This window comes from Microbulbifer zhoushanensis (genome assembly GCF_021729055.1).
GTDB classification, from domain to species: domain Bacteria; phylum Pseudomonadota; class Gammaproteobacteria; order Pseudomonadales; family Cellvibrionaceae; genus Microbulbifer; species Microbulbifer zhoushanensis.
Genome location: NZ_JAJSAO010000002.1, coordinates 1 through 57671 on the forward strand (window position 1 = coordinate 1; position 57671 = coordinate 57671).

Sequence of the window (57671 nt, forward strand, 5' to 3'; positions counted from 1 at the left end):
GTCACGCCGGTAACTTGTTCGTGGCAAGTTACGGGCCTCACCTTACCGAATTTTTGGGGGATTTCACCATACAAGCGCAAGCAGGTAGCTCCGGACCCTCGGGCCTCCGCGGGCGCTAGGCTGAGGACGGTAACACATGGAAATCTCCTACGCTTCCTACGAGGTTGAGAAGTCGCTCAAGCGTGCCATCGTCCATGTTGAGGAGTTCCACCGGTCGGGTCATCTGCACTTGTTGCTCTACGCCGCTCTTGACACACGAATATGTATCGAACGAACGCTCTTTGAATACTTAGTTCTGACGAAAACGGGAAATATACCGGCCAAGCTCGAGCGCCTGTATTCAGCCAAAGACCTCAAGAAGGCAATTCTCCGTGAGGAACCGAAGTTTTACGAAAAAGTGAGGTTCATGAATTTGTTTGCACGGTTTCTTCCGTATCCGAATGCTGTAGTGGTAACTCCTGATCTGGACAAGCTCAGTGAGAGCTACGGACGCACAAACAATTACTTACATAGCCCGAAGCGGCCTGAGGAGACTTGGGAGAAACAGGAGTGGTGGGCGGTTCTGGAAGAGTCACTCAAGTCAGTGATTCCTCACCTAGTCCAGATTCATAGCGGACTTATGTCCGGAATGAACATGAATGAACGTGGTGAAGAACTCTTTGGCAAGTTTGTCGCCGGGGATATGTCCGAATCAGACGTCCTCGCTGAGTTAGAGAAGACATTCAAGAGCTCACCGCCACGGTGAGCCTAACACAGCGATCAACACGGACGCTTGACCGCGATGCACCTTCGCTGCCGCTCAGGACCGCCGCCCTCAAGTGCCGGATACCGCAACGTTAGGGAAAATTATGAAGAAGGTAATTTCTATTGCTCTTCTAATGCTTTCATCTTTTGTTTTTGGAAAGGAAGTCGAGATCCCAAATGCAAGAATCGAAATATCAGACCCATGGTATGTAGTAGCTGACGACGACACACCGTCGGTGCATATAAAACATCCAGAACTAGATACTGAGCTCGTTATTTTTGTAGAAAATCTAGGGCATGCTCCAGACCCAAAGACACTTGAAAGGATGATTGAGATTCACACCTATCATAAGCGTGAGATAAAAAGTGTTTCATTAGGCCAATTCTCTGGTTACTTCATCCCATTTGAATTAGATGATCGATGCCATGCAAACTGGAATATGATCAGCGGAAACTACATATTACTGGTTGGTTACCAAAGTAATTGCAATGACGTTCAATACGGAATTGGTTCATCTATAATCGAGAGCCTGGTGCCAATACAGCCCTAACAAGTGACCCCAATCCCCCCAGTAAAATCAAAAAAGCCCGCACATTAGCGCGGGCTTTTCCTTTCGCAGCAAGCGAATTCACAGCATCAAAAGAACTGCCACGGGGCCGCTGGTGCCGCCCCGCAGGTGTTTATTTGATCTTCGGCTCCAGCTCACCGGCCTCGTAGCGCTGGTACATGGTCTCCAGGCTCACCGGGCGGATCTTGCTGGCGTTGCCGGCGGTACCGAAAGCCTCGTAGCGCGCCTTGCAGATGTCCTTCATGGCCTGGGTGCTGGCCTTGAGGAATTTGCGCGGGTCGAACTCGGACGGGTTCTCGGCCAGGAAACGGCGCACTGCACCGGTGGAAGCCAGGCGCAGGTCGGTGTCGATATTCACCTTGCGCACACCGTGCTTGATGCCCTCGCAGATCTGCTCTACGGGCACGCCGTAGGTTTCCGGGATCTCGCCGCCGAACTCGTTGATGACCTTCAGCCACTCCTGCGGTACAGAGGAGGAACCGTGCATCACCAGGTGCGTGTCAGGGATACGCGCGTGGATTTCCTTGATGCGGTCGATGGCCAGGATGTCGCCGGTGGGCGGGCGGGTGAACTTGTAGGCACCGTGGCTGGTACCGCAGGCAATGGCCAGGGCATCCACCTGGGTCTTCTTGACGAAGTCGGCAGCCTCTTCCGGGTCGGTCAGCAGCTGGTCGTGGGACAGCTTGCCCTCGGCACCGATGCCGTCTTCCTCACCGGCCATGCCGGTTTCCAGGGAGCCCAGGCAGCCCAGTTCACCCTCGACGGATACGCCGCAGGCGTGCGCCATTTCCACCGCGCGGCGGGTGACGTCGACGTTGTACTCGTAGGAAGCCGGGGTCTTGCCGTCTTCCTGCAGCGAACCGTCCATCATCACCGAGCTGAAGCCCAGCTGGATGGAGCGCTGGCATACGGCCGGGCTGGTGCCGTGGTCCTGGTGCATCACCACCGGGATTTCCGGGAATTCCTCGATCGCCGCCAGGATCAGGTGGCGCAGGAAGGGGGCGCCGGCGTATTTGCGCGCGCCGGCAGAGGCCTGCACGATCACCGGGGAGTCGGTTTCTTTCGCCGCCTCCATGATCGCGCGCATCTGCTCGAGGTTATTGACGTTATACGCCGGCACGCCGTAACCATGCTCGGCGGCGTGGTCCAGCATTTGGCGCAAGCTAATCAGTGCCATGGAAAGTACCTTTGGTTTTGTTTTGACATCTCTGTAAATGGTTCCCCGATCTGCGCCGGGGTAACACTCGGAAACTCACCGGGTCGAGCTGTTCGACCCGGTTTCCAAACAAATTATTCAGCGGCGCGCTCTTCCAGGATCGCCACTGCCGGCAGGGTCTTGCCTTCCACATACTCGAGGAAGGCGCCACCGCCGGTGGAAATATAGGAGACCTTGTCGGCAATACCGTACTTGTCTACCGCCGCCAGGGTGTCGCCGCCGCCGGCGATGGAGAAGGCATCGCTCTCGGCAATCGCCTTCGACAGGCGCTCGGTGCCGCCGCCGAACTGGTCGAACTCGAACACCCCCACCGGGCCGTTCCAGATGATGGTTTTGGCATCCTGCAGGATCTCTGCCAGCCTGGCGGAGGAGTCGGGGCCGATATCGAAGATCATGTCGTCGGCGGCAACTTCATCCGCGGACTTGGTCTCGGCAGCGGCGGACTCGCTGAACTCCTTGCCGGTCACCACATCCGTGGGCAGGGGAATTTCGCATTTCTCCATCAGCGCGCTGGCGGTATCCACCAGGTCGTGCTCGCACAGGGACTTGCCCACCGGCTTGCCGCTGGCGGCGAGGAAGGTGTTGGCGATACCACCACCCACGATCAGCTGGTCGACCTTCTCGGACAGGGTCTCCAGCACGCTCAGTTTGGTGGAAACCTTGGAGCCGCCCACGATCGCCACCATCGGACGGGCCGGCTTGGCGAGGGCCTTCTCCAGCGCATCCAGCTCCGCGGCCAGCAGGGGGCCGGCGCAGGCCACCGGCGCAAAGCGGGCCACCCCGTGGGTGGAGGCCTGGGCGCGGTGGGCGGTGCCGAAGGCGTCCATCACGAAGATGTCGCACAGGCCCGCATAGGCTTTGGCCAGCTCCGGGTCGTCCTTCTTCTCGCCCTCGTTGAAGCGCACATTCTCCAGCAGGGCCACGTCGCCCGCGCCCAGCTCGACCCCGTCGCGCCAGTCCCTGATGACCGGCACCTCACGGCCCAGCAGCTTGCCCAGGTGGGCGGCCACCGGGGCCAGGGAGAACTCATCGGCGTACTCGCCTTCACTGGGACGGCCCAGGTGGGACATCAGCAGCACTTTGGCGCCGGCGTCGACAGCGGCCTTGATGGTGGGCAGGGCCGCGCGGATGCGCGCGTCCGAGGTCACCTCGCCCCCCTTGACCGGTACGTTCAGGTCCTCGCGAATCAGCACACGCTTGCCCGCCAGGTCCAGATCCGACATCAGTTTGACCGCCATCGCCAATCCCCTCTGCTGTTTTGTGAAATGTTGCGGTGAGATAGAAAAGTGGGCGCGGATTATATCAACAGCCGGGCTCCGGTGCCGACCGCTGCGCGCCTGATAACGCTGTCAAAATCGCCCGTTTCGCCCTGAGATTGCCCCCGGCCGGGCCCAGTTCATACTATGGACACAGTAATGACCAGCCAGGCGACGGAGATCCAGTATGGCAAAGCGGCAGAAAGTTACCTTCCCGGGCGGCAACGGCAACCCCCTGGCCGGCATCATGGAGCTGCCCGAGGAGGGCCACCCGCGGGCCTGGGCCCTGTTCGCGCACTGCTTCACCTGCGGCAAGGACGTGCTGGCGGCCTCGCGCATTGCCCGGCGGCTGGCGGACCTGGGCTGCGCCGTGCTGCGATTCGATTTCACCGGACTGGGGGACAGCGGGGGCAACTTCGCCGATACCAACTTCAGCTCCAATATCCGCGACCTGCTCAGTGCTGCCGAGTTCCTGCACCGGGAGCATCACCCGGTAGACCTGCTGATCGGCCACAGCCTGGGTGGCGCGGCGGTATTGGCGGCCGCCGGTGATATCGAGGAGGCCCGGGCCGTGGTCACCATCGCCGCCCCGGCGGAGCCGGACCATGTGATCAAGCAGTTTGCCTGTGCCCTGGACGTGATCGAGACCAGGGGCCAGGCGGAGGTGGACCTGGCCGGGCGGCCATTCACCATCAAGAAACAGTTCCTCGACGACCTGGAAAACCACGAACCGGACTATATCCACGAGCTGGGGCGCCCCCTGCTGATCTACCATTCCCCCCGCGACAGCACCGTGCCCATCGACGAAGCGGCGGATATCTACAACCGGGCCATGCACCCCAAGAGCTTTATCAGCCTGGATGACGCCGACCACCTGCTGACCCGCAAGGAAGACGCCGACTACGTGGCGGAGACCCTGGCCGCCTGGGTGTCACGCTACCTGCCGGAGGGACGCTGATGGAAGCGCTGCAGGAATATGACGCCAGCTGCCCTTATTGTGGCGAACCCATCACCCTGCTGCTGGACCTGTCTGCCGGCTCGCAGTCCTATATCGAGGACTGCCAGGTCTGCTGCCGACCGATCTCGATCTCTGTAGCAGTAGACCCGGGCGGCGACTTCTCTGTTGCACTGCAGGACGAGGACAGCGCGGGCTGAGCGGCTGCCCATCTTGACGCCCTCGCAGCGGCGACTCAGTATTACCAGAATTCCAAGCCACAAGAATAATTTATCCCGGGCGCCCCTGAGCGACCCGGTACCAATAGCCGAGGCCTGCCCATGCTTCTATCCCCCCAGCGAGCCCGCCTCGTCACGGCCGCCTTTATTACCGCCGGGCTGGCCGTACTGCTGGCATTACCCGTCACGGCATCAACGGCCGCCTGTGACTACCCGACCCTGGAGCGGGCCGCGACACCGGAAGAGGCCGGCTTCTCCACCGCCGGGCTGGCCGCGGTGGACCGCCTGATCGAGGCCGATATTGCCGCGGGCTTTCCCGGCGCCGCGCTGGTGGTGATCCGGGACGGCCGCGTCGTAAAGCAGTCCCATTATGGCTACCGCAGGAAGTTCGAAGGGCACAGGCCCCTGGACAAGTTCGAGAAAGTCCGGGCCGATACCATGTTCGACCTGGCCTCAAACACCAAGATGTATGCCACCAATTTCGCCCTGCAGCGGCTGGTGAGCGAGGGCCGGCTGGACCTGGAAGCCCCGGTGCGCCGCTATGTCCCCGAATTCGCCGACCGCGAGGGGGACCCGGTGACCGGCAAGGCCGGGCTGCGCGTAGCGGACCTGCTGCACCATACGGCAGGCTTTGCGCCCGACCCGCAGTTCCACAACCCTGCGGTATCCGGGGAACTGTTCTCCCAGGAGCGGGACAAGACGCTCGGCTTTATCCCCCTGGCACCACTGCGCTACAAACCGGGCTCCCGGACCGTCTACAGCGATACCGACTATATGCTGCTGGGCCTGGTAATCGAGCGCATCACCGGGCAACCCCTGGATACTTACGTGGAGGACACTTTCTACCGGCCACTGGGGCTCAAGCGCACGCGCTTTGCGCCGCTGGAGAAGGGGTTCGTGCCCGACGACTTCGCGGCGACCGAGCTGCTGGGGAATACCCGCGACGGGGTGATCGACTTTCCCAATATCCGCACCCATACCCTGCAGGGGGAGGTGCACGACGAGAAAGCCTTTTATTCCATGGCCGGGGTATCCGGCCACGCGGGGCTCTTCTCCACCGCTGCGGACCTGGCCGTGCTGCTGCAGGTGATGCTGAACGGCGGCGGCTATGGCGATACCTGCCTGTTTGACGAAGCCGTGATCGCCAGCTTTACCGCGCCGTCGCCACTCGACCCAGGTTACGGCCTGGGATGGCGCCGCAACGGGACAGACGGCATGACGTGGATGTTCGGCAACGGTGCCAGTGGCCAGGCCTACGGCCATACCGGGTGGACCGGCACCCTCACCGTGATCGACCCGCAGTACAACCTGGGCATTGTGCTGCTGACCAACAAGAAGCACTCGCGCCTGCCGGATCCGGAAAACAACTCCAACCGTTTTGCCGGCGACGGCTTCACCACCGGGAAATACGGTGGTGTGGTCGAGGCCATCTACGACGCACTCCTACCTCTGGAGGCCGCAGCCAGGCATTGACGCAAGCATCCCGTCGCGACGTATCGCGCTTCCCGAAATTTACCGTTGGGTATAGAATCGCGCCGCCCGGCATGAGGCGGGCGACTTTTAATGACCCGGGGGATTTACGGATGGACACACCCGACAGCGATATCGTTTTCCAGAGCTATGGGCGCTGCTGCAACAACCCGCAGTTCTTTGTCGATTTTTATGATCGGTTTATGGGCAGTTCCGACGATATCCGGGCGATGTTCCGTGACACCGACATGCCCCAGCAGCGCCACCTGCTGCGCAACGGCATCATGCAGCTGATCCTCGTGGCCCGGGGCATGCCCGACACCAAGCTGCGTGCGCTCGGCGACAGCCACTCCCGTTCCGGCTACAACATTCGCCCCGAGCTCTACTCGGTCTGGCTGGATGCACTGCTGGCCACTGTGGCCCGCCACGACCCGGAACATACCCCGGCTATCGACGGTGCCTGGCGCCGCGCGATCCAGCCCGGCATCGACCTGATCCGCAACGCCTACTGATCACCAGCCCCTCGCCTGCGCCTGTTTGCCACGCCCGGCCGCACTTTGTATAAAGGTGGTCGGGAGGCAAGTCCCTGGCGCCCCTTCAAGCTGCACGAAAGTGCCACTCCAGGCCCGATTTATTCACCCGCCTGGCTGGACAGCGTTTGTCGGTAATCGGCCGCAGCGGCTCGCGCTCCCGGAACCAATAGCTAATAAAAAAGGAACCGATATGAAGATTGTACGGCCCCTCTGGGTGCCGGCGGTGCTGACACTGGCACTGGCAGCCTGCGGCGATCCCGGGCAGCCCCAGTCGCAAGTAGCCAAAAGCACTTCCGCCCCGTCTGACACTCCCGTTACCACCCCTTCGATCTCCACCGAATCCCTGCGCATCTCCCACGAAAAATTTACCCTGCCCAATGGCCTGCGGGTAATCGTGCATGAGGATCGCAAGGCACCGATCGTGTCAGTGGGAGTCTGGTATCACGTCGGTTCCAAGGATGAAAAGCCCGGTCGCACCGGTTTTGCCCACCTGTTCGAGCACCTGATGTTCAACGGCTCGGAAAACTACAACGACGAATTCTTCAAGCCGTTCGAGAAAGCCGGTGCCACGGGTATGAACGGCACCACCTGGCTCGACCGCACCAATTATTTTGAAACAGTGCCGTCCAACGCATTGGACATGGCCCTGTGGATGGAATCCGACCGCATGGGCCACCTGCTGGGCGTGATCACCCAGGAAAAACTGGACGAACAGCGCGGCGTAGTACAGAACGAGAAACGCCAGGGACAGAACCAGCCCTACGGCAAGGTCTGGGAATATATGCAGAAGGCGATTTTCCCCGAGGGCCACCCCTACTCCTGGACCACCATCGGCTCCATGGAAGACCTGAATGCCGCTTCACTGGAAGACGTGCATGAATGGTTCAAGCAGTACTATGGCGCTGCCAATACCGTGCTGGTACTGGCTGGTGATATTGATGTGGAAACCGCGAAGAAAAAAGCCAGCAAGTACTTCGGCCATATCCCGGCCGGGCCGCCGCTGGCCAAGAAAGATGCCTGGATTGCCAAGCGCGACCAGTCCAAGCGCGAGACCATGTACGACCGTGTGGCGCAGTCGCGTCTCTACAAAGTCTGGAACGCACCCTACATGGGGCACGAAGACACCAACGCACTGTCGCTGGCCGCGGCTGTGCTGGGCGATGGCAAGAACTCCCGCCTGTACAAGCGCCTGGTCTATACCGACCAGATCGCCACCAGTGTCGATATCAATTTTTATGAGTTTGAGCTGGCATCCGTTTTTCAGGTGGTCGCAGATGCCAAGCCCGGTGTCGACCTGGAAAAAGTCGAGGCAGCCATCGAGGAAGAGCTGAATACCTTCCTCGCAGAGGGACCCACTGCCGAGGAGCTGGCCCGGGTGAATATGTCGGAGTACGCCGGTGCTGCGCGGGACCTTGAGCAGGTGGGCGGCTGGTCCGGCAAGGGCGTAATTCTGGCGCGCGGCGAGCTCTACCTGGATGATCCCAATGCGTTGCTCAAGGCCATTGACGAGAAACAACAGTTGACCCCGGCGGCCGTGAAATCTGCTGCGCAGGAGTGGCTCAGCAGCGGCGACTACAACCTGGAGGTGCACCCCTTCCCGGATTACAAAGTGGCGGAGCAGGACGTGGATCGCTCCAGGCTGCCGGACACCGGCGAGTTCCCCTCGGTACCCTTCCCCGAATTGCAGACCACTGAACTCTCCAACGGCCTGAAAGTGGTGCTGGCCGAGCGTCACACCACGCCCGTGGTGAATATGCACCTGATGTTCGACGCCGGCTACGCCGCCGACCAGGGCAAGAAGGCCGGCACGGCCGGTTACACCATGTCGATGCTGAAAGAGGGCACTACTGAACTCAGCGCCCTGGAGCTGAGCGCACGACAGGAAATCCTGGGGGCGCGGATCTACGCCAATACCAGTATCGACAGTTCCAACGTGGGTCTCGATGCCCTGACCAATACCCTGGATGAATCGGTTTCCCTGTTTGCTGATGTGGTAATGCGTCCCGCCTTCGACGAGGAAGAGGTCGAACGCAAGCGCGGTCGCTGGCTGGCGATGATCAAGCAGGAAAAGACCCAGCCGGTACAGATGGCACTGCGCACCCTGCCGCCATTGCTGTACGGGGACGGACACGCATACAGCGTCCCGCTCACCGGTAGCGGTACCGAGGAGTCCATCGAGTCACTGACCCGTGAGGACCTGGTCCAGCACCACCAGACCTGGATCCGTCCCGATAACGCCACCATGGTCGTGGTCGGCGATATCACCATGGAGGCACTGACGGAAAAGCTGGAAAGCAACTTTGCCGACTGGCGCGCCCCGGAATCCCCCCTGCCGCAGAAGAACCTGGCGCAGGTGGACCATCCCGAGCAGTCCCGCGTCTACCTGATCGACAAGCCCGGTTCCGAGCAGTCGATGATTATCGGCGGCCTGCTGGCACCCTCCGAGAGCATTCCCGAGCGGGAGGCGCTGCATATGATGAACGACATCCTCGGCGGCACCTTCACGGCGCGGATCAATATGAACCTGCGCGAGGAAAAACACTGGGCCTACGGGGCTTACTCCTTCTTCTCCGGCGCCAAGGGCCAGCAGCCGATGATGGTCTATGCCCCGGTACAGACCGACAAGACCAGCGAGTCACTGGCGGAACTGCGCAAGGAGTTGCGGGCCTATGTCAGTGACGAGCCCGCGCAGGCTGACGAGCTGCAGAAGCTGAAGGACAAGCGGATCAACGAACTGCCCGGACGCTTTGAGACCATCAATGCGGTCACCATGCAGGTGGCCAAGATGCTGAAATACGGCCGGCCACTGGATTATATGGACGGCTATGCGGAGCAGATTCGCAATATCGAGCTGGACAGCATCAATACGCTGGCCCGCCAGACCATCAAACCGGACCAGTTTATCTGGGTGGTGGTAGGCGACCAGGAAAAAATTCGCCCGGGCATCGAGGCCCTGGGAATTGGTCCCATCGCCGAACTGGATGTGGATGGCAAGCCCGTCGCCGCAGCGGCAGCCGGCGGGCAGTAAGCCGCACCGGATTGACGCTCTTTAACGAAAGCCCCTCACCGAGGGGCTTTTTTTATCGCGCCCATTGCTGGCACCGAATGTACCAGTCACTACCGTACAAATGCGACAAGCTGTGCATTTGTACCATCTGCGACTAACAAATCATATTTGATTTACTGCCCAATAGACGCGTACGTCTGTACTAACTAAATTCAAGGGCTGACACCTCCTAGACGGTTCAGGGCCCCTATCCCGTATGAATTCGACGGCAAACAAGGCGCCAATTATCAGTTTTGGTAGTCGCTTCACATAAGCGAAACAATTCCATTGCCGCACAACCCCGAGCTGCTACTTTTCCAAGTCTCTGCTCACGCGTGCCAGTCATCCTGAGCAACGCAGTACAGTGGTCCCGGCACCGGACAGAGTGATTACACGATAAGAAAACAGCAGCCCATCTGGAGCTCGATTCATGAAGAAGATCCTACCCACACTGCTCGCCAGTGCCGTCGCCACAAGCGTCGCCGCACAGGCGGGTGCCGCCGAAGACCGCTATATCATCAAGTTCAAGGCAGGCAAGAGCGCTGAAGCGAAGGCGCAACTGAACAAGGCCGGCGGCCGTACCGCCCTGGCGCTGGACAAGCGCAACGCGGTAGCCGCGATGCTGTCCGACAAGGCCCTGCAGGCCATGCAGAACAACCCCAATGTGGAGTACGTAGAAAAAGACGCCAAGCGCTGGCTGATGGCCCAGGAAGTGCCGTTTGGCATTCCCATGGTGCAGGCCGATATGGTCGCCGATGACATGGCTGGTAACAGCACTGTCTGTATCATCGACTCTGGCTACGACATCTCCCATGAAGACCTGTCCGGTAATATGGTCACCGGCACGAATGACTCCGGCACCGGAAACTGGTACGAAGACCAGAACAGCCACGGCACCCACGTTGCCGGCACCATTGCCGCCATCAATAACAGCACCGGCGTCGTGGGCGTAATGCCGAACGGCAACGTCAAGCTGCATATCGTCAAGGTATTCAACGCGGATGGCTGGGGCTACTCCTCCTCGCTGGTCGCGGCAGCTGACACCTGTGCCGATAATGGTGCGAACGTGATCAACATGAGCCTGGGTGGCACGCTGAAGTCCCGCACCGAGGACCAGGCATTTGCCGACCTGTACGCCAACCGTGGCGTCCTCTCCATCGCCGCAGCCGGTAACGATGGCAACACCCGCCACTCCTACCCGGCCTCCTACGACTCGGTCATGTCCATTGCCGCCATCGACAGCGACAAAGTGATCGCCGACTTCTCCCAGCAGACTGACCAGGTGGAACTGGCCGGCCCGGGCGTCGACGTGCTTTCCTCTGTACCCGTGGGCAGCGCAGTTGTCAGCTCTGTCACTGTCGGCGGCAACGCAGTTGACTCTGCCGGTATGGAAGGCAGCCCGCTGGATAGCGCTGCAGGCTCACTGGTCGATTGCGGCCTGGGTGAATCCGCCTGTACCGATGCCGCCGGTGAGATCTGCCTGATTTCACGCGGTAACATCAGCTTTGCCGACAAAGTCCTCAACTGTGAGGCTGGTGGAGGCGTAGGTGCCATCATCTATAACAACGAGCCCGGCATGCTGTACGGCACCATGGGCGAGGTGGTAACCAGCATTCCTTCTGTCGGCATCTCCGACACCGATGGCGCTGCACTGATGGGGCAGCTGGGCACTGCGGCTACAGTCACTGTAGAGCCGGGTGATTACGCCTACTTCAATGGTACCTCCATGGCCACCCCGCACGTAGCTGGTGTCGCTGGCCTGGTCTGGAGCCACTACCCCAACTGTGCACCGGGTGAAATCCGCGCGGCGATGAATGCCACAGCGGAAGACCTGGGCGATGCGGGTCGCGACAACGCCTACGGCTACGGCCTGGTGCAGGCCAAGGCCGCGTTCGACTACCTGGCGGCGAACGCCTGTACCGGTACCAACCCCGGTGACGGCGGCTCCGGTGGCGGTGGCGGCGGCAACGGCGGCGGCAAGGGCGGTGGCCCGAAGAATCGCTAAGCCGTAGCTTTACTCACAGGTGAAAAAGGGGGCCCATGGCCCCCTTTTTTATTGCTGTCCTGCTGCATATGCAGCGGGCCTGTCGGAAACTGTCAATCTTCCTCCAGCACCGCCTCGCGCTGCTCCTCACGCAACTGCTGCAGCCGGGCGCTGGACTCTTCGGCGGAATCCTTTTCCGGTGCCACGCTTTCCACGTCCCCGGCACCCGCCTCCAGCTGCGCACGGATGGCTTCCTGCTCGGCGGAATAGTCCGGATCCAGGGAGAGCTTGGGCGCATTGCTGCTGAAGCCCGCCAGTACCCAGACACCGAAACCCAGCGATAGCACCCGGATAATAAAGGACCGGTCGTAGAGCAGGCGCTGCCAGTTACCGGGCCCGGCAATGCGTATCCGCGCAATGATCGCCAGCAGAAGAATCACAATGGCCAGCACGACCGCCCAGGTCGCAAGCCCACCAAGCACGGATACCAGCCAGTTGGAAATCTGTGAGTTGTACTGCATACCAACTACTCCCGTTTTATAAATACTGTTTCAGCGATCGCGCCGGGCAGTCTGGCGCACCTGGTCATTGAAGACTGCCTGCTGCAGGCCAATGGTGCCCAGGGCTTCAACCGGCAGGAATACTTTGTTCTCGGACTCCGCCATTTTGTCCAGCACTTCCAGGGTCCGGTAGGCCAGGTACTTGTCTGTGACCGACTTGGCCAGCAGGTCATTCACCTCTTTCTGGCCAATGGCCTTTTCCCGGGCGATGGCCCGGTTCATTTTCTCCCGCTCCAGGTCGCGCTCCATCTGGATTTTCTGGATTTCAAACTGGGCTTTTTCCTGTTCAATCAATTCACGCCGCTCGGCCGCGCGCTCCTTGGCCTCGGTGATCACCTTGGGGAACTGCACGTCCGCCAGGCCCAGGCGCTTGACCTGGATGGGTGTGCCCTTGAGGGCATCACTGACCTCGGAGAATAATTCCTGGCTCAGCGCCTCCCGGCTGGAGGCGATTTCATTGATCGAGTACTTGGCGACCACACGACGCACCACATCACGGATTACCGGCTGGGCATAAGTGTTGTAGACGTTATTGACGGCGATATTGTCCTGTACCGGTGGGATACGATCGAAAATATTGTCAATATTTTCCCGGCTGATGGCCCCGGTCATGCGAATATCGAAGCTCATGTTGAGCTGGTCCTTGGGCATGAACAGCTTGAAGCGCTCTTTATGGCCAAAATCGGCAATCGCCAGGGTAACCAGCTTGTCGCAGTAGAAGAAACACGGATCCAGGCGAAACTTGGATGGTGGTACTGTTTCTGGCTTGTAACCATTCTTGGTCAGGATCTTGCCCACATGTGCCGGTGGCACCTCCACCCGGTCCCCACAGGCTGTCAGCAACAGTGCCCCGAGCAGGCCAAGAGCGATCATAATCGGCCGCATCATCTTTCCCCCAATTCCCTGAAAATCAACGATTATAAATGCCGGCAAATATCCGGCTGGTTTAACCGGTATATACCGGCTTTATTTCAAGCGCCCCAGGATGAAGCGCGGTGGATTATATGATTTAATTCACGCTCGAAACAATTACGGGATGTTACACCCAAGATGGAACTGGAATTTCTGACTGCCACCCTTTTTAACCTCGGCATTAACCTGCTCTACACACTGCTGGCGCTGTTCATTGGCATCATTGCCTTGCTCGCCATCGACAAGAAACTGCTCAAGCACGTGGATATCGAGGGCGAACTCAAGAATGGCAATATAGCCGTGGCCATCTTTGCCTCCACCATCCTTATTTTTGTCGCCCTGATTATTTCTTTTGGCCTCAAGGGCTAGTCATGCGCAGCTGGCTTCCGATCCTACTGATCGCAACCGCAATGGTGCTGCCGGAACTGCTTGTGCGAGCTGAACGGGATGTGCGCGAGCCGCCGGTAGACCCGGAGCTACACTACCAGCTCTCGCTGGAAGAGGGTGGGAACCAGCGGGACTCTCAGCGCGGCCAGGTCCGCGTCACTGGCAGTAGCCAGCCCATTACCGAAGCACTTATCCAGAAAATGGTGGCCAGGCGCACAGAGGCCGAAAGCGCTTATGTTTCCATCTGGAACTGGCAGGGCTTCTCCAACGTGACAGCCTCCGCGCGGGGGCTGGACAGCAAGCATCATTTCGCCAACAGCTACCTGGTGGGCTTCCAGCCGTTCGAAACCGACAAGCTGTGGGTGCCACTCTACAGTCTCGCCACCCGCAAGCAGTACCAGTATGACCACCTGCAGTATGCCGGACTGTCCGATATCTGGCAGACCTCGCGCCAGGCCTATTACCAGCCCCGCGGTGACTGCGAGGACCACGCCATACTGCTTGCTGACTGGCTGATCAACCTGGGCGTGGACGCCCGGGTCGCCATGGGCACCCACAAGGGACAGGGGCATGCCTGGGTGGTGGCCATCGTTGAGGGTCGCGAGTACCTGCTTGAGGCCACCAGCAAGCGCCGCCATGCCAGTTGGAAGGCCATGCCCCTGGCCGCACTGGCCGAGGGTTATGAAGTCGAATTCCAGTTCAACCGCGATTTTTTCTGGGCCAAGAAGAGCCCGGCCCCAACCCGCCGTTATCGTGGTGATCACTGGGTGAGGAAATCCCGCTTCATACGCGGCTGAACAAAGAGCTCGCCCCGCATACCCGGCCTCCTTTCAACGCCTGCAGGCCCTCCAACTGCCCCTTGGCACACTTCATGCTTCGCATCCCCTGCTGGAATAAAAATGAACAGGGAATTCGATGAGCATCGAGGAAGTGTCGCTTTTTATCCTGTTGCTTTGCCTGGCCGGACTGATAGCCGGGATCACGGCAGGCCTCTTCGGCAATGGTGGCGGCTTTGTGGTAGTGCCGGCTCTGCTGGCGGTGTTTCCCTTCCTTCCCAACAGCTCGCATGAAATCATGCGGGTGGCAGTCGGAACCTCGCTGGCATCGATCGTGATCTCCTCAGCCCGCGCAGTCCAGGCACACCGGCGCCGGGGCGCAGTGGACTTCCAGGTGCTGCGGGACTGGTCACTCTGGATATTGCTGGGTGTGGCGGGCGGGCTGGTCATTGCCTCCTATACGGACAGCACCAGCCTGGTCTTTGTCTTTGCCGGCGGCGTGCTGGTCTATTCCATTTATTTCCTGTTCCCGAACCTTTTCGACCGCCTGAACGGCAAGTTGAGCATGCCCACCGGTATCGCCCGCGCCTCACTGGCGAGCTTCCTTGGCGGCTTTTCCTCCCTACTGGGTATCGGCGGGGGCACCATTACGGTGATGACCATGGTGCTGTGCGACAGGCCGGTGCACCAGGCCGTGGCAACGGCTTCCGGGATCGGCTTCCTGATCGGCCTGCCAGGCGCGATCGGCTTTATGTTGATGGGCCTGGGTGAAACGGGCCTGCCGTTTGGCTCGGTGGGCTATATCAATATTCCCGCCCTGCTGGCCATATCCCTGTTCTCCGTTATTTCCGCGCCAATCGGCGCGCGTATGGCCCACAGCATGAATGAGCTACACCTGAAGCGCCTGTTCGGCGTGTACCTGGTTATTGTCTCCATTTCTATGTTCGCCAAGACCACGGGCGCCCTCTGAGGCGGCCACAACCATGAGGATATAATAATGACGCACAATATCAGCAGGCGATTATTCCTGGGCGGTGCCGCTGCAGCAATTTCTGCGGCGGCCACCGCTGGCATTCCCCGGGCCGTAGCGGCGGAAAAGCCACGTCCACAACCTATATATGGACCGGCAGAGGGAATCGCCAAGCTCAATGCCAATGAAAACCCCTATGGTCCCAGCCCGAAAGCAATGAAGGCCATGATGGCGGCGGCACAGAAGGGCGCCTATTACGTCAACGACAGTGTCATGCACCTGAAGTCCATGATCGCGGAACGCCACGGGCTGACTCCCGACTACGTCACCCTGGGCTCCGGTTCCAGTGCCGGCCTGGTGGCGGCAGCCATCGTGGCCGGGCAAAAGGGTAATATCCTGGGCCCCGACCTGTTCTGGGATACCACCGCGCGGGTCGTGGAAATCCAGGAGCTCGGAAAGATCAGGCGCCTGCCCAAACTCGAGTCCTTGCAGATCGACCTGGACGCCATGTACGCCGCCATCGATGACAGCATTTCCATGGTGCAGGTGACCAACCCGAATAACCCCACAGGGATGCTGCTCGACCCGGGCAAAATGCGTGATTTCTGCATCAGGGCCTCGAAGAAGTGTACCGTTCTCGCCGACGAGGCCTACAACGAGCTTACCGATAACCCGGACGGCAACAGCATGATCCCACTGGTTAAGGCGGGCCACGATGTCATCGTTGCGCGCACCTTCTCCAAGATCTACGGTCTCGCCGGCATGCGCGTGGGCTACCTGATCGCACCGCCAGGCCGCATCGAGGAGATGCGGCGCTACGGCATCGGCTGGTATGGGCTGAACCAGGCCGGGCTGGCAGCGGCGATCGCCAGCTACGAAGACCAGGAATTTATGGATTTTTCCCGGGACAAGATTCGACAGGCTCGTGAGATGGTCAGTGAAGCAGTAGCTGCACAAGGACTCAGCACATTGCCTTCGGTCACCAATTTTATGTTCGTAAACCTTGGAGACCTCAATGCCGAGACCTTCCGCCAGGAAATGGAGAAGGAAAAAGTACTGATTCGCGGCATCTACCGTGACTACACCAACTGGTCGCGGGTCAGCATGGGCTACCTGGAGGATGTGGAGCAATACACCGCAGCCCTGCCCCGGGTACTGGATCGCATGAGCTCGTAACGAGTCACTACGCGCTTTACAGTGCGCAGTTTCGCTCCATCGACGCCAGCCGTGAGGCTGGCTTTTTATGCCCCGGACACTAGCCAACCCAGCCATAAAATCAGGGTAAAAAAGTCCCCGCTGTGGCGGGGACAAGCAGACGCTCACAATTGAACAGAATATGGGCGCGTTAAATACGCCGGTCAGAAGGTGTAATTCATACGCAGGTAATAGAAGGCACCCTGCCAGTCGACCACTGTGCCCGAGGAGTAGAGCCGGCCGCAGCAGTAATCCCCGATCTCGTCTTTCTCCGGATACTCATCGAGTATGTTCCTGCCACCCATCGCCAGGCTGATGGCCTCACTAAAGCGATATTTGCCTTCGAGGTCCAGCATGACCAGCGGCGAGAATTCCTGCACTTCACCGGCATTATAGTTCTCGTAGGAACCATACCAGTTGGCCCGGGCCATCAGCCCGAAATCTCCCATATCGTGCACGGCAGTGAGAACCCCGCGCAGCTCCGGATTCAGGTTTTCAAAATCAAACTCGTCCTCTTCGTTCAGGTAGGCACCGGGGTCCGAGGTGAATTCCGTCTGGTTATAGTTGGCGGAAGCGGTCAGTGTGGTCATGCTGCCATCCGACCACTCCAGCGGATAGGTGGCCACCAGGTCCACGCCCTGGGTGCGGGTACCGAAAGCGTTGGTGAAATAGAACACGCCGCCAATGGACTCTGCTCCCACCACATTGGCATTTACCAGCGCTAGATAATTAGCATAGGCATCTCCCGCACCGGTATCTGCGGAAACATCCAGCGTGGAGATGGCGTAGGTCCGGTCATCCACATCGATACGGTACATATCCAGCGTGAGACTCAGCCGGTCAAACTCCGCTGTCATGCCCAGGGTAAAGTTATTTGAGGTCTCCGGTTCCAGCGGCTCCGCACCCAAGGCCGCAGCAACCGGGCTCGCGGCGGGAAAGAGTCCGGTTGCCACCGGGAAGCCGTTCGGCAAACGGGTCGAGACATTGGTGGTGCCCTGCTGTCCCGGTGTCGGCGCACGGAATCCGGTGCCCACTGAAGACCGCAGGCCGATGTTTTCCGTCAGGTCATATTGCGCTGCCAGCTTGCCCACCAGCTCTGAGTCGAAATCGGCGTAGTCCTCATAACGGACCGCGGCCTGCAGGAACAGGCGTTCGGTGACGTCGCTGCTGATGTCGGCAAAAACCGCATAGGAATCGCGGCTGTAGCTGCCCGAGTACTCGGGGGAATAACCGGGAAAGCCATTGGACCCCACGCCCACCACGGTATACACAGGGTCATCCGGATTGGCACAGTCCAGGCTGGACCCGGAGACGATCGTATCACTGCCTGCAGCGGTAGGAGTGCCGTCACTGTTACAGAATCCCCAGGGGTCGGGAGTGGCATAGGGTCCGGCGGCAAAGGAGTCCGGGTCGCCGCCGGTGATATCATAGGTTTCATCCATGTAGCTGAAACCGGCAGCGGCCAGTAACGGGCTGCCCAGGCCGACCTCAAACTCACGGGAGAAATCTGCCTGCAGCTGTATCTCCTCATTACTGAGGATACCCGGGCGAAAAGCTGTGGGCGTATCCGGCCCCAGTGACGGATTGATGGTATTTTCCAGCAGGTAGTCGATTTCGTTGTACCCATAGCGGGCACTGAAATCATAGCTCACGCCATTGGCCCACAGGCCCCGCAGGCCGGCCACACCGGAATAGTCGGTGACTTCACCGGTAAAGCGGGGCGTAAAGCCGCCGGGGAAAATTTCCAGGGGATTATAAATAGACCCATCGGCTTCACGCAGGTCCTCGATGGTGCCGTTGTAGGGATAACGGTAGAAGAAGCTGCCGTCGGCTTCACTGGCCGAGTAGTTGCCGAAGGCATACAGCTCCCGGCCAGCCCCCAGGTCATAGCCGGCATTGACAAATACCCGCGAGGCCCCCGAATTGGGCTGCCCCCAGGGCTGCACCACATCACCCTCAAGGGAGGCATTGGCGACCGCGGCCATAAACTCATCGTTATCGGTGAATTCGGCGTAACCGGCGCTGCTGTCATAGACCGGGTTGTTCTTGTCCAGGCAGAACCAGCTTTCACAGTATTGCTCGGAACGGGAAGTGAATTCGGACTCTGAAACCTCGGTGGAGATACTGACGAAGCCATCGCTTCCCAGTGGCATGCCGATATTGCCCGTCGCGGTGGTCTGGAATCCATCCCCCTCGGTATACTCCCCTGCCTGGACACCGAAGGAGCCACCCTCCGCATTGTCTTTCAGGATAAAGTTCACCACGCCGGCAATCGCATCAGACCCATACTGTGCCGCAGCGCCGTCCCGCAGCACCTCCACGGTCTTGATCGCCGCACTGGGAATGGTGGCCACGTCCGGCGCCTGGGTACCCGAGCCGCCGATGGTCACCAGCGCCGCCCGGTGACGACGCTTCGAGTTCACCAGCACCAGGGTCTTGTCGGTGGGCATACCGCGCAACTGGGCCGGCCGGATAAAGGTGGCGCCGTCACTGATCGGCTGCCGTGAGACATTGTAAGACGGGACAAGGGTTTTCAGGATGTCGTTGGTGTCGGTGTAGGAAACCGCCTCAATCGTCTCGGTATTGAATACATCGACTGGCACTGGTGAATCCGACACGGTGCGTGGCTGGCCGCGGGTTCCGGTTACCGCCACTTCCTCGATTTCCTCTGCAATCCCGATGGATGGTGATATACCCATGCCACAACCGAGTACCGCAATGGCATAGCTGAGCAATTTCCTGTTGGTATTCACTCCCTGCCCCTTTTTTCTGGCTGCTCCTGATTGTTATCCGGAAAGGGGCAATTCTTGCCGGGGAGTGCGACGAGCCAGACCTGGCCTGCGAACTCTCCGCATGATCAGAAAGCACCGCAATGGTGCCAACGTGCACTGAATTATTTACCACCCCTTCCCGCTGTCCGGAATCAAAAAACTGATAACCGTCAAAGGCTATTCAGCAATATGTATGCCATCGCCCAGTTTCCCGGACGGGCAGAGAGCGGTTGGGAAGGGATCGGGATTCAGTTATTCCAGGCCACTGAAGGAATAAAAATATTTCAAAATCAAATACTTTTGCGTAAGCCAGGACAAAGAGAAAAGGTTCTATAAATTTCTCCGGAAAATTATCAGGAGGTTATTGATAAGCGCTTTATTTCTGGTTCGACCTGCCGGGCATGGAATAAGTTAGTGCAACTATTTTATTGACGAGCGGCCTTCAGGGGCGTTCTGGCAACCTCCCTTGCACCAGGTTCTGCCATGCTGTGACGGCCACCGGGTATGCCACGCAGGCAAACCATGCCAGATGTAGCATCAATCGGCCTGTTAGCTTTACCTCTTCCGCCCAGCCAAAACTTCACGCCCCAAAACCGTACAAATGTGCAAGTTAATTTTCGGGTGCCGTCCGCCCCAACCAGCTTCACCAATGCTGTGGGAGCATACGTCACAACTGCGAAGAAGCTCCCAAAGCGCACATGCGACTGCCGGGTCGGCATTCTGCAGGCGGCAAATCCCCACAACCCACCTACTATCAGGCTGCTCACCGAAAAATCACGAATAAACCCTAACGAATAAAAATCTCAGCGTGACTGGAGAATAACCATGCACAGAGTCAATCTACTCACATTACTGGCATTGAGTACATTATTGAGTACCGGGCAGGCCTCGGCCGCGCCGTCCAAGGCCGTGGCGGCGGGAGATAGTATCACCATGGGCTTTGCCGCCGACTGCACCGGCAACACCTGGTTTACCGGTGGTTTTTTCTGCCTGCTGGGCGGTGACCAACCGGAGCACAGCTGGTTCGATGGCTATGACTCGGACGTTTTCAGCGTACACGACCGCTACTTGCAGCTGGACCCGAATATTGCCGCCAACAAGGCGGCGGCAGAGTCCGGTGCTGAAATGCGCGGCGGCGGTGACAGCTTCAGCATCCAGGCAGACCGGATCCTGTCGCAGACACTGGTAGCTGACCATGTCGAAGTGGTGCTGGGCGGCAACGATATCTGCAACCGTGACTGCGTCGACCCGGCCAATTGTGGCGATCCGCTCTACACCGAGGCGGAATGGCGCTCGGCGGTCCAGGCCGGGCTGGATAAACTGGTCAACGGCTTGCCTGCCGGGTCCACTGTGCTGCTGGGCTCGGTGCCCAGGGTCCAGGACCTCTATGATGCCGGCGTGGCCAAGCAGACCGGTAACTGGCGGGTTAACTGCCAGAGTGCCTGGTCCACTTTCGGTATCTGCAGGATCGCTACCAATGACGGCACCCTCAATGGCGAGAGCTTTGCCACGCGCCTGGCCGGCGTAACCGCGGCACAGCGACTGTACAATGAGGTCCTGCAACAGGAAGCCACTGCCTACAATGGCGTCAACGGTGTCGAGGTGGTCGCTGAGTACAATGGCGAGAGCCAGCAGAATGTGGGCACCTTCCAGTTCGGCAAAGACGATATCGATGGTGGTGACTGCTTCCACCCGAGCCGGCAGGGCCAGAACAAGATTTCCGGCCTGATGTGGAACGGCAACCCGGACAAGTAAAACCTTCCGGTGAGCGGGCCCCGCCCTGGTGCGGGGCCATTACCGCTCACTCGTCTGTGTCACTCCCTCCGGACTCATCCCCCCCCGATTCGCCCTCCTCGAAGTAACCCCGCTCCTCAACAACATACTGGATACGCTGCGGCAGCCCGTTGCGCATAAAGGTGACATCCACCACCTGCCCGCTGGTAAGCGCGTCCCACAGCTGGTTCTGGTCGCTGTGAACCCAGGTATCATTGACCCGCACTACCACGTCACCTTCCTCGAGCCCCAGGGCGGCAAAGAATTCACTATCCTCGATCCCCTCCAGTTTCAGGAGGTTATGCCCATCCACCTGGTGCTCTGCCTCGACAAAGCGTTTTTCCAGTTCATCACGATTGCGCAACTGTTCCGCAAGCCATTTCCGGCCCAGCGGCAGGACGCCCGAGGGGGCCACCAGTTTGCGCGTCTCTCCTTCCGGCTGCTCTATCCGGCGCATGGTTTCCTTGTCCCGGGGCTCCGGCGAGGTCAGCGGCACATGTACCCCTTCCCCCTCCTGGCCACGGAGGGACAGGCGCTCCAGGGTTCCATCATTGTCCAGCAATACATGGTCTGCGCGGATGCTCTCCAGCCTGACCCCCTGCATCAGGCTGCTGCCATTGCTGAAGCTGGTAGCCGCCGCATCCTGCACAGCGATAAGGGCGGTGGAGTTGTCCCGCTCACTGGACACACTGGTGCCAGTCAATACCAGTGGCAGGTCAGTCTCCCCCGGCCCGCCGCCATTTATTGCAAACCGGCTGGCCTGCGGGTGTGGAATGGAGGAATCGTGGCCCAGGCGCTGGAGCTCGGCGTCGACCCAGTGCGCGTATTCCTCGTAGGGGCGCGGGCCACGAATATACAGCCCGTTGATAAACACCACCGGCACTGTCTCCAGCCCCAGCTCACCGGCCACAGCCAGGTCCCGCTGCAGCGCCGGTGCGCTGTCGTGCACCGCCATACATTGGGTGAAAGCCCCGGGCTGAAGGCCCTGGACCCGGGCCAGCCGCAGGTAGGTTTCATCCCCCAGTTTCTGTGCCTGGGAATAGAGACCATCCGCGTAGGGCCAGCCCCGCTCCTGCTGCCGGGCACAGTGCACGGCGGCGGTCGCCCGTGGTCCCTCGCGGTGATAACGCAGCGGCAGGTCAAAATGCACCAGGCGCAGCCAGCCGGCGTAACTTTCCAGCAGCTGGCGCACTGTGGCCTGCAGCGCGGCGCAATGCGGTGACTGGTAAGAGCAGAAGATACTGAGCGTAACCGGTGCATCGGGGTTACCGCGCAACGGGCGGCCGCCCACCGGCAGCTCCTCGCGCGGGGGAGCCGGAGGCTCCAGCAGCCACTCGGCACTGGCGCCGCCACCATCCCCGGCCTCCCGCTCCAGCAGCTGGCGCAAGGCGCCGGCGCGCAGGCGATATTCGGCCAGGGCCAGGTCGTGTTGGGGTAACTGGATGCTACGGTCGAGTTCGGCCAGGGTTATTTCCCGCTCACCGATACGGGCCACCACCAGGGGCTCTCCGCCCTGTGCACTCGTCCTGCCCGGGGCCGATTCCCCATCGGTGCAGGCGGACAACAGCAGGGCCGCCAGCACCGCAGCAGTGGCGCGAATGCACGAGCCAGGGCAAGGGAAAGAGAAAGGAACATAAATAAGGGGAACATGAATCAGGAATCCGGTCACCGCTTCCTCCCATTTATCGCTTTTATTGTCATCGGGGCATTCATTCTAGCGTGGCTGCGACGGATGCCGCCGGTAGCGGGTTGGAATGGCGTTACGGCAGGTACGGATATGCGCCAGAATTTCCTTCGATGCCGTGAATGAATCGACGTGACACGGGTTACCCGTCTCTGCCCCAACAGAAAATACCAAATGTCACTTTTGTCAGGCGCCTTTACTCAAACACCGCGACAGCGGAAATTTTCGTAGCTACCTGCATCCAGCCGGCGCCTGCACCGCGTCCTAGGGACAGAACCAGAGAAATCGGAGAACAGCATTCCCATGTGGAAACCACTTATCCTCACCAGTGCCCTGGCACTGGCCGGCCAGGCGGCCGCCAGTGACATCAATCTTGAAATAAATGACCAGGATAGCTGCAACGCAGACCTGCACTATCACGTACAGGTGGGCCCGGACTTTTTCCAGACTTTTGCCAAGCCTGAAGACGATGAAGCCCTGGTGATCTTCCAGTCGCCGGACAAGCTGCTGGTGGAGGGTAACCCGGTGGATATCTCTGCAGAGCAGGGTGAGCAGCTACAGCGTTACCACGGCGAGCTGTACGGGGCCAGCCGGGAATTGACGATGATCTCCCTGGATGCGGTGGATATCGCCCTGACCGGCGTTTCCGTAGCCCTGGCCGCGCTCGCCGGACAGGATCACCCCAACTTCAACGGGCTGCAGCAGACTTCCGCCGAGATACGCGAGCGGGCCCAGCAGCGCTTTGATGTCGAAGGCAATGTATTCGTATTTGGCGACCAGGGTGTCGGGGATTTTATCGAGGAGACCATCGGTGAGGACCTGGAACCGCGTATCGAAGAGCTCGCCATGGATTCCGCCGGCAGTATCGCCTGGCACGCGCTGAAAGCCGTGTTTACCGGCGGCCGCAGTATCGAACGCAACGCAGAAAAGCTGGCCGAGGAAGTGGAGCGCGATGTCGAGGCCCGGGCAGAAGTGCTCGAGGCCAGGGCAGAGAAGTTCTGCGCCCAGCTGGAAACCCTGGACCAGCAGGAAGAGGCGCTGCACGCATCCATTCCCGCCCTTTCAGGCTACGACCTGGTCACCCTGGAAGAGTGAACTGATTGACCCCCCGCTTAGGGCCGCGCAAGCGGCCTTTTTTATTGGTGCCCGCCAGCCTTTACCCGCACCCGACTCCCTGCCTGCAAACCCCGCCGGTCCTGACACCGCCCCGGGCCGGCCAAACCCACAGTCCGGCCGGCGAAGCGGCTATCGGTCAGATCGGCGAGCCCGGCGGCATGGCCTGCAGCTCATCCGCCTTCGGCTCCAGCTTGCCGCTGGTAAAGGCCCCGATTCTCTGGGCCTGGTAGTAGTAGTGGGCGTTATAGCCCTCGGCATCATCACCGAACAGCTTCATGCGCCCGATGCTGTGCTGGATCCGCGCCAGCTCCATGCTCGCCCTGGCCCGCACAGATTCCGCGGCCCCGGCATTGCCCGCCAGCAGCATCAGGTGGTGGAAATAGGCATGGTTGACCCGCTGGTGAATCGCTGCCGCCAGCCCGTCGTAGGCGCCGTTGTCCAGAGCTTTTTCGGTCAGGCTTTCCAGCACCGTGGCGAATCCCGGGTGTCCCGCACGGCGGGCCGACTGCTCTTCCAGGCGTGCGGCACGCTCGGGATTCAGCAGGATTGAAAGGGTGTGGCCGGCCGCCGCCTCGGCCATGGATACCGCATCAAAAGCGACGCCGGTGCGGGCCGGAAAGCTCTCCGCGGTGCGGCTGTAGCCATAGGACTTCGGTGGCAGCAACTGTAGCACCCGCTCGGACAGGGCCAGGAATTCCGGCTCCAGGGTGGAGACCAGTGCATCCACTGCCTGGCGCTGCTCCTCTGCCGGCACCAGGTTGTAGGACACCTGTTCGGCATCGTTGTAGAGGTAATCATAATCCAGCCCGCCGATCAGCTTGCCCACCGCCTCGGCCTGGAAGCGATAGCCGTAGTAGACCGGTACCAGCGTCTCCTCCAGTGCCGAACGCGGTGCATCCGCCGGGTTGGCCGCGCTGGAGAAGTTATCCAGGGCATGGCGGCGCAGCTCGGCCATACGGGCGAACTCCGCCAGTGGCTCGGCGCCGTTATCCCAGAGGTGGGAGTCCGCATGGGCGTCATTGATGTCGCGGGAGTCCGGGTCGGAGATAAAGCGCAGGCCCTGCCCTGTGGCGTCCTCGATCACGGCTGCCAGGTACGCCTGCTCATCCACCGCCTCGCCATAGCCGTAGCGCACCGCCAGCTTGTCCCACTCACCGATACCGGTGTCATAGGCCTGCGCCAGCTGCATCTCCTCGCCCCGCAGGGTTACCAGCGGGGCCGGGTAGTCCATTACCGAGGCACGCTCACTGGCACTGGCGATAAAGTTATGGGCCAGGCCCAGCGTATGGCCCACCTCGTGGGCGCTCAGCTGGCGAATACGTGCCAGGGCCAGCTCTTTCAGCGCAGAGGTATCTGCATCCCCGTCGCCATAGGGCTGCAGCAGGCCCTGGGCGATCAGGTAGTCCTGCCGCACACGCAGGGAGCCCAGGGTCACGTTGCCCTTGAGGATTTCCCCGGTGCGCGGGTCGGCAATGGCATAGCCGTAGGACCAGCCACGAGTGGAGCGGTGCACCCAGTTGATCACGTTGTAGCGGATATCCAGCGGGTCGGCCCCTTCCGGTAACAGTTTCACCTGGAAGGCATTCTTGTACCCGGCCGCCTCGAATGCCTGGTTCCACCAGCTGGCGCCGTCAATCAGGGCACTGCGCACCGGCTCCGGCACCCCCGGGTCGACGTAATAGACGATCGGCTCCACCGGCTCGTCACTGCCCGGTTTCTTTTCCAGGCGATGGCGATAGATAAAGCGCTGGTCCAGCGGCTGGTCGATCGCGGTGGCATAGTCGCGGAAGATAAACGGGAAGTAACCACTTCGGCTGTGGAATGCACGCGGGCGGTAGCCGTCATCCGGCAGCTCCACCAGGGAGATATGCTGGCGCAGGGAAACCAGGGTCGGCGTCGGCACCACCTCGTTCAGGTACTTGCCGGGATTGCCACCGGCAAATGTCAGCTGCGCCTCGAATTCGCTGTTGCGGGGAAAGTTCTTCGTACGCGGCAGGTAAACCGCGGATTTGGAGGCGTCGACGCTATAAGTGCCCTGCTCGGTCGATTTGAGCCGGCTGGCAATCCCATGCTGGTCACTGAGCAGGAAGGGGGTGAAATCAATCAACAGGGTATCGCCATCCCGCGCCACCGCCTCGAAGCCCCACAGCACCGAGGAGGCAAAAGCCTCCCGCACCGCCTGGCGCTCGGCGGCGTTATCGGAGTGGGCCCGGTATTGCATATTGCGCTGGTGCAGCAGGACCTTGTTGCCCACCCGCTCGAAGCGCACCAGCTGGTTCTCGCCACCCTGGTTGCGGTCCAGTCCCACCGGGTTGGAGCCCAGGCCCTGGGCCAGGCCGGTCAGCAGCAGGAATTCCCGGTCGAACTCATCCACCTCCAGCAGGATGCGGCCGGTGGTGTCGTCCCAGTAGAAATCGTAGTAGCCGGGCTGGCGCTCCATGCCGGCGGCGTATTCAGAGATACTGGCGGCCTGCGCGGTGACCGCGGCCAGTGCCAGTATCACGGCGATCAGTCCCATGCGTAGCTTCATGTCACTCCCCAATTGGTCGTTATTCTGGTGCGCGGAAGGACTATAATCAGTGCCACAGGTCCGCACCTGGCAAGTTCGGTAAATGCTGGGACCTAGGTTATCAGGCCCGGAGAAGATCGCGAACCTGTCTGGCGCTTCCGTGACCGCCGGGGCGCAGCTGGTGATCAGGAGTCACTGGGCAGTACTCTTCAGCAACAGCTCCCCCTCGATCGGCACGAAGCGAGAGGCCGCGTGCCTCAGGGAGCCGGCTGTCAGCGAGGGCACCCCGTATACCTCGACCGGGATACCAAACTTCGATCGGATTCGGTCGGCCAACAGGTCGAAGTCACCGTCCCCGGAGACCAGTACGAGTACATCGGATCCCGCCGCACAGTCCAGCGCATCGATAGTAATTCCCACATCCCAGTCACCCTTGGCAGAGCCGTCGGCACGCTGGATAAAAGGCTTCAGCTTCACTTCGAAGCCAATCCCGCGCAGGATATTCTGGAACTGGCGCTGCTTCTCGTCGCCTCTATCGATGGCATAGGCAATTGCGCTCACCACTTCCCGTCCGGCGGTCGCCTGGCGCCAGAAGGCGTTGTAGTCGAAATTACGCCCATACGCATGGCGGGTGGTGTAGTAGATATTCTGGACATCCACCAGCAGGGAAACCCGATCGGCCATTAAGGACTCCTGTTATGCTTGATGACCGGTTTCAGCCGGGCAGCCAGCAATACTTTTGAAACAGAAAATTTAATATCCTGGCAATTCCAGCCCGGGCCCTTTATCGCTGGTTGAATCGCCCGAACTCCTCTCGCAAATTCTCTGCCACCGCACCAAATCCTTTCGCCTGCAGAAGCTCAATCACGCACTCGGCCGTGCACAACCCGCCCTCCCGCTGGTTGCGGCGCAGGCAGTAAGCGGACTCAATCCCCGGATCCAGGCTCACCCGTTCCGCCCCCTTGAAATAGGGGCTGCGGTTATACATCTTACGGGCCTCCTGCCAGGTGGCGTCCAGCAGGATGAATGTTTCGAAGGCGGAAACCGGTTTCAGGGACAGCCCGGATTCAGTCCCAGGATAAACAAGTGCGGCATCGCCAGCCTGGATCAGCTCGACTATTTCAGGATCAGGGTGGCGGCGCTGCCAGATGACCCGCCGGACCAGATCGCCACATGTGGCTGTGGCGATTGAGCCAGTGTTTGTCGGGCGGTGTATCTCGCGTTCGTGGGTAAGCAGGTAAATCTTCAAGAGGCAACGGCCGGTAACTGGAATGCAAAAATGCTACGGAAACTAACTCTGGACCTAGCGTACCATCCCACTGCCAGTTTCAGCCAGACACCGTCAGCCTCGGGCGAACCGCTTTCAGGTGCGTGACACGGCGCTGGCACTGCTGCTTGGAAGCGATCATCAGCCAGCGCCAGCCCCCGGTCGGTCGTCAATGCTATTTTTTCGGCAACAGATGGGGCTATACGCGCCGCAAAGAGCGCACAGCATCATACCCGGCGCTGCTTCGGGTATCGCCTCAGTTTCAGGTATTCAGGATGCAGCATGACCAGGCATGCACCTAGACTCCATACACATCGGCATAAATGCGCAGCTAGCCAGCGTAGGCGATGGGAACATCCTCACTGCAAAAACACACTTGCCGCTCATTGCCGCTCATTGCCGCTCATTGCCGCTCATTGCGCATTGTATCGGATCACATGCCGGTGGTGCCCACAAGATCGAGCCTGGACAAGCAGGCCATGAATCACTTCTTGAACACATGGCCTAAGAATAAAAAAATGAACTGAATCCGGTAAAATTGAGCGTCAAAAGCTTAGCCGTACCGCAATTATTCCATGACTTTAAGTCATAGACCCCAATTATAATTACTTATACAAATCTCACGGCTGGTAAGATAGCATTGAAAAAAGTCCCGGAATTCACCTTTATAATTACTGATTATTTTATCCCTCACCTGGCGATCATGACCCGATCCCCTGTTTTCAGGTTAACAGCAAATAATGCCTGATGATTATAACCTGTAAAGTAAGCGACCAACCCATCCTGAGAAATAGCGACAGACCTTATATTCATAAGGAATTCTCCCTCCCCTGCAGATTGGTCTGCCACCACTGCCCGATCTCCAGTCTCAATGTCTAGCAAAGAAATTTGGTCAAAATCAGACCTAATCAACAGGGATTTTCCGTCAGGCATCAAGTCGAGATCAGCCACGCCGTTCATGTATGGCCCTACCCCCTGATAAGGTTCATATATTGTTGTTCTATCTCCAGAAGCAACGTCAATCGAAAAAACTCTTGCGGAATCCGTTCCGCCCAAGCCCGCGTCGGCAACGAAAATTCTATCCGTCGCAGAGTCATAATTAATGCCTGTAGGATTAATAAACCCTTCGCCAGATCCAATTTCAGCGCTTGACACTATCTCTCGACTGAGATCCGAAAGGTTCAGCGCAATCACTGCCCCCACTTCAGCATCGGCAAAATACAGCTGATTATTCTTATTACTGAAAGCAATCCCCCGAGCGGACATAATCACAGGGCCCATACCATCTGAGTCTGTTGCAATAGAAGTTCGATCGCCGGTCTCCAAATCAACTCTCAGGACTTGGGCTGATGCACCAGAGGCATCATCCTTCTGCTGCAATATATAAGCGGTACCTGCGACTGAATCTACCTCCATTTTTCTCGGCCACTGAAGGACCGGACCACTGCCCCGGGAAACACCAGAAACTTCAGTCCTCACACCTGTCGATAAATCAACTTTTTGCAGGGACCCGCTCCCATAATCCAGGAGGTAACCATTATTCGCTTGACCAAGGTAGAAGTCGTAAAATTCTCCCACACCGGGTCCACTACCAACAGTTTGCTCAATTATTATTGAACGTTCAGCCGTACTACTATCAACAGTGAAAACAGCATCGGAATCCTCAGACCAACCTCCTATATCTCCGACCAGATATCGATCATAGTGGCTGTCATACAATACATTAACAGAGTATCCAGCCGTCACTCCTGACTGCCCATTCTCAGAGAAAACCTCACTATCACCGCTATCGACAAATACCCTGTATATATCACTCCATGGCTGAGAATAAACTACAACCTTCCTGACAGGGTCAAATGCCATTGAAAATGGGTCTGCAATAGTCGGCCCCTCTCCAACACTGGCGGATGTAGCCACTGATCGATTCCCGGTCTCCAGTTCAACTGCAATCAACGACGCATTCGAATACACGTAAGCAAACCTGCCTTCCGTGTCTACAGTTAGCCGACTGGGGTTTGAAAACGCGATACCGGTACCAACCGCGTCATTTGAGGAAACTATTTTTCGATCGCCTGTAGTTAGGCTTATTGAATAGAGAGCCTCTTGGCTCTCATCTATGCCTAACACCTGGTTTCCGAGTGGATCTATCTCTATATCATAGATCAGCTCCGGTATTGGGCCACTTCCGACAGCCTGGCTGGAAACCACCCCTGAATCATAGGTCTCGAGGTCGATATAATCGACCAAATGTGTAGAAACATTGAGAATCAGAAGCCGATTGCGATCAACATCATGAACTATATCCCATGGTTGTCCCGGCAACCTTGTATCAGTACCTATTAAGCTATCAAATTTACCTGATTTCAGATCAACGCGAAAAAGCCGATCGTTAGAAATTGAGGTGGAATCAAGTGCAAAGATTTTATCCGTATTAGCCTTGTCCAATGCGAAAAGTGGACGCACCAAGGTAGGCTTATTTTCTATGCTGACTTGTACAGATTTATCAATAACACCGTCTTGATATGCGTCTAATTGAATGATCGGACTTTGATCATTGGCTGGCAACGGCAAATCATTTATTAAGAAAACACCATTTTCCTGCACCTCGACAGATATCTCACCCGCTCCAGCTGTAGCCCTCACCCCGACGCTATCAACGGCAGCCCTCGCCCTCTCAATCGAACCTACTACGCTTATTGTGCTTCCAAAGAAACGGCTCCCATTGTAAGGAAACCTGATATCCAACTGACTGATCGGAGCGTAAGGCACAACAGTTACAATAACCTGGTCAATGGCTGAAGCGCCTTCGTTATCATTGACTGTAACCTGGAATTCGAATACAGCCTCCACCTCTACAACTGGGGCCACGAACGATATCGACTCTCCTTCCCAACTTTCTACTTCAATCGAGGGACCAGAAAGCTGCTCCCATTGGAAGCTATCAATCATTCCGTCAGAGTCTGTAGATTGCCCGGCAGACAAGAGGATGGTGGTCTCTTCATTAGCCACTATGTCTTCGCCAGCATGGGCTATCGGAGGCTGGTTTTGAGTCGTATCTCCAGTTCCAGAGCCTCCTGAGCCTCCTGAACCACCTGAGCCACCCGCGCCCCCAGAATCACCAGTGCCCCCTGTGCCCGATGTCGAACCACCACCGCCGCCGCCACCGCAACCGGAAACGATTATTGTGGTGCACAGAAAAATAGCCGCCAGCATGCGGCCAGGCCAGAAACATGTCATTGCATACCCCCAGTGTAATTTTTATCGTTATCCACAGGTTTAAGGTACATCGACCATATAAAGGCGCCCCTGCGGGGCAGACTCCAACAGGCATTACTCCAAAATTTTTGGCAAAGCTTTCTTATCGTAGAAGGAAATAACGGCAGGGATTGGTGAGCAGCAATCCCAATAAAGAAATTTGAGAACTGCCTCTCAATAATGCGAGCAGGTTGGCGCAGAAGCTATTTTATGTGGTCGTGGTGACTGGCCTCACGGCCTTCCAGGCTCTTTAATTGCATCGCCACGTCCAGCATCCGGTTGGCAAATCCCCACTCGTTATCAAACCAGATCAACACTTTCACCAGTTTGCCACCGGCAACGCGGGTCTGGCTGGCATCGACGATGCCGGAGCGGGGATCGTGGTTGTAGTCGCAGGAGGCGAGGGGCTCTTCGGTGTAGCCGAGCACGCCGGCAAAATCGTTCTTTGCCGCTGCACTCAGTACATCGTTTACTTCGGCCTGGGTCACAGTGTTGTGCAATTGCACGGAGAGGTCGATTGCGGACACGTTGACCGTGGGTACGCGCATCGCCTGGGCCTCGAAGCGGTCGGCCAGGCTGGGCAGGATACGCTCGATACCGCGGGCAAGCCCGGTATCGACAGGAATAATGGAGGTAACCGCCGAACGGGTTTTGCGCAGGTCGGTATGGTGATAGGCATCGCTTACCGGCTGGTCGTTCATGGCGGCGTGGATGGTGGTGATCACTCCGGCATCGATACCAAACGCTTTATCCAGCGCGGCGATCACCGGGACGCTGCAGTTGGTGGTGCAGGAGGCGGCGGAGACAATGGTCTCCTTGCCAGTGAGGATATCGTCGTTGACGCCGTGGACGATGGTGGCGTCCACATCGCGGCTGGCGGGCTGGGAGAACAGGACTTTTTTTGCCCCGGCCTTCAGGTGCAGCTCTGCGCGGGCGCGCTCGGTAAAGCTGCCGGTGCACTCCAGCACGATATCAACCCGGTCTTTGCGCCAGTCCAGGTCTTCCAGCTGTTCATGGTGGGTCACCGCGATGCGGTCACCGTTAACGACCAGGGCATCGCCCTGCACTTCGACATCACCACCAAAGCGGCCGTGTACGGAATCGTAGCGGGTCAGGTGGGCGATGGTGGCGCAGTCGGCCAGCTCATTGATGGCGACGATCTGCAAACGATCGCGCGCGCCGGATTCATACAGCGCACGGAGGACGGAGCGGCCGATGCGGCCGTAGCCGTTGATGGCAAGTCTGATACTCATGAACTTCCAGCCAGTATCAGCATATTGAGCTGACTCCCGTGGGTGCTGGATCCCGGCCGGAACCGGGACGACGGCAGGGCAAAGTCAGGCTTCGCAGCCGTCATGCCGGCAAGTGCCGGCATCCAGGTAGAAGGTCGTGCAGCGCACGTTTTACTTCAGCAGTTTCTCGACGGTCTGCGCCACATTGTCGACGGTGAAGCCGAAGTATTCCATCAGCTCGCCACCGGGGGCGGATTCGCCGAAGGTCTTCATACCGACGATGGCACCGTCAAAGCCGACAAACTTGTACCAGTAATCCTGGTGGGCCGCTTCCACAGCGACGCGGGCGCGGACGCTGGACGGCAGCACCGACTCGCGGTACGCCTCGTCCTGGTCCATAAATGCCTCGGCACAGGGCATGGAGACCACACGGATCTTGCGGCCGGACAGCTGCTTCTGGGCTTCCATCGCCAGTTCCACTTCGGAACCGGTGGCGATGATGATGGCCTCCGGCAGGCCCTCGCAGTCGGACAGCACGTAGCCGCCCTTCTCCACCTGGGCCAGCTGGCCGGCGTCACGGCTCTGCGGCGCCAGGCCCTGGCGGCTGAAGATCAGGGCGCTGGGGCCGTCGTTGCGGGCGACTGCCATCTTCCAGCTCACCGCCGACTCGGTCGCATCGCAGGGGCGCCAGGTGTACAGGTTCGGGGTGGAGCGCAGGGCGGTCAGCTGTTCCACCGCCTGGTGGGTGGGTCCGTCCTCGCCCAGGCCGATGGAATCGTGGGTGTAAACGAAGATCACCCGCTGCTTCATCAGTGAGGCCATGCGCACGGCGTTGCGCGCATACTCCATGAACATGAGGAAGGTGGCACCGTAGGGCACGAAACCGCCGTGCAGGGCGATCCCGTTCATGATGGCGCTCATGCCGAACTCGCGCACACCGTAGTAAACGTAGTTACCGGCGGCGTTGTCGGAGCGCACGCCCACGGAACCGGACCAGATGGTGAGGTTGGAGCCCGCCAGGTCGGCAGAGCCGCCGAGGAATTCCGGCAGCATGGGGCCATAGGCATTCAGTGCATTCTGGCTCGCCTTGCGCGAGGCTATCTTCTCGCCGTTTTCCTGGCACTCGCGAATGTACTCATCCGCCTTGGTAAGGAAGTCCGCCGGCAGTTCACCGCTCATGCGACGCTCGAATTCCGCCGCCAGCTCCGGGAACTCCTCCTGGTAGTCGGCGAAGATATCGCGCCACTCATCTTCCTGCGCCTCGCCCTTGTCGCGGGCGTTCCAGCCAGCGTAGATATCTTCGGGGATCTCGAACGGGCCGTGGTTCCAGTTCAGGGTCTCGCGCACCAGGGCGATCTCGTCATCACCCAGCGGCGCGCCGTGGCACTCCTCGCGGCCCTGCTTGTTGGGGGAACCGAAGCCGATCACGGTCTTGCAGCAGATCAGGGTGGGCCTGGCGGTCTCGGCGCGGGCCTCCTCGATGGCCTGCTTCACCGCCGCCGGGTCGTGGCCGTCGACACCCGGGATCACATGCCAGCCATACGCCTCGAAGCGCTTGGGCGTGTCATCGGTGAACCAGCCCTCAACCTCCCCATCGATGGAAATGCCGTTGTCGTCGTAGAAGGCAACCAGCTTGCCCAGCCCCAGGGTACCGGCCAGGGAGCAGGCTTCATGGGAGATGCCCTCCATCAGGCAGCCGTCGCCGAGGAAGCAGTAGGTGTGGTGATCCACCAGTTCATAGCCCGGGCGGTTGAATTGCGCCGCCATCACTTTCTCTGCCAGCGCCATGCCCACCGCGTTGGTGATGCCCTGGCCCAGCGGGCCGGTGGTGGTCTCGACACCAGGCGCGTAGCCATACTCCGGGTGCCCCGGGGTCTTCGAGTGCAGCTGGCGGAAGTTCTGCAGCTCCTCGATCGGCAGGTCATAGCCGGTCAGGTGCAGCAGGGAGTAGAGCAGCATGGAGCCGTGGCCATTGGACAGCACGAAACGGTCGCGGTCCGCCCAGTCGGGGTTGGCCGGGTTGTGCTTCAGGTAATCGTTCCACAGGACCTCGGCAATATCTGCCATGCCCATGGGCGCGCCGGGATGGCCACTCTTGGCTTTCTGCACGGCATCCATGGACAGGGCACGAACGGCATTGGCCAGTTCGGTGCGGGTCGGGTTGGAAGAAGTCATAGGGCTCTGCTCTCAGGTCAGTTTGCGGGGCCGGGCCGCATTCACCATAGGCCACGGCGGCGAAAAAGGAGGCGTATTTTCACGCAATCGGCGGCGCTGCGCAAAGGCCGGTGGCCGATTGTCGCGTTATTCACGCAACAAAATTGCTCCGCAGGTGCCGGCGCTTAAAACAACACACCTGCATCAAAATATTTTTATGGAGCTATATCAAAATCCTTTGATGCAGGCTGGAACGCTGCTAGACTGCGCCTCATGCCAGATTCCCAGCACGCCATCCAGCAACCGGAACAGACCATTCCGGACGCCATCCCCCAGCTGGCCGCGACCCTCAAGGCCGCGGGGGATCCGCTGCGCCTGGAGATCCTGCGCCTGCTGAGCCAGGACTCCTACAGCGTGCTGGAGCTGTGCCGCATCTTCACCCTGCGCCAGCCGGCGCTCAGCCATCACCTGAAAGTACTGGCCCAGGCCGGCCTGGTGAGCAAGCGGCGCGAGGGCAACAACCTGTTTTACCGCCGCAGTGGTGACGGTGAGGCGCTGCGGGGCCTGTTTGCCAGCCTCGACCGCCTGCCCCTGTCCCCGGAACGGGCCGCCGCCGTGGCGACCATTGCCCGGGAGCGCGCCGAGGCTTCGCGCCGCTTCTTCGCCGACTATGGCAATCGCTTCCGCGAGCAGCAGGAGTTGATCGCTGGCTACGAAGTCTACGGCCCGCAGGTGGCCCAGCTGCTGAAGCCCGGGACCAGGGCCCTCGAGGTAGGCCCCGGTGAGGGGGAGTTTCTCGCCGAGCTGAGCCCCCGCTTCGACAACGTCACCGCGCTTGACCTGTCCGAGACCATGCTCACGCGGGCCCGGCAGTTTGCCGATGACCGCAACCTGGCGAATATCGACTTTGTCTGCGGGGACACCCGCGAGGCCGCCGCGCGGCCACAGAGCGCCGACAGCATCGTGGTCAATATGGTGCTGCACCATACGCCGGAGCCGGCACAGATATTCCAGGACCTGCAGCAGGCCCTGAAAAGTGGCGGCCAGCTGCTGGTGGCAGAGCTGCAGGACCACCGCCAGGACTGGGCCCGCGAGGCCTGTGGTGACCTGTGGCTGGGTTTTGCCCCGGAGCAGTTGCAGGCCTGGGCGGAAGACGCCGGCCTGCAGGATGGTCGCAGCGTATACAGCGCCCTGCGCAATGGCTTCCAGATCCAGATCCGGGAATTCCTGAAACCGTAATTTAACCGCGGGAGCCTGCCCTGGAGGCTCCCGCAATAACACCGAGCATTATTTCGTTTGCCGCAGGCAAGACATGGAGACTTTCACATGAGTGAATACAGACTGTTTACCTCGGAGTCCGTATCCGAGGGGCACCCGGACAAGATCGCCGACCAGATCTCCGACGCGGTGCTCGACGCACTGCTGGCGCGCGACAAGCACGCGCGCGTGGCCTGCGAGACGCTGGTAAAGACCGGCGTGGCGGTGATTGCCGGCGAGATTTCCACCAGTGCCTGGGTGGACCTGGAAGACCTGGTGCGCAAGGTGATCACCGATATCGGTTACACCTCCTCGGACGTGGGCTTCGACGGCGACACCTGCGGCGTGCTGAACATGATCGGCAAGCAGTCGGTGGATATCGCCCAGGGTGTCGACCGTGCCAAGCCGGAAGACCAGGGTGCCGGGGACCAGGGCCTGATGTTCGGCTATGCCACCGACGAGACCCCGACCTTTATGCCGGCGCCGGTTTACTACGCCCACCGCCTGGTGGAGCGCCAGGCCGAGGCGCGCAAGTCCGGCCTGTTGCCGTGGCTGCGCCCGGACGCGAAGAGCCAGATCACCTTCCGCTACGACGAGCACGGCAAGCCGTGCGCCATCGACGCGGTGGTGCTGTCCACCCAGCACAGCCCGGAAGTAAGCCAGGAAGACCTGCGCGAGGCGGTGCTGGAGCTGATCGTGCACCACGTGTTGCCGCAGGAGTGGCTGCACGAGGGCACCAAGTACCACATCAACCCGACCGGCAAGTTCGTGATCGGCGGCCCCGTGGGCGACTGCGGCCTGACCGGGCGCAAGATCATCGTCGACACCTACGGTGGTTCCGCCCGCCATGGCGGCGGCGCCTTCTCCGGCAAGGACCCGTCCAAGGTCGACCGCTCCGCCGCCTACGCCGGTCGCTACGTGGCCAAGAACATTGTCGCCGCCGGGCTGGCCAAGCGCTGCGAGATCCAGGTGTCCTACGCCATTGGCGTGGCCGAGCCCACTTCCGTGTCGATCAATACCTTCGGTACCGGCAAGGTAAGTGAGGACAAACTGATCGAGCTGGTGCGCGAGCACTTCGACCTGCGTCCCTACGCCATCTCCCGGGCCCTGGACCTGCTACACCCGATGTACCAGCTGACCGCGGCCTACGGCCACTTCGGGCGCGAGCCGTTCGAGCACACTTACAGCTGGACCGATAGCAGCGGCCAGCAACGCAGCGAGACCTTCACTGCCTTCCCGTGGGAAAAAACCGACAAGGCCGAGATCCTGCGACAGCACGCGGGTCTTTCTTGATTCCCAGCCAGATAATTCATCCGTGAATAATCTGGCTGTCGCCCGCTAAATTCTGGCGCAGAGATGCGACTCTGCTTGAATTCAGCGGGCTCGCGCCGGCCTGGGCCGGCGGCGGCACATCCCTGTGCCGCAAAAAATTCACGAACAAACTTTTAGGATGGGCAATGAACCAGATGAGCACTGAATTCAAGGATTTCAAAGTCGCCGATATTACCCTGGCGGACTGGGGCCGCCGCGAGATTGAAATCGCCGAGGGCGAGATGCCGGCCCTGATTGCACTGCGCGAGAAGTATCGCGCAGAGCAGCCGCTGGCCGGTGCGCGCATCATGGGCTGTATCCACATGACCATCCAGACCGCAGTGCTGATTGAAACCCTGGTGGCGCTGGGTGCCGAAGTACGCTGGTCTTCATGCAACATTTTCTCCACCCAGGACCACGCCGCCGCGGCCATCGCTGCCAGCGGTATCCCGGTATTTGCCTGGAAGGGCGAGACCGAGGAAGAGTACGAGTGGTGCCTGGAACGCACCGTGGGTGACGACGTGGCCGGCTGGCAGCCGAACCTGATCCTCGACGACGGCGGCGACCTGACCGAGCTGCTGCATCGCAAGTACCCGCAGATCCTCGATAACTGCCACGGTATCAGCGAGGAAACCACCACTGGTGTGCACCGCCTGCAGGACATGCTGCGCGAGGGCACCCTGAAAGTGCCGGCGATCAACGTCAATGACGCCGTCACCAAGAGCAAGAACGACAACAAGTACGGCTGTCGCCACAGCCTGAACGATGCCATCAAGCGCGGTACCGACCACCTGCTGTCCGGCAAGAAAGCCCTGGTGATCGGCTACGGTGACGTGGGCAAGGGCTCCGCCGCCTCCCTGCGCCAGGAAGGCATGATCGTGAAGATCTCCGAGGTGGACCCCATCTGTGCCATGCAGGCCTGCATGGACGGCTTCGAACTGGTTTCCCCTTATAAGGACGGCATCAACACCGGTACCGACGAGGGTATCAACAAGGAGTTGCTGGCCAACACCGACCTGCTGGTGACCACCACCGGCAATACCAACGTGTGCGATGCGCATATGCTGAAAGCGCTGAAGAGTGGCGCTGTGGTGTGCAACATCGGCCACTTCGACAACGAGATCGATACCGCCTACATGCGCAAGCACTGGGAATGGCAGGAAGTGAAGCCGCAGGTACACAAGATCGTGCGCAATGCGGCAGACAACGATCACCTGCTGCTGCTGTCCGAGGGCCGCCTGGTGAACCTGGGCAACGCCACCGGCCACCCCAGCCGCATCATGGACGGCTCTTTCGCCAACCAGGTACTGGCACAGATTCACCTGTACCAGGAGAAGTTTGCCGACCTGCCGGCGGACCAGAAAGTTTCCGCGCTGTACGTGAAAGTGCTGCCGAAGAAACTGGACGAGGAAGTCGCCCGCTACATGGTCGAGGGCTTCGGCGGTGTGATCACCCGCATGACCGAGGACCAGGCCAAGTATATCGGCGTTGCCGTGGAAGGCCCGTTCAAGCCAGAAAGCTACAAGTATTAATTGAACCGAGACTGGACGCCGGCGCGAGCCGGCGTGACGATGCTGGTTGCAAGATCGTCATTCCGCCCTGCCGCACTCCGGCACCGGGCGGGGTCCAGCCCCTCGGGGACTGGAAAAGACAGTATCATGACCGACACCCCCAGAATCAGCTTTGAGTTTTTCCCGCCCAAGACGCCCGAGGGCCGGGAGAAGCTGTACAAGACCCGCGAGACCCTGCAGGAGTTTGACCCGGCGTTCTTCTCCGTCACCTACGGCGCCGGCGGTACCACCCGCGAAACCACTGTGGATATCGTCACCGGCCTGCGTCGCGACGGTATCTCCATCGCGCCGCACCTGTCTTTCGGCGGTGATAACGAGGAGACCGTGCTGGGACTCCTGAACGCCTACCGGGAAGCGGGCGTGGATCGCATCGTGGCACTGCGTGGCGATATGCCTTCCGGCATGGGCGCTGTGGCGCAGCTGGTGTACGCCAACGAATTGGTGGCCTTTATCCGCCGCCATACCGGCGACCGGTTCCACCTGGAAGTTGCCGCTTACCCTGAGATTCACCCGGAAGCGGGCTCTTACGACGACGACATTCGTTACCTGAAGGGCAAGTTCGAGGCCGGCGCCAACAGCGCGCTGACCCAGTACTTCTACAACCCGGATGCCTACTTCTATTTTCTCGACCAGTGCGAGAAAGCCGGCATCGATGCGCCCATCTACCCGGGCATCATGCCGATTACCAACTTCACCAACCTGGCGCGGTTCTCTCGCAACTGCGGTGCGGAAATCCCCCGCTGGTTGCGCCACCGCATGGAGAGCTTCAATAATCCGGAAGATATCCGCAAGCTGGGGCTGGAAGTGGTCACCGACCTGTGCGATACCCTGCTGCAAGGCGGCGCCCCGGGCCTGCACTTCTATACCATGAACCAGGTGGACCCCACCGCAGAGATCCTGCGCTCGCTGGAGATCGGCACCGCCTGAACCGGTGCCCGGCCTGCCCGCTCATCGACTGCCTGCAGTCATTGATCGGCGGGCCGGTTGCCTGTTTCCGGTGACTCCTGCTGTTCTTCATGCTGCAGTTGCACTGACACCGGTTGCGAATCGAAATTCACCACGCGTATCACCAGTCGCCGGTTCTTCTTCTGCCCCGCCGGAGTACTGTTGTCAGCGATCGGAACCGTATCCCCGAAACCCTCTGCTGCCACCCGTTCGGCATCGATGCCGCGCTCGAGCAGGAACTGGCGCACCCAGTCTGCCCGCACCTGGGACAGCCTGCGATTCTTCTCCGGGTCGCCCTCGTTGTCGGTATGCCCCTCAATCACGATACGCATGGCCGGGTAATCGCGCATGATGACCAGCAGCGCCTCGACATCACCGATGCTATCCATACGCGGGGCAAAGCCGCCGGGCTCAAAACGCACGCCCAGGATAAATTCGTTCCCGTCCTCACGGGGCTTGCCACGCAGGTAGCGCACCATGGCATCCCCAAACGGGTTCGCCTTGCGTGCCAGCTGCTCCGCTGCGCCCTCCTTTACATTGGGCAGCGGCTCCAGCGCATACTTTTTGTTGGGATCGTCATAACAGGCGGGCAGGGACACCGTGACCAGCAGGCCAGATACCAAGGCACAGAAAAATCGCGTCATCAGGAAAGCTCCCCGACTGGCTGGCGTCATTTTCATTGTAGTACACGCTGGGCCGCAGAGGCTGGGCCGCATAGGCTGGGCCGCACAGGATGCGCCGCAGAGGCTGGCTGGCGCACCGCAGCCACAAGCAGTGACGCCCCGGATGTGGCCACGTACCAGTGTCTCGTGGCGCACCCTAGGATACCCGCAGGCCCTGCAGCCACGGGAGGCCACCATGTCCGTTTGTCCCGCCAAGCGCCTGTACAGCTGGATGCTACTGGTGCCCCTACTGCTGTTGGCCGGAGTCTTTACTTTCCTCGCCTCCCACGCCAATACCCCGCAACTGCTTACCGTGGCCCCCGACACCGCCCTGGTGGATGCCCAGCGGGGCCTGAGGGTATCGCTGACCTGGCGCGTGGCCAGTGCCGGCGGTGCCCGCTCATCGCACGGCGAGTTTGTCGACCTGGACCGCAACCGGGTGCTGCAGAAAGTGGAGCGCCCACTCGCATTCGGCGCCGACATGGCGCGACTGAACGAGGAGGTACGGCTGGCACCAGGGCAGCTGCGGGCCTGGTATGGTGAGGGGGTGCGCAGGCTTGGCTACCGTCGCAGCTTTGCCGGCCCGGCCGGCAGCCTGTCGAACTTCCTGCTGATCGACCTGCCCGCCAGCGGACGGCTGGTGGCACTGGACGCGCAGCCGGCCCGGCAGACACTGAGTGGCGACTCGCGGGAAATGATGGTGCGCTGGCAGCTGCACGGGGATATCGGCGGCGTGCGGGCCGAATCGGAAAGCGGTTACTTTATGGTGGGCGACCGGGTCGTCTATGCCACCGGTGAGCCACTTTTCAGCGATGGCGGCGATACGGCAACCGAACGGGTGCCGGTGCCGCGCTGGCTGGTGGAGGACCTGCTGGATGGCGGCATAGAGCGTATCCGCTATCAACGCACCTTTATTGACAGCCGGAACGGCCGTCGCAGTGCAGCGGTGATCGTCGACCTGGCCCGCTGAGACAATGTAGCCGGTGGTCAGAGGTAGTCCATTACCGCCATCAGGTCGCTGACCACCCGCGCGCCCTCGCGCTCCAGCTGTGGTGCGCGCACCGGGTGGCGGCTGTAGCCCACGACCGGCATGCCCGCGGCCACCGCCGCCTTTACCCCGGCGATGGAATCCTCCACCACCAGGCAGCGATGGGGCTCCACCCCCATGGTGTGGGCGGCATGCAGGAACAGGTCGGGCCAGGGTTTGCCGCGCCTGACGTCATCGGCACTGAAAATGCGTCCATTGAAGTACTCGAACAGGCCGGTTTTGTTCAGGGTGAGCTGCATTTTTTCATGGGAGCCGGAGGAGGCCACACAGCTGCGCAGGCTGACCTGCAGCAGGTGATCGAGCAGGTCCTCGATGCCGGCGATCGGCTGCAACTCGTGGTGGAAAGCCTCGCGGATACGCCGTTCAGTATTGCCGAAATAGTGGTCGGGAAGCGGCCCGCCGTAGCGGGTCTCGATTTCCAGCAGGCAGTCTTTTGCCGGGCGCCCGCTGAACTGCTCGTCCAGCTCCTCGGCAGTGGTCTCCATGCCGAGCTTGTTCATTTCCTCGGCCAGGACGCGACAGACAATGGTCTCGCTGTCCACAAGCACGCCGTCGCAGTCAAAGATAACCAGTTCAGTGGCAAACATCTGTGGCAGTCACCTGATCTCAACTCGCGGAAAGTAACAGCAGGCCCAGCAGCACGCCTATGGCCCCACTGACCCGCAGGAACGTCTCGTTGCCCTGGGCAATCTTTATAGCCAGCGCCTTGCTGCGTTCAAAGCCGATATGGAGCATATAGGCACCGGCCAGTACCAGCAGCACACCGAGTGCGTTGAACAGGACGTTCCAGGCCCGGGTATCGGCGATCAGCAGCAGGATGAGCCCCACGACAAGGCGGCCCCAGGCGGAAATTGCATAGCCGGTCTCATTGAGGCGCTCGCTCATGCTGCGCGCCAGTGAGGGCTTGGCGATGATTGCGATGGACAGCACCAGGATGGTGAGGCCCAGCAACCACAGAATCAGTTTAACCATCACATCCTCTCCCTGTCTGGATGAAACTGTCGAACCCGAAGATTAACCCGCGCAGCGCTTAATGGAAAACCCGGCGCGGTTTCAGAGATCCCCCCACTGGTACTGCAGCACAGACAATGCGGCGACTGGTGCAGTCTCTGTACGCAATACCCGCGGGCCGAGCCGCAATGGCAGGAAATCCTGCGCCAGAGCCGCATCGATCTCCGCCGCGGACAGGCCGCCTTCCGGACCCACCAGCAACAGGGCCGAGCCGGGCCGGCCGTGCTCGGACTCCAGGTCCCGCAGGTGTTTCTCAGTACGGTGGTGGAGCACCAGTTTCAGGTCGCTGTCAGCGCCGGCGTCGCCCAGGTAGCCGGAGAATTTCTGTGGTGTCGACACTTCCGGCACCCGGTTGCGCGCGCACTGCTCGCAGGCGCTGATTGCCACCTGCTGCCAGTGGGCCAGCTTCTTTTCCAGTCGCTCGCCTTTCAGCTTTACTTCACAGCGCTCGGTAAACAGCGGCTGGATCCGGGCCACCCCCAGCTCCGTGGCTTTTTGCACAACCCAGTCGAAGCGGTCGCCGCGGGAAATACCGATGGCCAAGGTCAGTGCCAGCGGTGACTGGCGATCGCCCTCGACCCAGTCCAGCAGCCGCACGCGGGCGCGCTTGCCGGCCTCTGCGAGTTCGGCACTGTACTCGCCCCCATGGCCATCAAACAGAACCAGGGGGCGGCCCGCCTGCAGGCGCAGCACCTTGACCAGGTGGCGGCTGGCGCCCTCGTCCAGCTCGATTTCGGTCCGCCCGGCCAGGGGCTCATGGGAATAAATACGCGGCACGCGCATCGACAATCATTCCTCGACAGGGAAAGGGAAATACGAAAACGCCGACCCGGGGTCGGCGTTTTCTGTCAGGCTGGTAGTTTAGGCCTTTTCGAGGCTCACCGACAATTCCGGGTCGGAGCCGCGCCGGCTGTGCAGCCGGGCGCGGATGATCTCGATCACCTTGTACAGGTTCGGCACCAGGAGCAATGTCACCGCAGTGGCGAACAGAACACCGAACGCCAGGCTGACCACCATCGGGATCAGGAACTGGGCCTGGATCGAGCGCTCGAACATGATCGGCACCAGCCCCACAAAGGTGGTGATGGAGGTCAGGATAATCGGGCGGAAGCGGTCCCGGCCCGCCTGGACCACCGCCTCCATCACTGCCACACCCTCAGCGCGCAGCTGGTTGATACGATCCATGAGTACCAGGTTATCGTTGACCACCACACCTGCGGCGGCCAGGAAGCCCAGCATCGACATGATGCTGATCTCGTAGCCCAGCAACAGGTGACCGACAATCGCGCCAAAAAACCCGAACGGCACCGCAGTCATGATCAGCAGCGGCTGTGAGTAGGAGCGGAAGGCGATCGCCAGCAACGCATAGATCGCAAACAGCGACAACGCAAAGAACGCGATAATAGCGGTGCTGAACTCCTCCTCTTCCTGCATTTCACCAGCCGTCTTCAGGGCAAAGCCCGGGAACTGTTTCTCCCACTGCGGCACATGCTCCTCGCGCAGCTGTTTCAGGATTTCCTGCGCCGAGGCGCTACCCGGCGTCAGCTCCGCAGTAACCCGGGCTGTGCGCTCACGATCGCTGCGGCGGATGGTGGTGTACCCCGGCACATAGACTGCATCGGCCACCGCGCTGAACGGCACCTCGCCCTCGTTGGTGCGGATACGGATGCGGTCAATCTGCTCTTCACTGGCACGCTCCTCCTGCGGGTAGCGCACCATCACGCGCACATCCTCGCGGCCGCGGGGGATACGCTGTACCTCCTCACCGTAGAAACCCTGGCGCACCTGCTTGGCCACGCCGGCCAGGTCGATGCCCATGTTGGTGGCGTGGGGCTTCAGCTGGATCTCGATATCCTGCCGCGCACTGACCAGGTTGTCGCGCACATCGTAAACCCCGGCGTAATTGTCCAGCGCGTCCTTGACCGCATCGGCAGCCATGCGCAATTCGTCCATATCGCCGGACGCAGTGCTCAGGTTTAGCGACATACCGGCGCCGCCATCATTAATGGTGTGCTGTATGCGCATTTCCTCGACGCTGGCCGGCAGCTCACCCACGAATTCCCGCCAGCGCAGGGCCAGCTCCTCGGAGGTAACGTCGCGTTGCTCGCCATCGGTCAGCTGCAGCAGCACGGTGACGTTACCGCGCCACAGGAACACCATTGTGTTCTCGACAAACGGTACGCCGCCGTTTTTCTCCAGCAGTTCCGGATCGGCCGCCAGCCTGTCGCCGGCAGCCTCGAACTTCTCCATCACCCGCTTGGTTTCCTCGAAGGACTCACCGGGGGCCATGGTGGTGCGCAGCTCCAGCATGTCGGACGGCACCTTGGGCGAGAACGCCGAACCGACGTAGCCCCCCTTGAATACCGCGAAAGACAGGAACAGCGCCATGAGGAAGATCATCACCGTGGCGCGGCTGTTGGAGAGGGATTTTTCCAGCAGCGGCAGGTAATAACGGTCACCGGCCTGTTTCATGGCACCGGCGAACCTGGCCCGAAGGTTCTGCAGCTTCAATCCCAGCCCGGAGGTGGCCTGTTTTTCCGGCTTCATGTTCACCAGGTGCGCCGGCAGGATCAGCAGCGACTCGACCAGCGAGAAAGCCAGGCACAGCAGCACCACCACCGGCAGCGCATACATCATCTGCGAGGTGTTGCCGGGCAGGAACAGCATGGGTATGAAGAACACCATGGTGGAAACCACGGCGAAGATCACCGGCGTCGAGACCTGTTTCACCCCCGCTTCGGCGGCCTGCAGGCCCGTGAGCCCGCGGTCGTGGGCGGCATGCACCGCCTCCCCGACGATGATGGCATCGTCAACGACAATACCGAGAATCAGCAGGAAGGCGAACAGCGACAGCATGTTCAGCGTGACGCCAGTGGTGGGCAACAGCCAGAAGGCACCCATAAACGCGGTGGCGATACCGATGGTCACCCAGACGGCCAGCGCCGGGCGCAGGAACAGCATCAGCAGCACAAACACCAGCACCAGGCCGCCCAGGGCGTTGCCGGCCAGCAGCTCCATACGGCCCTCGTAGGCCTTGGAGAAGTCGAACCAGATCTCGAACTCCATTCCCGGGGGCAGCTGTTCACGGGCCTCGGCCATGAACTGCTTGATATGGTCGGCAGTGGCCACCACATCCAGCGGCTCGCCCTGCAACACCCGCAGGTTCATCGCCGGCTTGCCGTTGAAGCGGATCACCGAACCCTCTTCCTCGAAGCCGTCATCAATACTGGCCACGTCACCCAGCAGCAGCCGGGTGCCGTCGGCGCGGCTTACCAGCGGGATACTGGCAAAGTCGTCAGCAGTGTAAGCCTGGCCACGGGTCTGCACCTGGATATCGCCCCGGTCGGAGCGCACCATGCCCGCCGGCAGGTCGATGGAGGAGCGGCGCACGGCGCCGGCCACATCGTCGAAGGTCAGGTTGTAGCGGCGCAGGTCCACTTCCGACACCTCGATGGAGACTTCGTCGGCGCGATCACCCCACACGTCCACCCGGCGCACGCCGGGCAGCAGGATCAGCTCATCGCGCAGCTTCAGCGCGGTGTCCTTGAGCTCGTGCGGGCCCACCGGACCGCCGATGGCGATCATCATCATCTGCGGCGCCCATTCCTCCAGCTGGATCACCGGCCGCTCGATGCTCTCGGGGAAGGTGTTGATGGAGTCCACCTGCACCTTGATATCGTTCAGCAGGCGCAGCTCGTCATAACCATCTGTCGCCTCGATACGGACCGAGCTGTGGCTGCGCCGGGAGAAGGAATTCACCTCCTTGATGCCCTTCACCTCGGAGATGGCCTGCTCGACCCGCAGGGTAACCTGCTGCTCCACTTCCCGGGGACCGGCCCCCGGATAGCTGATTTCCACCCGCACAACACCCGGGTTGATGGCCGGGAACACCTCGCGACCGATATGTGAAATACCGAACAGGCCGCCGATGACAATCATGATCATCAGCAGGTTGGCGGCCCTGCTGTTACGGACGAACCATCCGATGATGCCCTGCATGATCAGCCCTCTCTTTCCAGCTTGGTGTCGGCGGCAACAGTCGCCCGCGCCTCATCGACACCCACCTCGGCCCCATCGCTCTCCGACGGGCTGTCGTCGCCGACCTGCAAGCCGGCGGGCTTCTCGTTCAGCGGGTTGGGGGTAAGCACCATGCCCTCGCGGGAATAACCCAGGCTGGAGACCACCACGCGGTCGCCGCGGGTGATATCACCGCGCACCCAGACTTCCTCCTCGACCGTCTGCAGCAGTTCCACATCCCGGAAGCGCAGCTTGTTCTCCGCATCCAGTACCAGCAGGTGATCACCCTCGTGCAGTGCCTGGCGCGGCAGGATCGCGATATCGTCCAGGGTCTTGCCGGCGATATGCGCCTCCACGAACAGGCCGTTGATCAGCGGCACCTCGCCCTCGTAGGGCTTGTGGACCTGGGCCACGGCATAGACGAAACGGCTGTTGGGATCGATATTCGCCTCGGTACGCACGATCTCGCCGCGCCACTCGCGCTCCTGGCCGGCCACCCGTGCACGCATCCGCACGGCCGGGCCGTTATCGATGGCCTGGCCCAGCGGCAGGTTGAGGAGGGAGAGCTGCTGGTCGGTGAGCGGCAGCCGCACCTCGGCGATGGAGGTACTGTGCACCCGCGCCAGCCTGGTGCCCGGGGTCACGTACTGCCCCAGGTCGACAAAGGTTTCCACCACCCGGCCGGCGAACGGCGCCTGCAGGCGGGTACGCGCCAGGTCGAGCCTGGCCTGGTCGCGATCCGCGCGGGCCGCGGCTACTTCGGCCTTGGCGGCATCCAGCTGGGGCTTGCGCAGGAACAGTGCATTGGCTTCTGCGGTGCCCAGGTCGCGCCATTCGCGCTTGGCCTGCTTGGAGCGACCCTGTTCCTGTGCCAGTACCGATTTGGCATTGGCCAGCTTGGCCTCGGTGCGGGTCAGCTGGTGCCGGTAGTCGGCGGGCTCGATCTGCAGCAGCTTTTCACCCTTGCTAAAGAAGCCACCGGCGACGAAAGCCTCGCTGACGCTCTCGATGGTGCCGCCGACCCGCGCCACCACCTCGATCTCGTGGCGGGCACGTACGGAGCCCTGGCTGGGCACCAGCAGGGTGTGGCGGGCGGGGTCGACATAAACGATGTCCGCTACCGGGGGCACGGCCTTCTCGGCAACTTTTTCCTCCGGCTTGGGCTGCAACAGCCACACCAAGCCTATGGCCACGACTCCAACGGCAATAACGGCCGCAAAAATTTTGTTCTTTTCGGAAATTCTCACAAAGACCCTCGACCGGAATGCAAGTAAAATTTGATCAAAATTTGACTAGTTGCGCATTCTACTGGAGTTCCGCAAGGAAAGAAGCCTTTTTGAATGCAGACCATCGCAACATCCAGTGGGCCTGCCGCAAACCTTCCGCAGCGGGCGCCGCTCGCGCATAATGCTCGTCCCAAATAGCCAGCCGATACCGCCTGTAACGGGCCCGTCGGCGCTGAGAAGTACACCCCGCGGAATGGATGTAGAAAATAAGATGCTGGATATCAACGCGCGAATTGCCGAAGAACTCAACGTCAATACGCGGCAGGTGGCTGCCGCCGTGGCCCTGCTGGACGAGGGTGCCACGGTGCCCTTTATCGCCCGCTACCGGAAAGAGGTCACCGGCGAACTGGATGACAGCCAGCTGCGTACGCTGGAGGAAAGACTGCGCTACCTGCGCGAGCTGGAAGACCGCCGCGCCGCGATCCTCAAGAGCATCGACGAACAGGACAAACTTACGCCGGAACTGGCACAACAGATCAATGCCGCCGATACCAAGAACCGGCTGGAAGACCTCTACCTGCCCTACAAGCCCAAGCGCCGCACCAAGGGCCAGATCGCCATCGAGGCCGGCCTGGAGCCCCTCGCGGACGCCCTGTTCAACGACCCGACCCTGAATCCCGAAGAGCAGGCCCAGCCTTACATCAATACGGATAACGAGGACGCCTCCCTGCACGTCAAGGATATCAAGGCCGCCCTCGACGGTGCCAAGTTCATCCTGATGGAGCGCTTTGCCGAAGACGCGGAGCTGCTGGGCAAGCTGCGCGATTTCCTCAAGCGCGACGGCCAGGTGAAGTCCAAGCTGCTGGACGGCAAGGAACAGGAAGGCGCCAAGTTCCGCGACTACTTCGAGTATGCCGAGGACTGGTCGAAGGTACCCAGCCATCGCGCCCTGGCCATCTTCCGCGGTCGCAACGAGGGCATCCTGGCCATCAACCTGGGGCTCGAGGGCGACGAGGAGCGCGCCCCCAGCCAGGCGCACCCCTGCGAGGTGATGATCGCCCGCCACGTGGGCGTCGAGGACCAGGGCCGCGCGGCAGACAAGTGGCTGGGCGAGGTGGTGCGCTGGACCTGGCGTATCAAGCTGCTGACCAGCCTGGAGACCGACCTGCTGGGCGAACTGCGCGAGAAAGCCGAGGAAGAGGCGATCAAGGTATTCTCCCGCAACCTCAAGGACCTGCTACTGGCGGCCCCGGCGGGCCAGAAGGCCACCATCGGCCTGGACCCGGGCCTGCGCACCGGGGTGAAAGTCGCCGTGGTGGATGCCACCGGCAAGATCCTGGATCACACCGCAATCTTCCCCAACCCGCCGCAGAACCGCACCCGCGAGTCCGCCGCGGTCATCGCCGCCCTGTGTGAGAAATACAATGTAGGCCTGATCGCCATCGGCAACGGCACCGCCAGCCGTGAGACCGACAAGTTCGTGGGCGAGACCATCAAGCAATACAAGCTGTCGGCCCAGAAAGTGATGGTGAACGAGGCAGGCGCCTCGGTGTACTCCGCCTCCGAGTTCGCCGCGCGGGAGTTCCCGGACCTGGACGTAACCATCCGCGGCGCCATCTCCATTGCCCGCCGCCTGCAGGACCCGCTGGCGGAACTGGTGAAGATCGAGCCCAAGTCCATCGGTGTAGGCCAGTACCAGCACGACGTTTCCCAGACCCAGCTGGCCCGCTCCCTCGACGCGGTAGTGGAAGACTGTGTAAACGGCGTTGGCGCCGAGCTGAACTCCGCCTCGGCGCCCCTGCTGGCCCGGGTCTCCGGCCTGAGCGCGTCAATCGCCAACAATATCGTCAGCTACCGCGACCAGAACGGCGCCTTCAGGAACCGCACCCAGCTGAAGGAAGTGCCGCGCCTGGGACCCAAGGCATTCGAACAGGCCGCCGGCTTCCTGCGCATCAATAACGGCGAGGACCCGCTGGACCGCTCCGGCGTGCACCCCGAGTCCTACGTGGTGGTCAAGCGCATTGCCGAGAAGAACGGCCGCGAGATCAACAGCCTGATCGGCGACTCCGGCTTCCTGCGCCGCCTCAACCCGGCGGACTACACCGACGAGAAATTCGGCGTGCCGACGGTCAAGGACATCATTGCCGAGCTGGAAAAGCCCGGCCGCGACCCGCGCCCGGAATTCCGCACCGCCCAGTTCGAAGAGGGTGTCGAGGAAATCAAGGACCTGCGCCCGTCGATGGTGCTCGAGGGTACGGTCACCAACGTCACCAACTTCGGCGCCTTCGTCGATATCGGCGTGCACCAGGATGGCCTGGTGCATATTTCCGCCCTGTCGGAAAAGTTCGTCAAGGATCCGCACGAAGTGGTGAAGGCCGGCGATATCGTCAAGGTGAAGGTGATGGAAGTGGACGTGCCGCGCAAGCGTATCGGCCTGTCCATGCGCCTGTCCGACGAGCCCGGTGAGCAGGGCAGCGGCGGCGTGAAGAAGGGCGACCAGCGCGAGGGCCGCCAGGCGCAGCGGCACAACAACCGCAACCGCCAGCAACAGGGCGGCGGCAACGGCCGCGGCAGCATGGGCGACCTGCTGGCGGCGGCCATGTCCGGCAAGAAGAAGTAATTCTTTTCCGGCCATTCGCGGCCGGCGGCCGCTCCTACAGCACAGACTTTGTAGGAGCGGCCCATGGCCGCGATACCCTTTGCAATTCCACAAAAATAATCCGGGAGCCAACCCGATGCACAATCCATCCCGCCGCCAGTTCCTGAAAACGACCTCCACAGCCTTTACCGCCGCACTGCTGCCCATGGGGTGCAGCCAATCCACTGAATCCTCTCCCTGGTTCCGCATCTCCCTGGCCCAGTGGTCCCTGCACCGCACTTTCCACAGCGGCGACGCCAGCCCGCAAGACTTCCCGCGCATGGCCCGGCAGCTGTTCGATATCGAGGCGGTCGAGTACGTCAACCAGTTCTACGCCGACAGGCTCAGCGACAGCCTGGTCAACAACCTGCAAAAACAGGCCGACAGCGAGGGCGTGCAGAGCCTGCTGGTGATGGTGGATGGCGAGGGCCAGCTGGGGGCGGACTCTGAAGCTGAGCGCCGGCAGACGGCCAGGCGCCACCGGCGCTGGGCGGAGATGGCCCACGCCCTGGGCTGCCATGCGATCCGCGTCAATGCGCAGAGTTCCGGCAGCTATGAAGAGCAGATGAAAAAGGCCGCGGACGGCCTGCGCCTGCTGGCGGAGGACTGCGCGGACCTGGGCCTGAATGTATTGGTGGAGAACCACGGTGGGCTCTCATCGAACGGCCAGTGGCTGGCCGGGGTTATGCGCCGCGCGGATCACCCGCGCGTGGGCACCCTGCCGGATTTCGGCAATTTCGTGATCGACCGCGACAGCGGAGAGCAGTATGACCGCTACCAGGGTGTTGAGGAATTGATGCCCTGGGCGAAAGCCGTCAGTGCCAAGAGTTATGATTTCGATGCGCAGGGCGAAGCAGTGGAGACCGATTTCCAGCGCATGATGCAGATCGTAAAAAGTGCAGGCTACCGGGGCTGGGTCGGCATCGAGTACGAGGGCAACCGGCTGGACGAGGCCGAGGGTATTCGCCAGACCCGGGAGCTGTTAAAAAGAATTCAGCGAGGCGGCTGACGGGCGGCATGCAGACGTTCTCAATGACAGCATACCGCCGGTGTCGCCCATCAGGCCCCGGCCGCTGTTCAAACTGAAACCTCTGGCCCGACCTCCTACCCGGCCGGCGTCGCCCCGGCGCCAGCGCTGACTTGCGGGCGCTGGTCCGGCACATCATTGCGTAGCATGAATATCCCCAGCCAGATAAACCAGGGAATCTGGCCCAGGCCAAACAGGGCCCCGAGCCCACCCAGGCCAGGTATTGCCGTCAGGATCCCGGCGAGCCCCACCAGCAGGCCGATCACGTTCAGCAGACGGGGGAGCGCCCCCTGTTTCAGGGCCGCCCAGCTCAGCAACAGCACCCACAGGCCACCCACGACTTCCACACCACCACCCAGTGCGTCCTGGACCACACCGATGGACTGCCAGATAACCAGTGCCTGCCCCGGCTCAGAGGCATGGAGCCCGGCCACCCGCTCCAGGCCGATATTCGCCACCATACCACTGGCAATCACCAGCCCGGCCCAGATAAAGCCAAACACCGAAGCCGTCGACATCATTGCCTGTGCACGGCGCTTGAGGCGCTCGTGCAACGCATTGACCAGTACCACCAGGAAGCACCCGAACACCACGTAGATAAACAGGTTCCATGCACCCAGCACGGCACTGTGCTCGATATTGAAGGCCAGCCAGTCCGCCGCCACCATCTCCGCGGCATTGTCCGGGGAAAGCAGCGTCAGCATCACGGTGAAACCGACGATATAGGCGAGCGCCTCGACAAGAGCGGCTATGCCGCCCATTTTCTGCAGATTCATATCAACATCCCTGTTACATGATGACCCGATCCCGAGTCACAGGCCGGCCGTCACCCTGGCCACCCTGAATCGTGAAGCGGGGGCTTCAGGCCACGCGATGCATCGCACAGATCTTGTTGCCCGAGGGATCACGCAGGTAGGCCAGGTACAGCTTCATGCCCGAGCCCTCACGCACCCCGGGCGGGTCCTCACAGGCGACGCCACCATTGGCCAGGCCCTGGGCGTGCCAGGCATCCGCCATTTCCGGGCTTTCTGCAGCAAAACCGATGGTGCTGCCATTGCCATGGCTGGCCGGGTCGCCATCGATCGGCCGGGTCAGCGCGAAGATGCCTTTGTCGGAAAAGTAAAAACAACGACCCTTCTCATCGAAAACGCCCGGCTTGTAACCCAGGGTCGCCAGGACCGCATCGTAGAATTTCTTCGACTCTTCCAGGTCGTTCGCACCGACCATTACATGACTGAACATTCGCACTTCCTCAACTGGATTACCAACGGCTGTTCACGCCGCAGTGCGACGCGCGCTGGCTGCCGCAAACAATAGGGCAGTCGCGGCATCGTAGCCCTTCCCGGTCAGCGCGCGCAATCCCCGCAATGACGCACAGGGACGGGCGGAATCTTAGGCGGGGCCAGTAGCGGCTGTTATTGTGCTCAGGTCCCGATACGCATAAGATTCACGATGATGTGGCTGTATAAAAAAGAAACCCCGCCGCACTTCACCTCCCCCGCGGGAATTGCGGCACTGCATAAAAGGAACTTACGTGCCACGTATTGCCCTGACCTTACTCGCCGTCCTGCTGGCAGGAGGCTGTAGCAACACCTCCGAAATCGAGCCGCTCATTCCCACTTATCCCAAAATCACCATCGAGCGTGACAGCGCGCCACCACTGGTGATCGAGAACGACGGCAGCCCCAACAGCCAGAAACTGTTTTTCATGGCCAATGAGGTCATCGCACTGGACGAGGAGATCGAGCAGTGGCGCCAGCGGACCCAGGGTGATCCGGCAGTCCTGCAACTAATGGTAGATACCATCAGCCAGAACCGGGCCGATGCGGCAGCGCAGCTGGAGTCGGCCTGGCAGGCTGCCAATAGCCGATCCTGGGCATCACTTTCGGAACATATCGAATCAGCCGATAAAAACATCCAGTCCGCACGTGGCGCGATAGACAGTGACGTTCCGGATAGCGCCTACTGTCGTACCCAGATTAGTGCGGCCAGCGAGGGCTCATATATGCACTATATGCCGGAGGGTGCATTTCGCGCCGGTGGAGAAGACTGGACCAGCTACACCCCCGGCTCGAAGATCAAGATCGGCAATTACCGCTTTCGTGTTTCCGGCAATGACCAGGTGTTCAATGAAAAGATCACCATTCTGCAGGACCCGTTTATCCACGTGATCCAACCACTTTAGTGGCGGCCATGGATATCAGGTCGTCACTGGAAAACATTGGCTCCCTCTGGGCTGCAGCTGCGGCTGCGGTGGTGGCCGGTCCCCTGGGAGTCTGGGCCGGGGAAATAGATCCACCGGACCCCGCAGGCCTCGCGGTAAAGATGGCCGTTCCCTTCTGCTGCATCTGCCTGTTCCTGGTATGGATCTGGGGCCCGGCCCTGGGCCGGACAGCGCGACGGTTGCTGGCAAGCGCAACACTGTTGCTCGGGTTACCGGCACTGGCTTTCTACCTCCTTACCTATTTCAGTGTCGTCGTCTCCCAGCCGGTCCCCACCCAGGACGGCACACGAAACATCCGCGTCACCATTGGCAATGAGTACCGCCCCGGCGTCGAACCCGGCAACCTGTTGCCGGCCGAGCTATTGATGGATTATGCCTTTGATCCGGGCAAGATCTGGACGCCGGCCTCCATCAGGCATAACCAGGTAAAACTCAATGGCCTGTTTATCCTCAGCTTTGCCCTGCTCTCCACTGCCCTCGGGCTGATCGCTGTCAGGCCGACAACCGGGAAAACACAGGACGGCACAGAAGTACCGGCCTAATCACAAGGAACCATGGAGCAACGGATGCCCACCTATATCAGTAGAGCGCTTGCCTGCTCCCTTCTCATCGCAGCATCGCCCGTGCTTGTCGCCCAGGCTGGGGAAGACGCGCCGGGCCTGGAGATCCACAAATTTGGCGGGCTGGAGATGGGCTACGGTACCTATGCCTTTCCGGAAAAACTCGACCAGACCATCGTCTTCCCGGTCGCAAACCTCACCGGCGGCCTGGCCTACCAGCGCTTTAACCTTGCCCTGAATATTTCCGGCTCGGTGGAAGATGCCGAGGTTTCCGAGGAGGACTTTATCGGCGACGCCAGCCGGCAGGACCTGGATATCACGTTCGGCTACCAGGCCAGCGACCTGTTAAGCCTTTTTATTGGCTACAAGTCGGGGGAGACCAACCTGGACCTGTTTGTCCGGGACAGCGCCACGCGCGCGACGGATTACGAGTATTACCGGCAGTCCGGGCCATTTGCCGGAATCAATATCGGCAAAAGCTTTGCCAATGCCGGCAAACTGGATTTCTCTGTCGCCTATGCCTCACTGGATGCCGACAATCGCTTCTTTGGTGACGGCGATGGCGTCGAAGCCGGCGAAATGCTGGAGTTTGATGATATCTACGGCAAGACCAGTGGTAGCAGCAGCGGCTATTCCATCAACCTGGGCTGGACAATACCCATGTCCGGCAACCTGCTGTTCCGCAGCAAGCTCCGGTACAACAGTTACCGGCAGGATATCCGTTTCGGCAGCGCCCGCTTTGGCAATGTCAGCGAACAGTCCACCATGCTGCTGGCGGGAATTATCGGCGTATTCTGACCGGTAAACTCTCACCAGTTAACCTCCGCCAGTTAACTTCTGGACAGGACCCTGTCCGCTAGAAACTCACCACATTGGGAATCTTCTTGTTCCTGGGTGGGGCAAAGTAGAAGGTTTCCAGCAGCGAGGAATGCTCCCACGGCGTCTGGCGGTTATCGGTAGCCCGCAAAACGTCGCGGCGCACTTTCTTGAACAGCTCCTCGGCAGTTTCCGCGCGGGTAATATGCCGCAACAGCGCCCGCGTATAGGTGCCATTCCTGCCCCGGCCATCCTCGGCCACATTGCCGGGCTCGGTGGCGTAGGCGATCAGGGTACTGGGCGGCGCCTCCACCATCGCCAATCCCGCCTGGATTTGCCTTAACTGGGACTCCACGGCCCGGGTCTTCCTGAACGGATTGTTGCGGCAGGCATCGAGGATCACAATATTCTGGCTACTGCCGGACTGCTCCACTTCCCGCAGCAGCTCATTGATCGAATACGCGTTGGCGACCAGCTGCATGGGGTCATCGATGGATACCCCGACCGGTACCAGGTAATTGGTATTCTGCAGCTGCACCCCGTGCCCGGCGTAGTAGAACACTGTCACCGCATTGTCGCCGGAGACGGAACGATAGAATTCGGCCACCGTCGCCCGCAGCTGCTGCGGGTTCATATCTGTGGCCAGGGTCGTGCGGTAACGCAACTTCCGCAGCTTTTTGGCCATATCCCGGGCATCATTGACCGGGTTCCTGAGCGGGGCAAACGCGTAATCGCTGTTACCGATCACCAGCGCATAGCGTGGTAGCGCCTCGTCGTAGGCACTACAGAGGCCGGCAACCAGGGTTGCCGACAGGAAGAGAAACGCTTTCAATCTGCCATTGCGGCTGCAATCTTTTATCACCGCGCACTCCTATATTCCTGTCCTTGATGCCATGGAGGCAGAAGCTTTGCCGGGCGGAGGAACGCCTCAGGAAGACTCGGAAGATTGTACCGGTGCCGAGATGCCTCCACCCCCGTGATCCACGGATTTACCCCCCGCGGAATTGCCGAAAACCCGTCGCAGCAGCGGCAGGCCCCGGCGCCAGCCGAGAATGCTCTGCGCCGCAATCACACCGCCATACATTGCGCCGGCCACGCCGCAGCTCATGATGTCCTGCCCGGTCAGGTACAGTCCCTTTATACGGGTCTTCGGGCGCAGCCAGCCCTGCTCAAAGCGCTGCGGATCGTGGTCCAGGCCATAGATCTCCCCACGCTGGTATTCACAGAACCAGGCGGTGGAGAGAGGCGTGGAAAGTTCACAGCGATTATTAAAAGGGACACCCATCAAATACAGAGAATCCTGCGCCCTGCTTGTTGCACTCTTTGGCTAGCCATGCAGAATACTGTTTATTCATCCAGCAAGCTGATATCTACCGATGACCAGGCCGCGTAAGACCCTGATCTGCCCGAAAACCACTCCATACTATCACTGCGTATCGCACTGTGTTCGGCGCGCCTTCCCATGTGGACTGGACGATCGTACCGGGAAGTGCTTTGAGCATCGCCGGCAATGGATTGAGGACCGCATATTCTCGCTCTCCCACGTATTTGCGCTTGAGGTCTGAGCCTATGCCGTGATGAGCAATCACTACCATGTGGTGCTGTATGTGAATTCCGCACAGGCGGCTGACTGGGACCTTCGCGAAGTAGTAGAACGCTGGCATCAGCTATGTAAGGGTTCGAGCCTTTCCCAGCGTTTCGCCTGTGGGGACACCCTGGGCTCGGCCGAGCTTGACCGTCTTACCGAGGTCGCTGAAAGCTGGCGTGAGCGCCTTACAGACTTCAGCTGGTTTATGCGCTATCTCAACGAATCTATCGCCCGTGAGGCCAACCGGGAAGACCGGTGCACCGGTCGATTCTGGGAAGGGCGCTTCAAGTCCCAGGCCCTGCTGGATGAGCGGGCACTGGCAGCCTGTATGACCTACGGGGACCTGAACCCGATTCGTGCCAAGATGGCTGAGACACCGGAAGATTCCGACCATACCTCGCTCCAGCGGCGTATTGCCGCGGCCAGGGGTGGCGGCTATCAGCCTGATCAGCTATTCCCCTTCGTGGGCAATCCCCGGCAATCCATGCCAGAGGGGATGCCCTTCCGCCTGTCGGACTGCCTGGAACTGGTGGACTGGAGTGGGCGCTGCCTACGGGAGGATAAACGCGGGGCTATCGACAGCAAGCTGCCACCGATCCTTGAACGACTGCAAATTGATCCCCGGCACTGGCTATACCTGAACCGTAACTTTGAGAGCCGCTTCAAGAGCCTGGTGGGTAGTGCCAATGCTGTACGCCAAGTCTGCGAGCAGCTGGGCAAACGCTGGGTGCACGGTATTCGCGACTGCGAGCGTTACCTTTCCCCACCTTCGGTCACGTAAAACCTAACTACGCTTTCAAATAGCGCCATCGCATACCTGATGCGAGGAATCATTACGCCTCCATAGAGTGGTCTGGCGCGGACACCCACAAATTAGCCCTTTACTCCGTCGAGCACCCATCCTCAATCACACAGAAGCAAGGTCCGTAGAAGTTGGCCTCAAGATAAATAATTAATGGGTGTCCTTTTTATTAGGTATTAGGTGACCCCTAATATTGAAATACATTCCCTGCTGTTTCCGGTTAACCTAGCACGTTAAATTCATTACGTAGATATTCAATTAAACCAGAAAGGTCCTCAAAAGCAACTGGACCAAAACCTGGCTCATATTTGGCGATATATTGCTTGGGGGTTACTCCCAATTCTTTGGCCTTATCCTTTATCTCCCATAGCCGCGCAGGCTCTATTGTCCAATTAGTCCCCGGCAAATCTACACGTT

Annotated in this window: 48 protein-coding genes (1 of these 48 running past the window's edge); 25 read left to right on the forward strand and 23 right to left on the reverse strand. The window is 60.4% G+C overall.

What is annotated here, in order from left to right; genetic code table 11:
- Window positions 1-136 precede the first annotated feature (136 nt).
- Entirely contained in the window at window positions 137-745 is a 609-nt protein-coding gene (locus LVD10_RS03550; RefSeq protein WP_237061885.1) for a hypothetical protein, read from the forward strand.
- A 103-nt stretch (window positions 746-848) separates the two neighbouring features.
- Window positions 849-1295 (forward strand): hypothetical protein, encoded by a 447-nt coding sequence (locus LVD10_RS03555; RefSeq protein ID WP_237061887.1) that lies wholly within the window; start codon window positions 849-851, stop codon window positions 1293-1295.
- 130 nt (window positions 1296-1425) lie between these two features.
- On the opposite strand, the gene fba is transcribed toward LVD10_RS03555, so the two are convergent.
- Window positions 1426-2490 carry a class II fructose-bisphosphate aldolase gene (gene fba, locus LVD10_RS03560; RefSeq protein ID WP_233006654.1) on the reverse strand — a complete coding sequence of 355 codons (1065 nt, stop codon included), beginning with the start codon at window positions 2488-2490 and terminating at the stop codon, window positions 1426-1428.
- A gap of 113 nt (window positions 2491-2603) precedes the next feature.
- Window positions 2604-3767, reverse strand: coding sequence for a phosphoglycerate kinase (locus LVD10_RS03565; RefSeq protein WP_237061889.1), 1164 nt, complete (start codon window positions 3765-3767; stop codon window positions 2604-2606).
- A 205-nt stretch (window positions 3768-3972) separates the two neighbouring features.
- Between LVD10_RS03565 and LVD10_RS03570 the strand changes: the two genes are divergently transcribed.
- The 6 genes from LVD10_RS03570 (at window position 3973) to LVD10_RS03595 (ending at window position 12012) form a co-directional block, all read left to right on the forward strand.
- Window positions 3973-4743 (forward strand): alpha/beta hydrolase family protein, encoded by a 771-nt coding sequence (locus LVD10_RS03570; RefSeq protein ID WP_233006656.1) that lies wholly within the window; start codon window positions 3973-3975, stop codon window positions 4741-4743.
- Window positions 4743-4940, forward strand: a complete 198-nt coding sequence (locus LVD10_RS03575; protein WP_233006657.1) for a CPXCG motif-containing cysteine-rich protein — start codon at window positions 4743-4745, stop codon at window positions 4938-4940. The genes LVD10_RS03570 and LVD10_RS03575 overlap by 1 nt, the downstream gene beginning before the upstream one ends.
- A gap of 120 nt (window positions 4941-5060) precedes the next feature.
- Window positions 5061-6431 (forward strand): penicillin binding protein PBP4B, encoded by a 1371-nt coding sequence (gene pbp4b, locus LVD10_RS03580; RefSeq protein WP_255701173.1) that lies wholly within the window; start codon window positions 5061-5063, stop codon window positions 6429-6431.
- 110 nt (window positions 6432-6541) lie between these two features.
- Window positions 6542-6940: a globin gene (locus LVD10_RS03585; RefSeq protein WP_233006658.1), complete on the forward strand. Its 399-nt coding sequence runs from the start codon at window positions 6542-6544 to the stop codon at window positions 6938-6940.
- A 211-nt stretch (window positions 6941-7151) separates the two neighbouring features.
- A complete protein-coding gene (locus LVD10_RS03590; RefSeq protein WP_237061891.1) occupies window positions 7152-9989 on the forward strand; it encodes a M16 family metallopeptidase in 2838 nt (945 codons plus the stop codon).
- A gap of 448 nt (window positions 9990-10437) precedes the next feature.
- Entirely contained in the window at window positions 10438-12012 is a 1575-nt protein-coding gene (locus LVD10_RS03595) for a S8 family serine peptidase (RefSeq protein WP_237061892.1), read from the forward strand.
- 92 nt (window positions 12013-12104) lie between these two features.
- On the opposite strand, the gene LVD10_RS03600 is transcribed toward LVD10_RS03595, so the two are convergent.
- Both LVD10_RS03600 and LVD10_RS03605 read right to left on the reverse strand, forming a co-directional pair.
- Complete coding sequence (locus tag LVD10_RS03600; protein ID WP_233006661.1) at window positions 12105-12512, reverse strand: hypothetical protein; 408 nt, start codon at window positions 12510-12512, stop codon at window positions 12105-12107.
- Window positions 12513-12542: 30 nt separating this feature from the next.
- Window positions 12543-13439, reverse strand: a complete 897-nt coding sequence (locus tag LVD10_RS03605) for an SPFH domain-containing protein (protein WP_233006662.1) — start codon at window positions 13437-13439, stop codon at window positions 12543-12545.
- 162 nt (window positions 13440-13601) lie between these two features.
- Here LVD10_RS03605 and LVD10_RS03610 point away from each other — a divergent pair, with 162 nt between their 5' ends.
- The 4 genes from LVD10_RS03610 to LVD10_RS03625 all read left to right on the forward strand — a co-directional run bounded on the left by LVD10_RS03610 (window position 13602) and on the right by LVD10_RS03625 (window position 16772).
- Window positions 13602-13832, forward strand: a complete 231-nt coding sequence (locus LVD10_RS03610; RefSeq protein WP_233006663.1) for a DUF350 domain-containing protein — start codon at window positions 13602-13604, stop codon at window positions 13830-13832.
- 2 nt (window positions 13833-13834) lie between these two features.
- A complete protein-coding gene (locus LVD10_RS03615) occupies window positions 13835-14647 on the forward strand; it encodes a transglutaminase domain-containing protein (protein WP_237061896.1) in 813 nt (270 codons plus the stop codon).
- 118 nt (window positions 14648-14765) lie between these two features.
- Entirely contained in the window at window positions 14766-15596 is an 831-nt protein-coding gene (locus tag LVD10_RS03620; protein WP_233006665.1) for a sulfite exporter TauE/SafE family protein, read from the forward strand.
- 27 nt (window positions 15597-15623) lie between these two features.
- Complete coding sequence (locus LVD10_RS03625; protein ID WP_233006666.1) at window positions 15624-16772, forward strand: pyridoxal phosphate-dependent aminotransferase; 1149 nt, start codon at window positions 15624-15626, stop codon at window positions 16770-16772.
- A 182-nt stretch (window positions 16773-16954) separates the two neighbouring features.
- Here the strand turns inward: LVD10_RS03625 and LVD10_RS03630 are convergent, their stop codons facing one another.
- Window positions 16955-19543 carry a TonB-dependent receptor plug domain-containing protein gene (locus LVD10_RS03630; RefSeq protein ID WP_237061897.1) on the reverse strand — a complete coding sequence of 863 codons (2589 nt, stop codon included), beginning with the start codon at window positions 19541-19543 and terminating at the stop codon, window positions 16955-16957.
- An 843-nt stretch (window positions 19544-20386) separates the two neighbouring features.
- Between LVD10_RS03630 and LVD10_RS03635 the strand changes: the two genes are divergently transcribed.
- A complete protein-coding gene (locus LVD10_RS03635; protein ID WP_237061899.1) occupies window positions 20387-21316 on the forward strand; it encodes an SGNH/GDSL hydrolase family protein in 930 nt (309 codons plus the stop codon).
- Window positions 21317-21362: 46 nt separating this feature from the next.
- Here LVD10_RS03635 and LVD10_RS03640 read toward each other — a convergent pair whose 3' ends face one another.
- Complete coding sequence (locus LVD10_RS03640) at window positions 21363-23003, reverse strand: thioredoxin domain-containing protein (protein ID WP_237061902.1); 1641 nt, start codon at window positions 23001-23003, stop codon at window positions 21363-21365.
- Between the two features lie 318 nt (window positions 23004-23321).
- Here LVD10_RS03640 and LVD10_RS03645 point away from each other — a divergent pair, with 318 nt between their 5' ends.
- The gene (locus LVD10_RS03645) at window positions 23322-24113 is read left to right on the forward strand and encodes a DUF2884 family protein (RefSeq protein ID WP_232939832.1); all 792 of its coding nucleotides are present in this window, start codon (window positions 23322-23324) and stop codon (window positions 24111-24113) included.
- Window positions 24114-24270: 157 nt separating this feature from the next.
- Here LVD10_RS03645 and LVD10_RS03650 read toward each other — a convergent pair whose 3' ends face one another.
- The 6 genes from LVD10_RS03650 to tkt form a co-directional block, all read right to left on the reverse strand.
- Window positions 24271-26664, reverse strand: a complete 2394-nt coding sequence (locus LVD10_RS03650; RefSeq protein ID WP_237061904.1) for a zinc-dependent metalloprotease — start codon at window positions 26662-26664, stop codon at window positions 24271-24273.
- Window positions 26665-26835: 171 nt separating this feature from the next.
- The gene (locus LVD10_RS03655) at window positions 26836-27327 is read right to left on the reverse strand and encodes a LabA-like NYN domain-containing protein (RefSeq protein WP_237061906.1); all 492 of its coding nucleotides are present in this window, start codon (window positions 27325-27327) and stop codon (window positions 26836-26838) included.
- 100 nt (window positions 27328-27427) lie between these two features.
- On the reverse strand, window positions 27428-27892 hold the full coding sequence (locus tag LVD10_RS03660) for a tRNA-uridine aminocarboxypropyltransferase (RefSeq protein WP_232939837.1): 465 nt from the start codon (window positions 27890-27892) through the stop codon (window positions 27428-27430).
- A gap of 708 nt (window positions 27893-28600) precedes the next feature.
- On the reverse strand, window positions 28601-31147 hold the full coding sequence (locus LVD10_RS03665; protein ID WP_237061908.1) for a PKD domain-containing protein: 2547 nt from the start codon (window positions 31145-31147) through the stop codon (window positions 28601-28603).
- A 221-nt stretch (window positions 31148-31368) separates the two neighbouring features.
- On the reverse strand, window positions 31369-32418 hold the full coding sequence (gap, locus tag LVD10_RS03670; RefSeq protein ID WP_237061909.1) for a type I glyceraldehyde-3-phosphate dehydrogenase: 1050 nt from the start codon (window positions 32416-32418) through the stop codon (window positions 31369-31371).
- Between the two features lie 150 nt (window positions 32419-32568).
- Entirely contained in the window at window positions 32569-34572 is a 2004-nt protein-coding gene (gene tkt, locus LVD10_RS03675; RefSeq protein WP_232939843.1) for a transketolase, read from the reverse strand.
- 252 nt (window positions 34573-34824) lie between these two features.
- Between tkt and LVD10_RS03680 the strand changes: the two genes are divergently transcribed.
- From LVD10_RS03680 to metF, 4 genes are all read left to right on the forward strand, one after another.
- Entirely contained in the window at window positions 34825-35790 is a 966-nt protein-coding gene (locus LVD10_RS03680; RefSeq protein ID WP_232939845.1) for a metalloregulator ArsR/SmtB family transcription factor, read from the forward strand.
- An 87-nt stretch (window positions 35791-35877) separates the two neighbouring features.
- Window positions 35878-37101 carry a methionine adenosyltransferase gene (gene metK, locus LVD10_RS03685; protein ID WP_237061910.1) on the forward strand — a complete coding sequence of 408 codons (1224 nt, stop codon included), beginning with the start codon at window positions 35878-35880 and terminating at the stop codon, window positions 37099-37101.
- 164 nt (window positions 37102-37265) lie between these two features.
- The gene (gene ahcY / locus LVD10_RS03690; protein ID WP_232939849.1) at window positions 37266-38651 is read left to right on the forward strand and encodes an adenosylhomocysteinase; all 1386 of its coding nucleotides are present in this window, start codon (window positions 37266-37268) and stop codon (window positions 38649-38651) included.
- Between the two features lie 126 nt (window positions 38652-38777).
- Complete coding sequence (gene metF, locus LVD10_RS03695) at window positions 38778-39617, forward strand: methylenetetrahydrofolate reductase [NAD(P)H] (protein ID WP_237061911.1); 840 nt, start codon at window positions 38778-38780, stop codon at window positions 39615-39617.
- 38 nt (window positions 39618-39655) lie between these two features.
- Here the strand turns inward: metF and LVD10_RS03700 are convergent, their stop codons facing one another.
- A complete protein-coding gene (locus LVD10_RS03700) occupies window positions 39656-40279 on the reverse strand; it encodes an OmpA family protein (RefSeq protein WP_232939853.1) in 624 nt (207 codons plus the stop codon).
- A 214-nt stretch (window positions 40280-40493) separates the two neighbouring features.
- Between LVD10_RS03700 and LVD10_RS03705 the strand changes: the two genes are divergently transcribed.
- The gene (locus tag LVD10_RS03705; protein WP_237061912.1) at window positions 40494-41267 is read left to right on the forward strand and encodes a hypothetical protein; all 774 of its coding nucleotides are present in this window, start codon (window positions 40494-40496) and stop codon (window positions 41265-41267) included.
- 17 nt (window positions 41268-41284) lie between these two features.
- Here the strand turns inward: LVD10_RS03705 and LVD10_RS03710 are convergent, their stop codons facing one another.
- The 5 genes from LVD10_RS03710 to LVD10_RS03730 form a co-directional block, all read right to left on the reverse strand.
- Entirely contained in the window at window positions 41285-41932 is a 648-nt protein-coding gene (locus tag LVD10_RS03710) for an HAD family hydrolase (protein WP_232939857.1), read from the reverse strand.
- Between the two features lie 19 nt (window positions 41933-41951).
- A complete protein-coding gene (locus tag LVD10_RS03715; RefSeq protein ID WP_232939858.1) occupies window positions 41952-42317 on the reverse strand; it encodes a hypothetical protein in 366 nt (121 codons plus the stop codon).
- Between the two features lie 81 nt (window positions 42318-42398).
- Window positions 42399-43139 (reverse strand): 16S rRNA (uracil(1498)-N(3))-methyltransferase, encoded by a 741-nt coding sequence (locus LVD10_RS03720; protein ID WP_232939859.1) that lies wholly within the window; start codon window positions 43137-43139, stop codon window positions 42399-42401.
- Window positions 43140-43217: 78 nt separating this feature from the next.
- Window positions 43218-46355 carry an efflux RND transporter permease subunit gene (locus LVD10_RS03725; RefSeq protein ID WP_232939860.1) on the reverse strand — a complete coding sequence of 1046 codons (3138 nt, stop codon included), beginning with the start codon at window positions 46353-46355 and terminating at the stop codon, window positions 43218-43220.
- 2 nt (window positions 46356-46357) lie between these two features.
- Complete coding sequence (locus tag LVD10_RS03730; RefSeq protein ID WP_233006700.1) at window positions 46358-47551, reverse strand: efflux RND transporter periplasmic adaptor subunit; 1194 nt, start codon at window positions 47549-47551, stop codon at window positions 46358-46360.
- A 319-nt stretch (window positions 47552-47870) separates the two neighbouring features.
- Between LVD10_RS03730 and LVD10_RS03735 the strand changes: the two genes are divergently transcribed.
- Window positions 47871-50219 (forward strand): Tex family protein, encoded by a 2349-nt coding sequence (locus LVD10_RS03735; RefSeq protein WP_233006701.1) that lies wholly within the window; start codon window positions 47871-47873, stop codon window positions 50217-50219.
- 115 nt (window positions 50220-50334) lie between these two features.
- On the forward strand, window positions 50335-51246 hold the full coding sequence (locus LVD10_RS03740; RefSeq protein WP_237061913.1) for a sugar phosphate isomerase/epimerase family protein: 912 nt from the start codon (window positions 50335-50337) through the stop codon (window positions 51244-51246).
- Window positions 51247-51341: 95 nt separating this feature from the next.
- Here the strand turns inward: LVD10_RS03740 and LVD10_RS03745 are convergent, their stop codons facing one another.
- The gene (locus tag LVD10_RS03745) at window positions 51342-52040 is read right to left on the reverse strand and encodes a DUF4386 family protein (RefSeq protein WP_237061918.1); all 699 of its coding nucleotides are present in this window, start codon (window positions 52038-52040) and stop codon (window positions 51342-51344) included.
- Between the two features lie 85 nt (window positions 52041-52125).
- Window positions 52126-52506 carry a VOC family protein gene (locus LVD10_RS03750; protein WP_232939863.1) on the reverse strand — a complete coding sequence of 127 codons (381 nt, stop codon included), beginning with the start codon at window positions 52504-52506 and terminating at the stop codon, window positions 52126-52128.
- 292 nt (window positions 52507-52798) lie between these two features.
- Between LVD10_RS03750 and LVD10_RS03755 the strand changes: the two genes are divergently transcribed.
- From LVD10_RS03755 to LVD10_RS03765, 3 genes are read left to right on the forward strand one after another with little or no spacing between them, the layout of a single operon-like run.
- Window positions 52799-53449: a hypothetical protein gene (locus tag LVD10_RS03755; protein ID WP_232939864.1), complete on the forward strand. Its 651-nt coding sequence runs from the start codon at window positions 52799-52801 to the stop codon at window positions 53447-53449.
- Between the two features lie 8 nt (window positions 53450-53457).
- Entirely contained in the window at window positions 53458-54030 is a 573-nt protein-coding gene (locus LVD10_RS03760) for a hypothetical protein (protein WP_237061919.1), read from the forward strand.
- A gap of 24 nt (window positions 54031-54054) precedes the next feature.
- Window positions 54055-54846, forward strand: a complete 792-nt coding sequence (locus LVD10_RS03765; protein ID WP_237061920.1) for a hypothetical protein — start codon at window positions 54055-54057, stop codon at window positions 54844-54846.
- 58 nt (window positions 54847-54904) lie between these two features.
- Here the strand turns inward: LVD10_RS03765 and LVD10_RS03770 are convergent, their stop codons facing one another.
- Both LVD10_RS03770 and LVD10_RS03775 read right to left on the reverse strand, forming a co-directional pair.
- Entirely contained in the window at window positions 54905-55726 is an 822-nt protein-coding gene (locus LVD10_RS03770; RefSeq protein WP_237061921.1) for a caspase family protein, read from the reverse strand.
- 66 nt (window positions 55727-55792) lie between these two features.
- Complete coding sequence (locus tag LVD10_RS03775; protein WP_237061922.1) at window positions 55793-56149, reverse strand: hypothetical protein; 357 nt, start codon at window positions 56147-56149, stop codon at window positions 55793-55795.
- A gap of 292 nt (window positions 56150-56441) precedes the next feature.
- On the opposite strand from LVD10_RS03775, the gene LVD10_RS03780 reads away from it, so the two are divergent.
- On the forward strand, window positions 56442-57233 hold the full coding sequence (locus tag LVD10_RS03780; RefSeq protein ID WP_237061923.1) for a transposase: 792 nt from the start codon (window positions 56442-56444) through the stop codon (window positions 57231-57233).
- Window positions 57234-57474: 241 nt separating this feature from the next.
- On the opposite strand, the gene LVD10_RS03785 is transcribed toward LVD10_RS03780, so the two are convergent.
- Window positions 57475-57671, reverse strand: the end of a protein-coding gene (locus LVD10_RS03785; RefSeq protein ID WP_237061925.1) for a hypothetical protein. 262 nt of this gene lie beyond the right edge of the window; the window shows 197 of its 459 coding nt (coding positions 263-459); its start codon lies off the right edge, out of view — the gene reads right to left on this strand; the stop codon is at window positions 57475-57477.

Excerpts from the sequence above, each read along its gene's own strand:
- LVD10_RS03550 (WP_237061885.1), top strand. The coding sequence starts at position 137 with ATGGAAATCTCCTACGCTTCCTACGAGGTTGAGAAGTCGCTCAAGCGT.
- LVD10_RS03555 (WP_237061887.1), top strand. The coding sequence starts at position 849 with ATGAAGAAGGTAATTTCTATTGCTCTTCTAATGCTTTCATCTTTTGTT.
- fba (WP_233006654.1), bottom strand. The coding sequence starts at position 2,490 with ATGGCACTGATTAGCTTGCGCCAAATGCTGGACCACGCCGCCGAGCAT.
- LVD10_RS03565 (WP_237061889.1), bottom strand. The coding sequence starts at position 3,767 with ATGGCGGTCAAACTGATGTCGGATCTGGACCTGGCGGGCAAGCGTGTG.
- LVD10_RS03570 (WP_233006656.1), top strand. The coding sequence starts at position 3,973 with ATGGCAAAGCGGCAGAAAGTTACCTTCCCGGGCGGCAACGGCAACCCC.
- LVD10_RS03575 (WP_233006657.1), top strand. The coding sequence starts at position 4,743 with ATGGAAGCGCTGCAGGAATATGACGCCAGCTGCCCTTATTGTGGCGAA.
- pbp4b (WP_255701173.1), top strand. The coding sequence starts at position 5,061 with ATGCTTCTATCCCCCCAGCGAGCCCGCCTCGTCACGGCCGCCTTTATT.
- LVD10_RS03585 (WP_233006658.1), top strand. The coding sequence starts at position 6,542 with ATGGACACACCCGACAGCGATATCGTTTTCCAGAGCTATGGGCGCTGC.
- LVD10_RS03590 (WP_237061891.1), top strand. The coding sequence starts at position 7,152 with ATGAAGATTGTACGGCCCCTCTGGGTGCCGGCGGTGCTGACACTGGCA.
- LVD10_RS03595 (WP_237061892.1), top strand. The coding sequence starts at position 10,438 with ATGAAGAAGATCCTACCCACACTGCTCGCCAGTGCCGTCGCCACAAGC.
- LVD10_RS03600 (WP_233006661.1), bottom strand. The coding sequence starts at position 12,512 with ATGCAGTACAACTCACAGATTTCCAACTGGCTGGTATCCGTGCTTGGT.
- LVD10_RS03605 (WP_233006662.1), bottom strand. The coding sequence starts at position 13,439 with ATGATGCGGCCGATTATGATCGCTCTTGGCCTGCTCGGGGCACTGTTG.
- LVD10_RS03610 (WP_233006663.1), top strand. The coding sequence starts at position 13,602 with ATGGAACTGGAATTTCTGACTGCCACCCTTTTTAACCTCGGCATTAAC.
- LVD10_RS03615 (WP_237061896.1), top strand. The coding sequence starts at position 13,835 with ATGCGCAGCTGGCTTCCGATCCTACTGATCGCAACCGCAATGGTGCTG.
- LVD10_RS03620 (WP_233006665.1), top strand. The coding sequence starts at position 14,766 with ATGAGCATCGAGGAAGTGTCGCTTTTTATCCTGTTGCTTTGCCTGGCC.
- LVD10_RS03625 (WP_233006666.1), top strand. The coding sequence starts at position 15,624 with ATGACGCACAATATCAGCAGGCGATTATTCCTGGGCGGTGCCGCTGCA.
- LVD10_RS03635 (WP_237061899.1), top strand. The coding sequence starts at position 20,387 with ATGCACAGAGTCAATCTACTCACATTACTGGCATTGAGTACATTATTG.
- LVD10_RS03645 (WP_232939832.1), top strand. The coding sequence starts at position 23,322 with ATGTGGAAACCACTTATCCTCACCAGTGCCCTGGCACTGGCCGGCCAG.
- LVD10_RS03650 (WP_237061904.1), bottom strand. The coding sequence starts at position 26,664 with ATGAAGCTACGCATGGGACTGATCGCCGTGATACTGGCACTGGCCGCG.
- LVD10_RS03655 (WP_237061906.1), bottom strand. The coding sequence starts at position 27,327 with ATGGCCGATCGGGTTTCCCTGCTGGTGGATGTCCAGAATATCTACTAC.
- LVD10_RS03665 (WP_237061908.1), bottom strand. The coding sequence starts at position 31,147 with ATGACATGTTTCTGGCCTGGCCGCATGCTGGCGGCTATTTTTCTGTGC.
- gap (WP_237061909.1), bottom strand. The coding sequence starts at position 32,418 with ATGAGTATCAGACTTGCCATCAACGGCTACGGCCGCATCGGCCGCTCC.
- tkt (WP_232939843.1), bottom strand. The coding sequence starts at position 34,572 with ATGACTTCTTCCAACCCGACCCGCACCGAACTGGCCAATGCCGTTCGT.
- LVD10_RS03680 (WP_232939845.1), top strand. The coding sequence starts at position 34,825 with ATGCCAGATTCCCAGCACGCCATCCAGCAACCGGAACAGACCATTCCG.
- metK (WP_237061910.1), top strand. The coding sequence starts at position 35,878 with ATGAGTGAATACAGACTGTTTACCTCGGAGTCCGTATCCGAGGGGCAC.
- ahcY (WP_232939849.1), top strand. The coding sequence starts at position 37,266 with ATGAACCAGATGAGCACTGAATTCAAGGATTTCAAAGTCGCCGATATT.
- metF (WP_237061911.1), top strand. The coding sequence starts at position 38,778 with ATGACCGACACCCCCAGAATCAGCTTTGAGTTTTTCCCGCCCAAGACG.
- LVD10_RS03700 (WP_232939853.1), bottom strand. The coding sequence starts at position 40,279 with ATGACGCGATTTTTCTGTGCCTTGGTATCTGGCCTGCTGGTCACGGTG.
- LVD10_RS03705 (WP_237061912.1), top strand. The coding sequence starts at position 40,494 with ATGTCCGTTTGTCCCGCCAAGCGCCTGTACAGCTGGATGCTACTGGTG.
- LVD10_RS03710 (WP_232939857.1), bottom strand. The coding sequence starts at position 41,932 with ATGTTTGCCACTGAACTGGTTATCTTTGACTGCGACGGCGTGCTTGTG.
- LVD10_RS03715 (WP_232939858.1), bottom strand. The coding sequence starts at position 42,317 with ATGGTTAAACTGATTCTGTGGTTGCTGGGCCTCACCATCCTGGTGCTG.
- LVD10_RS03720 (WP_232939859.1), bottom strand. The coding sequence starts at position 43,139 with ATGCGCGTGCCGCGTATTTATTCCCATGAGCCCCTGGCCGGGCGGACC.
- LVD10_RS03725 (WP_232939860.1), bottom strand. The coding sequence starts at position 46,355 with ATGCAGGGCATCATCGGATGGTTCGTCCGTAACAGCAGGGCCGCCAAC.
- LVD10_RS03735 (WP_233006701.1), top strand. The coding sequence starts at position 47,871 with ATGCTGGATATCAACGCGCGAATTGCCGAAGAACTCAACGTCAATACG.
- LVD10_RS03740 (WP_237061913.1), top strand. The coding sequence starts at position 50,335 with ATGCACAATCCATCCCGCCGCCAGTTCCTGAAAACGACCTCCACAGCC.
- LVD10_RS03745 (WP_237061918.1), bottom strand. The coding sequence starts at position 52,040 with ATGAATCTGCAGAAAATGGGCGGCATAGCCGCTCTTGTCGAGGCGCTC.
- LVD10_RS03750 (WP_232939863.1), bottom strand. The coding sequence starts at position 52,506 with ATGTTCAGTCATGTAATGGTCGGTGCGAACGACCTGGAAGAGTCGAAG.
- LVD10_RS03760 (WP_237061919.1), top strand. The coding sequence starts at position 53,458 with ATGGATATCAGGTCGTCACTGGAAAACATTGGCTCCCTCTGGGCTGCA.
- LVD10_RS03765 (WP_237061920.1), top strand. The coding sequence starts at position 54,055 with ATGCCCACCTATATCAGTAGAGCGCTTGCCTGCTCCCTTCTCATCGCA.
- LVD10_RS03775 (WP_237061922.1), bottom strand. The coding sequence starts at position 56,149 with ATGGGTGTCCCTTTTAATAATCGCTGTGAACTTTCCACGCCTCTCTCC.
- LVD10_RS03780 (WP_237061923.1), top strand. The coding sequence starts at position 56,442 with ATGAGCAATCACTACCATGTGGTGCTGTATGTGAATTCCGCACAGGCG.